This window comes from Mesorhizobium sp. M0060, assembly GCF_040323155.1.
GTDB lineage: Bacteria > Pseudomonadota > Alphaproteobacteria > Rhizobiales > Rhizobiaceae > Mesorhizobium.
In genome coordinates this window covers 113,942-168,806 of sequence record NZ_JAMYUP010000006.1, presented here as the reverse complement: position 1 = coordinate 168,806, position 54,865 = coordinate 113,942, and the positions used below count along the sequence as shown (strand labels likewise).

The window sequence follows — 54,865 nt, the reverse complement described above, 5'->3', positions numbered from 1 at the left end:
CCCGTCAGCCGAAGAGCCGTTCTCCCGTGTCATCCATGTTGTGGTCGACGGGGCGACGGTGAGATTGACATGGCCTGGCTTCGACAGCGGAGTTCTTGTCAGATGCTGACGACAGGTGTCCTCTTCCTCTGGATCTACAGCGTCTAGGACAGCAGCTTCAGCACTAGATCACCCCGATGAGCAGCGCGGCTCCACCGAGGAAGCCAACGGCGCAGACCCACAGGAGCCAAAGCCCGCTCACCCTGCATTCGAGAACCGCGGCAGCGGGATTGGCGGGATCGTAGTGGACCTCGACCTTGTCGCCCTCGAGGTAGCGCTGCGATTGACCGCTGACGAGGCTTGGCAGGGAAGCCGTCACGTTTGCGCCGAAAGCGATGCGATCGGCGGCGTAGCGCTGGCCGGCGACGCTATAGCTGTAGACGATGCGGGATTTGAAGACTGTTCGCCAGGGCCGATAGCCGCCTCCGGACCTGTCGCGGGTCTCAAATTTCTGCAGGCCCGAAAGATCGATGCGACCCGCAATGGTGGGCCATTTCGCGGCCTGCTCCGCCAGCGACTTCTGGGCAAAGCCCGTGCGCAGGACAAACAATCCCATGAACAGCAGCAGGGCCGCGGCGCCGAGGTTCTGCGGCTTGGGCAAATGCGGTCCGAGCGCTTCCAGGACGCCGCCGACGGAGAAGACCAGGACGAGCGCGCCAACCACCAGCCCGGCCGAAAGCTGGACCATGAACTTGAACGAGCCGTCGGGCATAGTGCGCTCGATCACGGCCTTGGCTGGATCGGCCGGATTGTAGAAGACGGTTACGCCAGCCCCGTTTGGAAATCGCGCAAGGATTTCCGCTACGGCGAAATTTCCAAGGTTCTCCCGCACGCTGTAGTGCGAACTGCGAAATTTCTTGCCGTTCACCTTGTATTCAAAGGTGATCGCCGGGAAGTTGCGCATCTCGGTCGACCCTCTGCTGTCCGAACCGGATCCCGAACTGGTCACCTCGCGAGCCTCGACTCGCGACGAGACGATCTTTCCCGGCGTCGGACACCAGCGGCTGACCGCCCTCACCTCCCTCCACTTCAGGGAGGTGACGAGGGAGAGCATGCCGGCAACCGCGCAGGCAAACCCGATCAACAGAAATTTGAGTTCCAACGCTCACCCCCAGGCAATTTGTACCGTACCCCGCGCAGGCATACCACGACGGTGAGAATAACGCGCCTGGTCAAAATCCTGTAACCAGCACATCTTCACGTAAAAGCCGGCGGATCGCTCCGCCGGCCGCTTTACGCAATTACTAAATTGCGATTTTAATTCTTGGCCTTGTCGACCAGCTTGTTCTTGGAAATCCACGGCATCATCGCGCGCAGCTTGGCGCCGACTTCCTCGATCTGGTGACTGTCGTTGTTGCGGCGGATGCCCTTGAAGCGCGACATACCGGCGCGGTATTCCTGCATCCATTCCGAGGTGAACTTGCCGGTCTGGATGTCCTTCAGCACGCGCTTCATCTCGGCCTTGGTCTCGGCGGTGATGATGCGCGGGCCCGAGACGTATTCGCCCCATTCCGCGGTGTTCGAGATAGAGTAGTTCATGTTGGCTATACCGCCCTCATAGATCAGGTCGACGATCAGCTTGACCTCGTGCAGGCATTCGAAATAGGCCATTTCCGGCGCGTAGCCGGCCTCTACCAGCGTTTCGAAACCGGCGCGGATCAATTCGACCAGACCGCCGCACAGCACAACCTGCTCGCCGAACAGGTCGGTCTCGCACTCCTCGCGGAAGTTGGTCTCGATAATGCCTGAACGACCGCCGCCGACGCCGCACGCGTAGGAGAGTGCCAAATCGAGCGCATTGCCCGAAGCGTCCTGGTTGACCGCGACCAGGCACGGCACGCCGCCGCCTTTCTGGTATTCGCCGCGCACCGTATGGCCTGGCCCCTTCGGGGCGATCATGACGACGTCGACCGAAGCTTTCGGCTCGATCAGGCCAAAATGCACGTTGAGGCCATGGGCGAAGGCGATTGCCGCGCCATCGCGGATGTTCGGCGCGATCTCGGATTTGTAGATGTCGGCCTGCAGCTCATCCGGCGTAGCCATCATCATCAGGTCGGCCCACTTGGCGGCATCGGCCACGCTCATCACCTTGAGCCCGTCGGCCTCGACCTTCTTGGCGGTCGCCGAGCCGGCCTTGAGCCCAATGGCGATATCCTTGACGCCGGAATCCTTGAGGTTGAGCGCATGCGCCCTGCCCTGGCTGCCATAGCCGATGATGGCGACCTTCTTGCCCTTGATCAAGTTGAGATCGGCGTCGCGATCGTAATAGACACGCATTTTTCTTCCTTCCCTTTTGGATTTAGCGGCCTTGCGGCCCGGTTTTTGCTCCATGAAGAGCGAGAAACTGCTGCGTCGCCCGGGCGGCATCGCCGCCGATCGCCACATCAGTCAATTCCAGCCGGTCGCCGAGCAGCAGGCGAATCTGCACGTCGCGGGCGACCAGTCCGAAAAAGGTGCGGAATGCCGCCTCCGCGTCCGAAAATTCGAGAAGCCCGGCCTGCCTGCCGGCTTCCAGCACCGGCTTCAGCCGCCTGGCCAGCGCGAACCGGCCGTTCTCCAGCACGATGGCGCCGAGATCGTCCTTCCCCGAACCGGCATGGCCGACCGCCACCCGGTTCAGCGCGATCGAGGTGTCGCTCGAAATTACCTTGAGCCAGTCCGAGGCGAAGCGCTCGAGGCTTGCCGTCAGCGAGGCGAGGTCGAGCCCCTTGCGGTCGACCGGCACTACCCGCACCTTGGACGCCTGCCATTGTACCGTTGCCGTCAATAGCCCGTCGCGATCGCCGAACCATTTGTAGAGCGTTTCCTTGGAACAGCTCGCCCGCCGCGCCACGGCGGTCATGGTCAACTGATCGCCCTCTTCGACCAGCAGGCGAAGGGCGGCGTCGAGCACAGCTTTCTGCCGCTCCGTCAGCGTCTCGCTGGTGTCGATGTCGTTCACAGCGTGCAACACAGTCTTTCCTCAGGAGGCAAACTCACCCGCAGTTCAGACACGAACTCGAAGGCGTACCGTACGTTACGGTTCTGCGTTATGGCGTATTGCCCGACCCGGCGCAAGCCCTTATTTCTGTAACGCGCTCCATACGGGGGGCATCACGGGAGACACGAACGATGCTCGCCGGATTGCTTGCTCTGACCGTTGCCGCGGCGTTCGCGGGTGCCGCAATCTATGTCAGCGTCGCCGAACAGCCGGCGCGGCTTCGCCTCGAGGACAAAGCATTGCTGCAGGAATGGCAGCCTTCCTACAAGCGCGGCGCCGCCATGCAGGCCTCGATCGCCGTCATCGCGTGTACTCTGGGCCTCGTCGCGTGGTGGCAGACCGGCAATCTCGCTTATCTGGCCGGCGCAGTGCTGATCATCCTGCCTTGGCCATGGACGCTGCTGGTGATGATGCCCGCAAATCGGTTGCTGGAGGCGATGGACGCGAACACCCTCAATCCTGAAGCTCGGACATTGATCGTCAAATGGGGCAATCTGCATCTTGTCCGCGTCTGGCTTGGCGTTCTGGCGACGCTGGCGTTTCTCTGGGGCAGTGCCTGACCTCGCAGATCCGCGCCATCTTCGGCACGAAGGTGTGTCACTCCATGACGGCCGGATGGCGCAGGCGCCCAAGCAGAACTGACAGCGCGTCGAGCTCATCATTGGAAAGCCGGGCGCCGACCAGCTCCGCGATCGACCGGCCGTAGATGGCCCACATGCGGCGGCGCGTCTCGCGCCCCTTGCCGGTGATGCGGACCGTTTGCCCGCGGCCGTCATCGGCAACCCTGAGCTTCTCGACCAGCCCGTCGGCTTCGAGCCGCGCCAGGAGCCGGGAGATGTTGTATTGCGCAAACAGGGTACGCTCGGTGAGTTGGAACGGCCGCAATCCGCCCTCACCTGCCTCGGCAAGCTCATGCAGGACGTCGTACCAGGCAAGCGACGGCAAGCCACTGTCCTCCAGCGCGTCCTCTGCTCTTTCCAACAGCTGGCGCGAAACCCGCATCAGGCGGGCCCAGGCCTTGATGGCTGGCGGTGAAGGAATCCCGGTCATGGTTGCAGCATAAGCGATAGATGCAATTGCATCAAGCTTGACGATAGATGCAAATGCATCTAGATAGATGCGGTCGCATCAATCGTGAGAAGCAATTCCGATGAAGCATGAAATCTGCAAGATCGCCGACATTCCGGAAACAGGCAGCCTGATCGCTCCATTTTTCGGCCGCGAGGTCCATGTCTACCGCAGCGGCGAACGTATCCGCGCCGCCGCCAATGTCTGCCTGCATTTCGGTGGCCCGCTCGACTGCAAGGACGGCAAGCTCGTCTGCCAATGGCACGGCGCCTCGTTCGACATGGCGAACGGTGATCGCCTCGAAGGCCCGGCGCCGAAGGGCTCCCGCCTGATGTTCCTCTCCACCCGCGTCGAGGACGGCGCCTTGAATTATGTCTGGGGAGAGTGAGACGACCGACAGGCTCACTCTCGTCAGCCACCATCTTTGTCCCTACGTGCAGCGCGCGGCGATTTCACTTCGCGAAAAGGGCGTGCCGTTCGAGCGCGTCGCGGTCGATCTCGCCAACAAGCCTGGCTGGTTCAAGGCAATATCGCCGCTTGGCAAGGTGCCGCTGCTTCGCGTTGAGCATGACGGCCAGGAAACGGTGATCTTCGAATCGCTCGTCATCCTCGAATTCCTCGAGGAAACCCAGACCAATCCGCTGCATCCGACCGGTGCCTACGCCCGCGCCCGGCATCGTGCCTGGATTGAGTTCGGCTCGGCAATCCTCAATGCCATCGGCCGCTTCTATTCAGCACTCACCGAAGCCGCCTTTCTAGCGGAAAGCGAGGCTATGTCGGCAATGTTCGATCGCCTGGAAGTGGAACTGGCGAATGGCGCGGCTGGACCATGGTTCGACGGCGAGCGTTTTTCACTGGTCGACGCGGTCTACGGGCCGATCTTTCGCTATTTCGACGTCTTCGACCGGATCGGCGATTTCGGCATCCTGGACGGAAAGCCGCATGTCCAGGCCTGGCGCGAGGTGTTGCACAAACGCCCATCCGTGAAGGGCGCGGTCGCTCCCGATTATCCGCAACGCCTCCATGCATTCCTGCAGGCGAAGGGCTCGCACCTTTCGAAACTCATTCGCCAAAACGATCCGGCCATAGCGCTTCCGCAAGCCCGATCGGCCTGAACGGATCAATCACCGTTCCTGTAACCATGGAAGCAAGAAACAGCGGCGCCGGTGGAATTTTCGCCAGCGTTGCCACCAGCCTGTCGCGGACGAACGGCATCGCGGTCGAATCCGACTGATAGAACGGCGTCAGCACCAGCGACAGCACCTGAAAGACCCGCACATGCCATCGCCGCGCCCGGACGTAAGCCTCCAGCGCAGTATCGATACGATCCGTTCCTATGAGCGCGTAGTTGAGCGCTGCTGCATCGAGTAGCGCCATGTTCGCGCCCTGCCCGAGCTGCGGGCTCGTCGAATGCGCCGCATTGCCGATAACAGCCAATCGCCGTCCGGCTGGCGTCTTCATCGTGTGATGGCCATAGCGCGCCAGCGAAAGCTGGTCGAAATTGTCGATCTGGTCGGTGAAGGCCGCGCATTCAGGCCACAGCCCGACCAATCTCGCCTTCCATGCCTCGAGGCCCGTTGCCCTTACCTGCTCGGCATCCGCCGGTTTCACGCTCCAGAAGAATGCCGCCATCTTTTCAGTATCCGGTTCCGGCCGGCCGATCGGCAGCACGCCGATCATCACGCTCGCTCTGTCGTAGCGCTGCAGCAGCGCATGCTCGTCGAAACCCTTACGCCAGCCGAGCGAGACCCAGAACGCGCCATAGGCGAGCGGTCGCGGTTCGCCCGGATTGTTCACGCACTGCCGCAATTTGGAGCGCGAACCGCTGGCATCCACTACCAGGTCGAACGGCCCTATCCTTCGTCCGTTGCCGCAGACCAATGTTGCCCGTTCGCCAGTTTCCAGCGTCTCGAGCTCGATACCTGTCTCGATGGTGATCGCTTGGCGCCGGACGGCGCGGAAAAGCACGCCGAACAGAGCCGCGCGGTGCACCGCCAGCCCGAAACGGCCGCCGCGCTGGGCATCGTAGCGGACGTCGAGCACTGTGCGGCCGGATCTGGCGTCAGCACCATGCAGGCGGTCTATGCGGCTGCCTAGCGCTAGTATGTCCTCAAGCAGGCCGAGATCGGCGAGCACCGTCAGCCCGGTCGGCTGCAGGATCAGCCCGGACCCGACCGGCTTTGGCTGCTCGAAGCGCTCGAAGACAGTAACCCGATGCCCGGCGTGCTTGAGATAGAGCGCGGCGGCAAGTCCAGCCGGACCGGCACCGGCAATCGCGATATCCAGAGAATTGCCCATTTGCCCGACCCAATCCAGGCCGGACAATCCTTTAGCGCTGTCCCTAAATCAAGCCGCCGTGTTCGTTGAGGCTCAGTCTTCGGCAGCGTCGAAGGCAGCACGCGCTTCACGCACCGCGCCGTGGTTGAGCTCGGCCCACTGCATCAATTGATGCAAGGGTCCGAACATCGAGCGCCCGAGATCGGTGAGGCTGTACTCGACGCTCGGCGGCTTGGTCGGGAACACCTGGCGATGCACATAGCCGTCGCGCTGCAGATCGTGCAACGTCTGGGTGAGCATGCGCTGTGAAATATCGGGCACCAGCCGACGCAATTCACCGAAGCGGTACGGCTTCTCGGCCAAGGCCATCATCAGCAGCGAACTCCATTTGTTACTGATGCCCTGGATCACATCGCGAATAGGGCAATCCGCAAGCTTTGCGCCACCGTTGCCGGCTTTGTAGATCTCGAGCTTCGATCTCAGATTGACGATCCTGCCGTCCATGGCTGGTTCCCTGGGTGTGCCTACCTCCCGCAAAACTGCCTTCTTTACGAGGGTCGGTCAATTCCTATTTTAGCGCTGGTCTCTTTTTGAGACTTACCTATGCAACCCGCCGCTTCGGCGCAACGTCAGGACATCTCATGACCGACACCCTTCTCGTCACCGGCGCCTCCGGCCAGCTTGGCCGCGGCGTCATCAATCATCTGCTTGACGCGCTGAAGGTCTCGCCTCAGCGCATCATCGCCGCCACCCGCAATCCGGAAAATCTGGCCGATCTGGCGGCCCGCGGCGTCACCATCAGGGCGGCCGATTTCGACGACACCGCATCGCTGGCCAGTGCATTCACGGATGCCGACAGGGTTCTGATCATTTCGACGGACGAGCTCGCCCTTCCCGGCAAGCGCCTGAAGCAACATGAGACCGCGGTCGCCGCCGCAAAAAGCGCGGGCGTTTCGCATCTGCTCTACACATCGATGCCCAATCCGGAGCCAGGATCGCCGGTGCTGTTTGCGCCCGATCACCACGGCACCGAGCAGGCGATCAAGACGAGCGGTATTCCCTACACCATCTTCCGCAACGGCTGGTATCAGGAGAACCTGTTCATGGCGCTGCCGCACGCCATCGCCTCGGGGCAGTGGTACACATCCGCTGGAGACGGCCGCATTGCCCATGGCGCGCGCGACGACATGGCAGCGGCGATCGCCGCCGGCCTCGCTTCGGGAGCAACCGAAAGCACGACATACACGTTGACGGGTCCGCAGGCCTATACGGTCGCCGAGATCGCGAGTCTCGTCGCCGAGGTTACCGGCAAGCCGATCGAAGTCGTCCAGCTTTCGGATGAAGCGCTGACCGAGGGATTGAAGGCAGCCGGCGTTCCCGAAGCCTTCGCCCCCATCATCGTTTCCTTCGACACCAACACCCGCTCCGGCCGCATCAGCATGGTGACCGACGCGGTCGAGACGCTGTCCGGCAGGAAGCCGCAGCCGCTGAAGCAATTTCTTGAAGCAAACAAGGCGGCTCTGGTGAGCTGAGCCTGACAAACGGCCGTGCCCTTGGAAGGGCACGGCCGTTTGTTCAGATAGCCACCTGAGTTCCGATCTCAACCACGCGTCCGGTCGGGATCTGGAAATATTCCGTCGCATCGGCCGCCGAGCGCGCCAGCCCGATGAACAGCTTGTCCTGCCAGACCGGCATGCCGGAATTGGGCGATGCCTTGAGCGAGCGTCGCGACAGGAAGAAGGATGTCGTCATGATGTCGAACTTCCAGCCCTGCTTGCGGCAGATCGCCAGCGCGCGCGGGATGTTGGGCTGCTCCATGTAGCCGAAGGTCAGCGTCACCCGCATGAACAGCTCGTTGACGGTCTCCATCTTGACGCGCTCGCTGTCGGGCACGACAGGCTGCGGTGCCGTCACCACCGAAAGGATGACGTTCTGCTCGTGCAGCACCTTGTAGTGCTTCAGGCTGTGCATCAGCGCGGTCGGCGCACTCAGCGGATCGCTGGTCAGGAACACCGCGGTGCCCGACACCAAATGCGGCTTCTTCTTCAGCAGATTGCCGGCAAGGAAATCCAGCGGGATCTCGTTCCGACGCGTCTTTTCGAACAAATAGCGGCTGCCGCGGATCCAGGTCCACATGGCCAGCACAATGGTGAAGGCCACCGCCAGCGAAGCCCAGCCGCCTTCGAACACTTTGACGATGTTCGAGGCAAAGAAGCCGATGTCGATGAACGCGAACAACACTGTCAGGGAGATGGCCAGCCAGAGCTGCCATTTCCAGATGCGGCTCATGATCACGTAGAGCAGCACCGTCGTCACCAGCATGTTGCCGGTCACCGAAATGCCGTAGGCCGAGGCAAGCTTGCTGGATTCACCAAAGCCGACCACCAGAAGCATCACCACCAGCGCCAGCAGCATGTTGACGCGCGGCATGTAGATCTGGCCGGACTGTCTTTCCGACGTATGCAGGATTTCCAGGCGCGGCAGCATATTGAGCTGCACCGCTTGCCTGGTCAGCGAGAAAGCGCCGGAGATCACCGCCTGGCTGGCGATGACTGTCGCAGCTGTAGCCAGGACGACCATCGGAATAAGTGTCCAGCCTTCGTTCATCTCGAAGAAAGGATGGCCGACCACTCCGTTTTTCGCCAGCACGAACGCGCCCTGCCCGGCATAGTTCAGCAGCAGGCAAGGGAACACGATTGCCAGCCAGGCGAGCACAATGGGCTTACGGCCGAAATGGCCGAGATCGGCATAGAGCGCCTCGGCGCCGGTGACGGCGAGGAAGATGGCGCCGATCGTCACGAAGGCAACGTCGGGTGAATTGATCAGGAACGCGACGATGTAATGCGGGCTGACCGCCAGCAGGATTTCCGGATCGGCGATGATGTGATTTAGACCGGAAAGACCAATGGCCAGGAACCAGACCGCCGTGATCGGGCCGAAGATCAGGGCGACGCCGCCGGTTCCAAACCGCTGTGCCGAAAACAGGATCGCCAGGATGACCAGCGTCAACGGCACCACATAGGGCTGGAAAGTCGGCGTGACGACATTCATGCCTTCGACCGCCGACAGCACCGAGATCGCCGGCGTGATGACGGCGTCACCGAAAAACAGCGAGGCGCCAACGATGCCGATGCCGAGGATCACCGCCGAGCGCGTCGGGAAACTGTTGCGTGCCAGCGCCATCAGCGACAGCACACCGCCCTCGCCGCGATTGTCGGCCCTGAGCACGAACATGATGTATTTGATGGTGACGATGATTGTCAGCGACCAGATGATCAGCGACAGCACGCCGAGGATGTCGCCACGGTTGGCGACTTCGCCTCCGGAAGATGCCACCAGTGCCTCGCGGAACGCATAGATCGGGCTGGTGCCGATATCGCCGTAAACCACGCCGAGTGCGCCCAGCATCAGCACTTTTGTGCTGTGCTGCTCGACCTCAGAATGGCTCGATTGTTCGACGGGTTCTGCCTCGTTACCAGTACTGGTAAGGGCCATGGACGACACTCCGATAAGCGGGCGGTGCTCTACGCTTGCTGCGCTGCAATATCAAGTGCCGTCACGTAATGTCTCCGTGTCGGTATTGCGAGTCTTCCCGGCTTGGCAGCTCGATCCCTATCGGCAGACTGCCTGGAACGTTGCAACAGGCACGTTCTAGATCGCCACCTGAGTTCCGATCTCAACCACGCGTCCGGTCGGGATCTGGAAATATTCCGTCGCATCGGCCGCCGAGCGCGCCAGCCCGATGAACAGCTTGTCCTGCCAGACCGGCATGCCGGAATTGGGCGATGCCTTGAGCGAGCGTCGCGACAGGAAGAAGGATGTCGTCATGATGTCGAACTTCCAGCCCTGCTTGCGGCAGATCGCCAGCGCGCGCGGGATGTTGGGCTGCTCCATGTAGCCGAAGGTCAGCGTCACCCGCATGAACAGCTCGTTGACGGTCTCCATCTTGACGCGCTCGCTGTCGGGCACGACAGGCTGCGGTGCCGTCACCACCGAAAGGATGACGTTCTGCTCGTGCAGCACCTTGTAGTGCTTCAGGCTGTGCATCAGCGCGGTCGGCGCACTCAGCGGATCGCTGGTCAGGAACACCGCGGTGCCCGACACCAAATGCGGCTTCTTCTTCAGCAGATTGCCAGCAAGGAAATCCAGCGGGATCTCGTTCCGGCGGGTCTTGTCGAACAAATAGCGCGTGCCGCGGATCCATGTGGACATGATCAGCCCCATGCCGCAAGCGACCGTGATCGACACCCACCCGCCTTCGAGGATCTTCACGACGTTTGCGAGGAAAAATCCGGTATCGATCGTGCCAAACACCAGTGTGAGCGCGGCCGCCAGTGCAAGCTGCCATTTCCACCGGAACCGCATCACGACGAACAGCAGGATGGTCGTCATAAGCATTTCGCCAGTGACCGAAATGCCGTAGGCGGAAGCCAGCGAACTCGAACTGCCAAAGCCGACGACCAGCAACATCACGCCCAGCGCGACCACCAGATTGACCCGCGGCATGTAGATCTGGCCGGACTGCATCTCGGAAGTATGCTGCACCTCGATGCGCGGCAGCAGATTGAGCTGCACCGCCTGGCGCGTCAGCGAGAACGCGCCGGAGATCACCGCCTGGCTGGCGATCACCGTCGCTGCCGTAGCCAGCCCAACCATGGGCATCAGGGCCCAATCAGGCAGCATCTGGAAAAATGGATTGGTGGGTTTGCCGCCGTTGGCCAGAACGAACGCGCCTTGTCCGAAATAGTTGAGGAGCAAACAAGGAAACACCACGGAAAACCATGCCAGCACGATCGGCCTGCGCCCGAAATGGCCGAGATCGACATAGAGGGCTTCGGCCCCGGTGACCGCCAGGAACACCGCCCCGACCGTGACGAAGGCACCGGTGGGCGTATTGGCAAGATAAGCGACCGCGTAATAGGGATTGATCGCCAGCAGGACCGACGGGTCGTCCAGCAGATGGTAGACCCCGGCGGCGCCGATGGCCAGGAACCACACTGCCGTCACCGGCCCGAACACGGCCGCCACCCGGCCGGTGCCGAACCGTTGCACGGCAAAGAGCATTGCCAGGATGACAAGAGTGATCGGAACGACAAAGGCTTCAAGCGTCGGAGCCACCACTTCCAGGCCCTCGACAGCCGAAAGCACGGAGATGGCCGGCGTTATGATTGCGTCGCCGAAAAAAAGCGCCGCGCCGCAAAGTCCGATCCCCAGAATGAACCGGGCTCCCTTTGGATAAGCGCTGCGCGCAAGCGCCATCAGCGACAGCGTGCCGCCCTCGCCTTTGTTGTCGGCTCTGAGCACGAAGGCGACGTATTTTATCGTGACGATGATCGTCAGCGCCCAGACGATAAGCGACAGCACGCCGAGAACATCGTTGCGCGCTACCGGTCCCGACGATGCGTGCAGCGCTTCCCGAAACGCGTAAATTGGGCTCGTGCCGATATCGCCGTAAACCACGCCCAGCGCACCCAGCATCAGAACCTTGGTGCTGTGCTGCTCGACCTTGGAGTGGCTGGATTGTTCGATGGGTTCTGCCTCGCTACCAGCGTTGGCAAGGGCCATGGACGACACTCCCATAGACGTGCGGTGCTCTATGCTGCGGGGATGGAAAGGGCGTGCTGCCATGCCGGGAACGCAGGGCTATCGGCCCGCCTCTCTCCCCCAGCCACAAGCCTTCAGAAACCGTCTGATCGTTCCGGCCATGCCATACTCCAACGCATCGGCTGTCAACCCATGTCCGATGGACACTTCGGCCAATGCCGGGATGCGCCTGGCCAGTGCCGGCAAATTGCTCACTACAAGGTCGTGCCCGGCATTGACCTGGAGCCCTGCAGCCAGTGCGGCATCCGCCGTTTTTCCCAATTTCTCCAATTCCTTCGCCGCTTTTGCCGAATCGGAATGATAGCTGCCATATGGACCCGTATAGAGTTCGATCCGGTCGGCGCCGGTGTCGCGAGCGGCTTTCACGCCATCGGGATCCGGATCGGAAAACAGCGATACGCGAAAGCCTCCCTTCTTCAGGCGCTTGACGACCGGTGTCAGGAACGCAGCCTCTGCGGTGAAGTTCCAGCCATGATCGGAAGTCGCCTGCTCCGGGTGGTCCGGCACCAGCGTCACCTGCTCCGGCTGGTGCTTTTCCACAAGCGCCAGGAAATCCTCGGTCGGATAGCCCTCGATGTTGAATTCCGCATTCGGGAACTCGTCGTCGATCAGCGCCCTGATCTGCGGCAGATCGGAATGCCTGGTGTGCCGCTCGTCGGGTCGCGGGTGCACCGTCAGCCCATGCGCGCCGGCAGCAAGGGCGATGCGTCCAAGCCCGGTCACGCTTGGCCACGGCAGGTCGCGCCGGTTGCGCAGCATGGCGATAGCATTGAGGTTGACGGAAAGCTTTGCAGGCATTTGCACGGCTCCAGGCTGATCTTGGCGCGCATCTATACCGCCTTTAACGGGAACAGACAGAGGGTTTCAGGTGTTCCAAGGTGAGCGAAGAAAATCGAGTGCAAGGAGTTCCCTGTTGAATTTTCTCGATACCGTGCCGGCGGTCCGCCGCATCGACACCGATAGCGAAGATCTCTTCGCCATCGATGTCGTCGGCCATGTCGCAGCGGCTGACGCCGAAAACCTGTTCGGATTGCTGGAGGCGGCCTACGCGCTGCATCCGAAGATCGACGTGCTGGTGCGTCTGATCGACCATGAGGGTGTCGACTGGGCCGACGTATCGGACGAGACGATCGAACAGGGCATAGCTCATGCCGTGGAGCATATCGGCCGCTGCGCGGCGGTCGGCGAACCGAACTGGATAGCGGAGGCAAGAGCCTTTTTGCCCGCTTCTTTGCCCATCGAACTCCGGCATTTCGAGGCCAAGGACGAAGCCGCTGCCTGGGAATGGCTTGGCGCCAGACCGATCGCCCAGCGCTGATACGACGGACCAGACAGCCCTATCGGACGATCGTCAGCCGTTCGGCCGCGCGCGTGATGGCGGTGTAGAGCCAACGCTGGCGGGTTTCCTTGAATGCCCAGCTTTCGTCGAAAAGCACGATCTCGTTCCATTGCGACCCTTGCGCCTTGTGCACGGTCAGCGCGTAGCCGTAATCGAAATCGTCGAAGCGCTTCTTCTGCTGCCAGGGAATATCGGCGTCGGGATCCTCGAATGCGGCTTTGAGCAGCTTGATCTTGGCGACGCCGCGATCCGGGTCATCTTCCTCCGGCGAGACCAGCAGATTGATGCCGGGCTTGACCGTCTCGCGCGACGAGGTCATCACCTTCCAAAGCGACCCATTGAGCAGCCCCTTGGCCGGATCGTTGCGCAGGCAGACCAGCTTGTCGCCGGCTTGCGGATAATCGGCGTTGAACCCCTTCAGCTCGCGCAGCCGCTGGTTATAGCGGCGGCGCGTGCGGTTGGTGCCGACCAGCACCTGGTCAGCCTTCAGCACCAATTCCTGGGTGACGTCTTCCTTGCCGATCACTTGCGCCGCGCCATAGTCGCCGCGCATGAACTCGCGGCCCTCGCGCACGTCGAGCGCCAGCCTGATGATCGGGTTATCGCGCGCCTGGCGGTGGATTTCGGTGAGCAGAATGTCCGGCTCGTGGTCGGTGAAGAAGCCGCCGCCGGAGATCGGCGGCAACTGGCCGGGATCACCGAGAACCAGGATCGGCGTGCCGAAGCTCATCAGGTCACGGCCAAGCTGCTCGTCGACCATCGAGCATTCGTCGATGACGACGAGCTTGGCCCGCGAGATCGGACTCTGCCGGTTGAGCGAAAACGTCGGCGACATCGAGGTCTTGCCGGTCACCTCGTCCGATACCGATTCCTCGCCCTTCGGCCGGTAGATCAGCGAATGGATGGTGCGGGCATTGACCGCGCCCTTGGAACGCAGCACCTGCGCCGCCTTGCCCGTGAAGGCGGCGAACTGCACCTGGCCGTCGACATGCTCGGCGAAATAGCGCGCCAGCGTCGTCTTGCCGGTGCCGGCATAGCCAAACAGCCGGAACAGCTGCGGCCTGCCGGTTTTCAGCCAGCCGGCCACCGCCTTCAGCGCCTCATCCTGTTGAGGAGAGAATTCCATCAGCGCGACAGACCGGATTCGCGAGGGAAAGACAAGGTGACTGCCATCACCATCAATTTCATCGCCGGCAATTACGCCGCTGCGACAGGGTCAGGCTATCAGCGACGAACAGGAACGTAAAGAGAACAGCATCGGGCGACGACAGCTTACCCAGCCCGCTGCGGGTCGTTCTCCAGCAGGATCGGCTTGCCATGCGGCGTAGCATGCGCGGCGCGTTCCCAGGCAGCGGCAAGGATATCGACGTCGTTCCTACCGGCAACGCCTTTGGTCGACAGCAGATTCTCCAGTGCCGCCAGCCAGTGCTCGTAGTAATCGTGACCGTCGCTCGCGGCGCCCGGCCGCTTCACCTCGGTCGACAAGGCATCCGCCCATTCGCTCCAGGAAAACAGCCCCCTGTCGTGCAGCGCCACTGTGATGGCGAAGGCTTCCGCTTGCCACGGCTCGGCAAACACCGGCGCCTCGACACCGGCGGGCAATAAGGCGGCAACTGAGTTGGTCTCACGCCGGTTCAAGATAGCTCTCCCAGGCATCGATCGACACGACAAGTGTCGGATCGGCGCCCTCGCCCCAGATTTCGCCGCCGGCGAAGGCCACCGTATAGACCCATTGCGGGTTTTCGCCCTGGCCGTGCGCATTGGTGTCGGGAAAGACAAAGCCGTCGCGCACAGCCTCGACGAGGCCTCGCTTGCCGCGTGCATAGCGCGGCAACCTGGTGTGACCGGTCGGATGAAAGTTCTTGGTTCGCACGAGGTCGCCCGCCTTGAACCGTGCCGGCGCAGCGACCGGCCGGTCGCAAGGCCCGCCTTTGGCCAGCACCGCCGGAACATCTTTAGCCTTGAGCACGCTTTTGGGTGTCGCTGCCTGGTCGACCGCGTCGCCCACGGCCAGATCGCGGTCGCTGACGAAACCATGGCGTTTGAGCAGCACCTCCAGCGCCTTGATCCAGATTTCGTAATAACTCGACGCATAGTAGTCGGCCGGGTGCAGCGATTCCCGCGCATGCCGGCTTTCGTCGATGGTCCAGGCGCCCATGGCGCCGGCGCACAAGGTCACGCCAAGCGCCCGCCTTTCCCAATCGGCATGGAAATAAGATTCGTCCTGTTCGGGCGCGACCGGCCCGAAACCCATCTGTCCGCCGAGATCCTGCGGCCCGTTCATGCCGGCTCCCGCGCCAACGCCGTGCCGATCATGGCATCGCGCGTCACCAGATCAGCGAGCCGTGCCTCATCCCAGCCCTCCGTGCCCCTGGGCCGCATAGGCACGACCAGATAGCGCAGCTCGGCGGTCGAATCCCATACCCGGATTGTCGTTGTCGCCGGCAAGGTCAGCCCGAATTCCTCGAGCACGCCGCGCGGATCGATCACTGCGCGCGAACGGTAGGGCGGCGCCTTGTACCAGACCGGCGGCAGGCCGAGAACCGACCACGGATAGCAGGAGCACAGCGTGCAGACGACGAGGTTGTGTGTGTCGGCCGTGCTGAACACCGCCTGCATGTGCTCGCCTTGTCGGCCGGTGTAGCTGAGCGATCCGATGGCGGCCGTCGCGTCGCGCTTCAGCCATTCGGCAAAGTCGGGGTCAACCCAGGCTTTTGCCACCACCTTTGCGCCGTTGCGCGGCCCGATCCTGGTTTCGTAGGTGTCGACAATGACATCGATCGCCGCCGGATCGATCAGGCCCTTGCGGGTGAGGATCGTCTCCAGCGCGCGCACGCGCGCCGCAAAAGGATCGAGTTCATTGTCGTGGTCGTGGTCGTGCGGCATGGCGTCAAATTACGATCGCGGACGCCCGGCCGCAAGCACCACGGCTTGGGCCAGCATTATTCAGCTGCCGCTTTCTGCGGCTCACCCAGCGGTTCTTCCTCATCATCGAACAGTGACGGCTGAGCGACGGTTTCGACTGAGCCCGGCTCGCCATGGCGCCCCGCCCACAGCCTAACAAGCCAACCGGAAAAATGCTCCATGTAAACGTAGATGACGGGCGTGACGAACAGCGTCAGTGCCTGCGAAGCGACGAGACCGCCGACCACCGCCACGCCGAGAGGCTGGCGCAATTCAGCGCTGGCGCCGGTGCCGAGCGCGATCGGGATGGTGCCCATCAGCGCGGCGAGCGTCGTCATCATGATCGGCCGAAAGCGCATGAGGCAGGCCTTGTGGATGGATTCGACAGGCGACATCCCCTCGCGCCTGAGTTCAAGCGCCACATCGATCATCATGATACCGTTCTTCTTGACGATGCCGATCAGCATCAGGATGCCGATCACCGCGATCACCGACAGATCCATCCCCGCCAGCCGCAATGCCACCAGCGCGCCAAGCACCGCCGACGGAAGCCCGGTCAGGATGGTGAGCGGGTGGATGAAACTCTCATAGAGCATGCCGAGCACGATATAGATGGTGAGGATCGCGCCGCCGATCAGCAGTCCCTGGTTGGAAAGCGAATCCTGAAATGTCTTCGCCGTGCCCGAGAAGGTGGTCGAGATCGTCGGCGGCATGCCGATCTTTTCCTTCAGCGCATTGATGTGGCTCACGCTGTCGCCGAGGGCCACGCCTTGCGGCAGATTGTAGGAGATGGTCACAGCCGGAAGCTGGCCGAGCTGATTGACGGTCAAAGCGCCGGCGGTCCGATCGACACGGGCGAAGGCACCGAGCGGCACCAGGCTGCCGCTCGCCGTTCTCACCTTGATGGCCAGCATCCGCTCGGGCGACCACTCGATCTTCGGATCGAGTTCCATGATCACGTCGTAGCTGTCGGCCGAGCCGAAGATGGTCGACACCTGCTGGGTGCCGAAACCGCCATAGAGGCTGGAGCGCAATGTGTCGGTATCGATGCCGAGGTTCGCCGCCTTGTCGCGGTCGATTACCAGCGTCGCCTGTAGCGCGTTGTTCTGCAGATCATTGGTGACATCGGTGAAGGCGGCATGATCGGCGGCCATTGCGTCTGTGAGCTTTTGCGCCCAGACGTTCGTCAGGCCGGTATCGAGGCCTTGCACGGCAAGCTGGTAGGCGCTCGCCGAAGAGCGCGCGCCGAGTCGCAGGTTCTGCACCGGCTGCATGTAGGTTTCGATGCCGGGCACACTGGCAAGCTGGCGCCGCAGATCCGAAAGCACCTTGTCGATGTTCGGCCGCTGGTCCTTGTCTTTCAGCTGCACGAAGAGCTGGCCCTGGTTGAGCGCATTGTTTCCACTGCCCGCCGACCAGCCGACATGCGCGACATAGGGCGAATGGGTGAAGACGTCTGCCACTTGCCCCTGCAGCTTCACCATGGCGTCGAAGGAAATGTCCTGACGCGCGATGGTCGTCACAGAGACCTGGCCGATATCCTCCTGCGGGAAGAAGCCCTTCGGCGATATCTGGATCAGCCAGACCGACAGCCCGGCGGTCACAAGGAAGACAAGGAAAACCAGGAAATTGTGGCGCAGGCAGAATGTCAGCAGCCAGTCATAGCCCCGCATGAAGAAGTTTTGTCTGTGGTCCTCGCCATGCGCTGCTTCTCGCTCGGCTTTCGATAACGACAACAGCCGCGAGCACAGCATCGGCGTCAGCGTCAGCGAGACAAACATCGACGCCAGAATGGCGACCGTCACCACCACCGCGAACTCGTTGAAGATGCGCCCGATCACGCCGCCCATCAAAAGCACGGGAATGAACACAGCCACCAGCGAGATCGAGATCGATATGATGGTGAAGCCGATTTCGCGGGCGCCCTTGAGCGACGCCTCCATTGCCGAGAGCCCGTCCTCCTCCATATGGCGGAAAATATTTTCCAGCATGACGATGGCATCGTCGACGACAAGGCCGACCGCCAGCGTCAGTCCCATCAGCGAGATGTTGTCGATGGAAAACCCGAACAGGTACATCACGCCCAGCGTGGCGATGAGCGAAATCGGTACCGCCACCGCCGGAATGACCGTCGCCGTCACCCGGCGCAGGAACAGGAAGATCACCATCACCACCAGCGCGATGGTGAGCAGCAGCGTGAACTGCACATCGTCGACCGCCTCGCGGATCGACGTCGAGCGATCGTTGAGCAACTGGATGCTCGCCGCCGCCGGCATCTGACCCTCGAAGGAAGGAAGCATCGCCTTGACGCGATCGACAACGTCGACGGTGTTGGCATCCGGCTGGCGCTGCACCGCCATGATGATGGCGCGGGTGCCGTCGTACCAGCTTGCCGTTGTCGTGGTCTCGACCGAATCGATGACGCGGGTCACCTCACCGAGCCGCACCGGGTGGCCGTTCTTGGTGGCGATGATGATGTTGGAGAACCCTGCCGCGTTGGTCAGCTGCGTGTTCGCGGTGATGGTCAGCTGCTGTTTGTTGTTCTTGAGCACGCCGAGCGGCGTGTTGCTGTTGGCCGAGGCAATGGCCGTCTGCAGCTGGTCGATCGAGATGCCGCGTGCGGCGAGCGCCGTCGGATCGATCTGGACGCGCACGGCATATTTTTGCTGGCCAAAAATTGAAACCTGCGCAACGCCGTCGATCGTCGACAGCGACGGCGAGATCACATTCTCGGCAAATGCATCGAGATCGGTCAGCGGAATGGTGTCGCTGACCAGGGACATCAGCAAGATCGGCGCGTCGGCTGGATTGACCTTGCGATAGCTCGGCGGGCTGGTCATCTCCGGCGGCAATTGCCGTTGCGTGCGTGCGATCGCCGCCTGCACATCGGCGGCGGCTGCATCGATGTCGCGGTTGAGCACGAACTGAATGGCGATCGAGGTCGAGCCGAGCGAATTGGTCGTCGAGATCGAATCGATGCCGGCGATGGTGGCAAACTGCTTGATCAGCGGCGTTGCCACCGAGGTCGCCATGGTTTCCGGCGAGGCCCCAGGCAGCGAGGCCGAGACGTTGACCACCGGAAACTCGGCACTTGGCAGTGCCGCCACCGGCAGGAATTTGTAAGCAAACAGCCCGCCCAGCACCAGGGCGAAGGACATGAGCAGCGTGGCGACGGGCCTGCGGATGCAGAATTCGGAAATCATGGCCGCGTCCCGTCCGCTTTGTCAGCCTCGGCGACCTTCGGAGCCGCGTGATCGCCGGTGCCGGTCGAAGTCTTGCCTTCGCGCACTGCCGCGCCGTTCTTCAGTCTGGTCTGGCCCTCGACGACGACACGCTCGCCGCTTTTCAATCCTTGGCTGATCGCGCTGTTGGCGCCTTCTGTTAGCGCGACCTGCACAGGCCGCATTTCCACTGTATTGTCCGGCTTGATCACATAGACGAACGGACCCTTCTGGCTGGGCTGGACGGCAACCGTCGGAACGGACGTCATTTGCGGCATGATGCCGGCATCGAGCACGACATTGACATATTGGCCCGGCCACAGCGAAAGATCGGCGTTCGGCACGCTGGCCCGCGTTGCGATCGTGCCGGAGGCCGTGTCTACGCTGGAATCGACGAAATCCAGCGTTCCCCTGCCGATTGGCTTCGGGTCGCCATCCCTGGTCAGCGTCACCGCACCTTGCTGCGGTGCCGCCAGCGCCTTGTGCAGCAAGGCAAGGTCGCTTTCGGGGAGATTGAAGTTCACCTGCAGCGGATCGACCTGCGTGATCGTCACCAGCGGGGTCGACGTGCTGCTGCCGTTGCTGGTGGTGACGAGGTCGCCGACCGCGACGCTGACCGCGCCAAGCCTGCCGGAAATCGGCGCCTTGATCGTCGCAAAGCCAAGCTGGACCTCGTCCGCATCGATCGTCGCCTTGTCGGCGTCGACGGTGGCCGCGGCGGATTTTTGCGCCGCGACGGCCTGATCATAGGTCTGCTGTGTTCCGGCTTGCCTGGCGACGAGATTTTTGGCGCGCTGAAGATCGGCCGTGGCGCTGGCAAGCAGCGCCTGGTCTTTTGCGAGCGTCGCCTGATCGCGTGCCAGTTGCGCCTTCAACGAGCGATCGTCCAGCGAGAACAGAAGGTCGCCGGCTTTCACCATCTGTCCGTCCTTCACCGCAATCGCAACGATCTGGCTCGAGACCCGCGCGTTGATGCTGACCACCGCGGGAGACGATATAAAGCCGATGGCATAGCGCCGGACCGGGAAATCGGCCGTTGAAGCAGTGGCGGCGACCACCGAGGTCGAGCGAGCAGCATTTGCCGCTGCGGCGGGTTTGTCTGCCGTCGCCGTCGTCTGCTTCGCCGACAGCATCTGCTGAAGACCGCTCATTGCGGTGGGCGAAAGATAGAGCCACGCCGCGGCAACGCAGGCTGCAGCAATCACCGCAAATACGATCTTTCCGCGCATCGACAAAAGGCCTCTCGATCCGACACGCCGTTATCCGGTGGTCGCAGTCTAGCTCAACTCGCAGCCTCTTGCCGCGATTTTGCCAGATAATAGAGGATGCCGAAGGCGAAAAAGGGCCAAAAGCCGTCATTACGAAGATTTAATGTGCAGTGCACAATAAAACGGCAGCTAGCGCAGCATCGGCCACAGCGTCGCCGCAAGCGTCACGCCCATGGCGATGTTGAACCATTTGAGCCGCACCGCATCCGCCAGAAAACCGCGCAGCGCCATGCCGAAACCGGCCCAGCTCGAAATGCTCGGCAGCATGACGACGGCGAAAGCGGCCGAGATCAGTACCACGGACACAAACGGACGATTCGGGTTGGTGTAGACGGCCATGGCGGTGATCGCCATGACCCAGGCCTTGGGATTGACCCACTGAAACGCCGCCGCCTCGATGAAGCGCATTGGCGGGCCCTTCGCCTCGCCTTCGCCGCCGAGCGAGCGCGACATGGCAATCTTCCAGGCGAGATAAAGCAGGTAGAGGCCGCCGGCGATCTTCAATCCGGTATGCAGCATTGGAAAGGCCGTCAGCACCGCGCCAAGCCCGAAGCCTACGGCCAGCAACAGGACGAGGAACCCGATGCCGATGCCCAGCATATGCGGAATCGTTTTGACGAAGCCGAAATTCACACCGGAAGCCAGAAGCATGAAATTGTTCGGACCCGGCGTGACCGAGGTCACGAAGGCATAGACCAGAAGAGCAAGGAATGCATCCAGCGTCATAGCTTCCTCCCAATTAAGTCAGCACTATTGTCCTTTTACGACCGTCGCGCAAAAGCCACTCCAGGCGCGCAGCCGGGCCAGGCGATCGCATTGCGACGGAACAGATATGCGGCGCCAGATCATCTTGCAGCCGAGTGGAATCACTTGGCGCCGCAGAAACGCGGCTAAAGCAACTGGATACTGCGAGCTACATCCCTTGCGGGCCGCGGTTCATCGCCGCCACCCCGGTGCGGCAGATTTCGACGAGGCCGAGCGGCTTCATGATGGCGATGAACTGATCGAGCTTGGAGCCCTTTCCGGTGATCTCGAAGATGAAATGCTCGGTGTTGGCGTCGATGACGCTGGCGCGGAATGCATCGGCGAGCCGGAGCGCCTCGACGCGGGCTTCGCCGGTGCCGGCAACCTTGACCAGCGCGAGTTCCCGCTCCAATGGCCGCTCCTGTCCGAATTCCTGCGACCGCACGGTGAGATCGACGACGCGGTGCACCGGCACGATGCGCTCGAGCTGGTGCTTGATCTGCTCCAGCACATGCGGCGTGCCGCGCGTCACGATGGTGATGCGCGACAGGTGTTTTTCGTGCTCGGTTTCCGAGACCGTCAGGCTCTCGATGTTGTAGCCGCGTCCGGAAAACAGGCCGATGACCCGGGCAAGCACGCCCGGCTCGTTGTCGACTAGGACCGAAAGCGTGTGGTTCTCTGGTTTTTCCGTCTCCTTGGCGATGAAATAGGCGGAGCCGGTCGGTTGCAACTGTGCGTTCATGACATGAATCTCGATTTCAAACTTTTTTGCTAATCTGCTGTTTTCGCACAGCTTCCTTGAACCAAGCTACACCAGTTCCCTGCCCTTGGCGTCGATCGCGTTGGCCACAGCCTCGTCCGTCGCCTCGTCAGGCAACAGCATCTCGTTATGCGCCTTGCCGGACGGGATCATCGGGAAGCAGTTGGCGAGCGTCGCCACGCGGCAGTCGAAGAGGACGGGCTTCTTGACCGCGATCATCTCCTTGATGGCGTCGTCAAGCTCGTCCGGCTTGTCGCAGCGAATGCCGTGGCCGCCATAGGCTTCGGCGAGCTTGACGAAATCCGGCATCGCCTCGGTGTAGGAATGCGACAGCCGGTTGCCATGCAGCAACTGCTGCCATTGCCGCACCATGCCCATATACTGGTTGTTGAGGATGAAGATCTTGATCGGCGCCTCGTGCTGCACCGCCGCGCTCATCTCCTGCATCGTCATCTGCACCGAGGCGTCGCCGGCGATATCGATAACAAGCGCGTCGGGATGGGCGATCTGCACGCCGAGCGCCGCCGGCAGGCCGTAGCCCATCGTGCCCAGTCCGCCGGAGGTCATCCAGCGGTTCGGCTTCTCGAAATGGTAGTGCTGCGCCGCCCACATCTGGTGCTGGCCGACCTCGGTGGTGATATAGGTGTCGAGGTCCTTGGTCAGCGCATAGAGCCGCTGGACGGCATATTGCGGCATGATCACCTCGTGGTTCATCTTATAGGCGAGCGAATCGCGGGCGCGCCATTTGGCGATCTGCTCCCACCACGGGTGAAGTGCCTTCTTGTCGGCCTTGGCGGTTGCCCGCCACAGCCGCACCAGATCCTCCAGCACACGCCCGACATCGCCGATGATCGGCACGTCGGTATGGACGTTCTTGTTGATCGACGACGGGTCGATGTCGATGTGGATCTTCTTCGAATTCGGCGAAAACGCCGTCAGCCGCCCGGTGATGCGGTCGTCGAAGCGCGCGCCGATGCAGAGCATGACGTCGCAATCGTGCATCGCCATGTTCGCTTCATACGTGCCGTGCATGCCGAGCATGCCCATCCAGTTCTTGCCCGATGCCGGATAGGCGCCGAGGCCCATCAGCGTCGAGGTGATCGGAAAGCCGGTGAGGTCGACCAGCTCGCGCAGCAAATGGCTCGCCTCCGGGCCGGAATTGATGACGCCGCCGCCCGAATAGATGATCGGCTTCCTGGCGCCGGCCATCAGCTCGACCGCCGCCTTGATCTTCTCCAGGTCGCCCTGAACCTTCGGCTGGTAGCTGGTGCGCGGCGCCGTCTGCGGCGGGACATAGATGCCCTTGGCGAACTGAACGTCCTTCGGGATGTCGACGACGACCGGACCGGGGCGCCCTGTGGTTGCCACATGGAATGCCTCGTGGATCGTTGCCGCGAGCTCGTTGACGTCCTTCACCAGCCAGTTGTGCTTGGTGCAGGGCCGCGTGATGCCGACCGTGTCGCATTCCTGGAACGCATCCGAGCCGATCAGCGAAGTCGGCACCTGGCCGGTCAGGCAGACCAGCGGGATCGAATCCATCAGCGCGTCCTGCAATGGCGTCACCGCATTGGTGGCGCCCGGCCCGGAGGTCACCAGCATGACGCCGGCCTTGCCGGTCGAGCGCGCATAGCCTTCCGCCGCATGGCCCGCGCCCTGCTCGTGGCGGACGAGGATGTGCTCGACCTCGTCCTGTTGGAAGATTTCATCGTAAATTGGGAGAACCGCGCCGCCCGGATAGCCGAAAACATGCTTGACGCCATTGTCCTTCAGCGCCTGCACCACCATTTCGGCGCCTGTCATTTCGCGCCGCTCACTCTGTCCACTGCTCATCGGTCTGGTCCCGTACTGTTCGCCATCTGGCGATTGCTGGTCGTTTAGTCGTGTTTCGGGCAATAAAAAAGGCCCCCGAGGGAGCCTGTGTCTTGCGCATGGGAGGTCATCGCCCGGCGGTTACACCGCCTTGCCCACGCGCTTTCCTACGAGAATGAGTGCCTTTTTCATGGTCGCGGACCATAGAATTGGTTTGATGGCGCTGTCAACGGTGAATATGCGCTTGGCCTGACGTCGGCACATTCGCTCATTGGGCAACCCGCGCGGCACTTCCGCCGCGCGGGGTCTTCGTTTCAGGCCATGAGCACCACGCCTCTCGCCTTGGCCCAGCGCTCGACGATCTTGCGCTCCTCGAGCGAAGCGAGACGATTGCCGAAACCGCGCACCTGCACCGCACGGTTTTGCGGGTCGAGTTCGATCGTCAGCATCCGCTCGATCTTGCCGAGCGCTGTGCGCCGCAGCACCCAGATCGAGGCATTGCCGGCGATGCATTTGGCCGCGTACATCGAGACGCAATGATGCATCGCTCGGCTCTCGGCGACCAGATCTTCGGCTGTCTTCAACTGACGGACGAAGAAATGCTCGCCATGCTGCCTTTGCCTCCTTGGTCGACGGCTGCCAGTCCCAGTCATCGAGGCGCGAGCCATCCCAGGCGCGGCCCTGCGACTGCATTCCGGCAGTATGTGGAGCCCGCCCGGCAGCGCGGCGGCGCATCGCCTCGATGCGTTCGATCGCGGCGATATCGCGATGCCATTCCACCATGTGCCGACGCAGTGAGGCGAGCGTGCGACCCTTCAGGCTGTACGCTGCACGGCGCTGGTGCATGGCGCCGATATAGTCGCACAAATCGTCGATCTCCTCCTTCGACGCAGGTTGTGCGCAGAAGAACCGCGCCACCTCGCGCCAGAAGGCCAGATCGTTACGTGGCGTGCGCGCGATTTTCGACTTGGCAAGTCGGGCCGCCAACCCGGAATCATCCGTGTAGGACCGGGCGATCGCCACCCAAAATGCCTCGTCGAAGGTCAAATCGCCGGACAAGTTCAGGAAGCAATGCACCTCCTTGCGGGACAGCCATGCACTGGCGCCCGCCTTGTAGAGCGAGTCACCACGCGCTACTGCGATATACCAAGCCTTGCGGAGCGCAATCTCGCTTTGGACGCCATAGGGCGCCGTCGCGGATCGCCATCCTGGCAAAGCACGGACGTGCCTCGTCAAGCGCCCGCTCGAAATCTGGAGCGGGACGCGCGACGGGAAAAACCCGCCGCAGCGTTACTGCATATGCTTCAATACGTTCGCGCTCGGCGTCCTGCCTGCGCTGGATCATGGACTTTGCCATGGCCGTTCTTCCTGATTGGAACCCCGTCAGCCGCACGCAATTCCAGCGTCGGCACGGAATGTGTCGATCTGGATTGCCGGGTCATTGACAGGTCTCCTTTCGGGACGACGGGTTAGAATGGGCGGCTTCTCTAAGCTCGCGGCAAATTTGACGCAAGAGCCTTTCTTTCAATATTTACAATGACCGTGCGTAGTGTTGCAAAGACGCATCTCTAGTCTTCAGACAGCTAGGACTATCGGCGAGAGCCTCAACTTCCCATCGTTTCAGCGGTCCGGACACGCCGGAGCTGACCGTCGTCGGCGCGCCCGAGATATGGGGCCGAATGATTCGCTGCGGCACGGATGATCTCCTGCCAAGTCAACAACTACTGTGATAAACCATTGAAACCACGCCAAACTATTTGACGACGTGACGCCGCGCACATTTTGCCGCGATACTTCGGCCAACCGGGCTGGGAGGGTCCGGTGACGCCACAGGACTTACGGGAGGAAATTTGATGCTCGACAAGGCCCCAGCCAAGAAACTGTCCGACCTGCTCGATCAATTCGGCGCAGCACTTGCCGCCGGCGATATCGACAGAGCGGTCGAATGCTTTCAGGAAGATTGTTACTGGCGCGACCTGGTGACCTTTACCTGGAACATCAAGACCATGGAGGGCCGCGATCAGGTGCGCGAAATGCTGGTCAGCCAGTTGACGAAGACGAAACCTTCGACCTGGAGGATCGCCGCCGGCGAGGACGCCAGCGAGGACGGCGGGGTGCTGGAAGGCTGGATCAGCTTCGAAACCGAAGTAGCGCGCGGCTTTGGGCACATCAGGCTGAAGGAAGGAAAGATTTGGACGCTGCTGACCAGCATGGTCGAGTTGAAGGGTCATGAGGAACCCGCCGGCTTCGCCCGGCCGCTGGGCGCCAAGCATGGCCACGGCAAGAACCGTCCGACCTGGAAGGAAGAGCGCGAAAGAGAGGCCGCTGAGCTCGGCTTCAAGACGCAGCCCTACACACTGATCATCGGCGGCGGCCAAGGCGGAATTGCACTCGGCGCCCGCCTCAGGCAGCTCGGCGTGCCGACCATCATCGTCGAGAAGAACGAGCGTGCCGGCGACAGCTGGCGCAAGCGCTACAAGTCGCTCTGCCTGCACGACCCGGTCTGGTACGACCATCTGCCCTACATCGACTTCCCCCGGAATTGGCCGGTCTTCTCACCCAAGGACAAGATCGGTGACTGGCTGGAAATGTACACCAAGGTCATGGAGCTGAACTATTGGTCCTCCACCGAGGCCAGGAGCGCCACCTATGATGATGAGAAGAAGGAATGGACCGTCATCGTCCATCGCGACGGCAAGGACATCGTCCTGAAGCCCAGGCAATTGGTGCTGGCCACGGGACAGTCCGGCAAGGCCAATATGCCGAAATTCAAGGGTATGGAAAATTTCCAGGGCGATCAGCACCATTCCTCGAAACACCCAGGCTCCGATGCCTATGTCGGCAAAAGCGCAGTCGTGATCGGCTCGAACAATTCAGCCCACGATATCGCCGCGGCACTTTGGGAAGCCGGCGCCGATGTCACCATGGTACAGCGCTCGACCACCCATATCGTCAAATCCGACACGCTGATGGAAATCGGGCTGGGTTCGCTCTACTCGGAAAAAGCCGTGCAAAGCGGCATGACCACAGCAAAGGCCGACCTCGTCTTTGCCTCGCTACCCTACAAGATCCTGCACGAGTTCCAGATCCCGGCCTACGCTGAGATGAAGAAGCGCGACGCCGACTTCTACAAAGGGCTGGAGAAGGCCGGCTTCATGCTCGACTGGGGTGACGACGATTCCGGCCTGTTCATGAAATATCTCAGGCGCGGCTCGGGCTACTACATCGACGTCGGCGCATCCGACCTGATCATCGACGGTTCGATCAAGCTGAAAAGCGGCGTCGAAGTGACGGAGATCAAGGAGCATTCCATCCTGCTCAGCGATGGTTCGGAACTGCCGGCCGACCTCATCGTCTACGCCACCGGCTATGGCTCGATGAATGGCTGGGCGGCCGACCTGATCTCAAGGGAAGTCGCCGACAAGGTTGGCAAATGCTGGGGCCTCGGCTCCAACACCACCAAGGATCCAGGCCCGTGGGAAGGCGAATTGCGCAATATGTGGAAGCCGACGCAGCAGGAAGCGCTCTGGTTCCATGGCGGTAATTTGCATCAGTCACGCCACTATTCGCAGTTCCTGTCGCTGCAACTGAAGGCGCGGCATGAAGGTATCGCGACACCGGTCTACGGCCTGCAGCAGGTGCATCACCAGGGGTAGAAATTCAGGCCATCACCGAGATTGGCCGATGCGCTTCCAGTAGATGAGCGTACCGGTCAGCCCACCGTGCGGCTTCAGCGCGTAGTCCGGTATTTCGCCGGCCAGCGTGAAGCCGAGCTTCTCATAGAGACCGGAAGCCCCCTCCTCCTTTGCCGTGTCCAGGACCAGCAGCGTGCGGCCTTTCTCCACGGCAAGGGCTTCGGCCGCCTCCATGAGGCGGGTTGCGACGCCCTTGCCGCGATAATCGACGCGGGTCATCAGCTTGGCGATCTCGGCCCGGTGCGGCTGGTTGGGGGGGCAGTCGAGCAGTAATGTGACGGTGCCGATTAGAGCCTCGCCGTTCCAGGCCCCCAGCACCGCCCTTTCGCCTCTGGCGGCCGCCTCGAACGACTTGTTCCAGAAGGCTGCGGCCATTTCCGGCGCCAGCGGATGCATGAAGCTGACCGATCCGCCGGCGGCAACCGTCCCGATCAGCAAATCGACCATTATTTTTTGCGTGCCGGCAGTATTGGTGAGCAGGTTGATTTCGATTGAATTCATGTGGTCTTTCTTATCCACGACGGAAATGGTTCCAACCTGAGCGGCAGCGTAACCCGCACGCGCCACCCATCAGTCGAAGTGACTGGTCCGCTTCCGCTTCCTGGCCCGGCGGATTTCCGCGATGCGCTCGGCGTCTTCCTCTTGCAGATGTCGCCCGCGCTCCAGCAGCTCGAGCGTATATTCCTCATAGGTCAGGCCCAGCCGCTCGGCCCTGTCCAGCCGCATCAGCATGATATCGCGGCTTGGCGCCGTCCACGCCTGGGCATGAGCGGCCCGCCAGGCAAGAAAGACATAGGGGTCGCTCTTGCCCCAGGGCGGACCGTCATAGTCGTCGAGCGGCGGACCGCCATTGTCGGAGCGTTTCGGACGTCGTGCCATCATCAGCTCCTGGCCAACGCAACCAGATACTCGGCGGCGTCCGGCCCCGGAGAGTGGAAAACGCAATCGGATGGCGCGCCGAGTGCCAGGCAGTCGCCGGGTTCGAGCCTGTGGACGACGCCGCCCTCGGTGAATTCCAGCCGTCCGGAAATCAGCCAGATCTGCTGCCGGATGAAGGCGTAGGATGCCGCCGGAAAACTCACCTTGGCGCCCGCTGGCAACTGGACCCGTATCAGTTCGAGCGGCATGTCCGAAACCGGCGAAAGATGCCGCCGGATATAGCCCGTGGCCGGATCGCGCCAGACTGGCTGGTCCCTTTCACGAAGCAGGCCGCCGCCCTGCAATTCCGCCCGTGCGATCAGGGTGGAAAGCGTCATGCCGAAGGCCACCGCAATGCGCACGAGGAGTGCCGCAGTCGGGCTCGTCATGCCGCGCTCTATCGTGCTCAGCATGGCTTTCGAGACATCGGACCGCTCCGCCAATTCCGCCAGCGACCAACCGCGAGCCACCCTTTCGGCGTGTATCCTTCTGCCGATAGTGGAGGAGATATCGTTCGCTATATCGTTCATTCATCCAATATATCGAAATTCTGCCGTCGAGCAAAGGGCCGTTTGGTCCAGTTTTCGCGAACTCCTTAATGTCCGCTACACCATCCAGCCTCACCCCACCTTAACCCCGTTCGGCTAGGCTCATCCTTTGGGAAAAAGGGGATCGGCCTGTCCATGCTCGTTGAACGCGAAGCCTCCATTGGAGAACCGACTTTGCTGGAGCGCCGCAGGGCGGAGCAGAACGACAAGCGGATCCTGGGCAATGTCGTGCAATGCGACGGCGCCCGCGCCACCATCAGCGCCTACGCCGATGATGTCGAAGGCACGGTCACCGGTCTGTGGAGCGTCGGCAAGATGATCTCGATCAATCTCGGCACATCACGAACCGTCGGCCTGGTTTATGAGATCGGCAAATCGGATCGTGCCTGGAGCAGCGAGGGCCAGAATCCGATCGAGGTCAGTATCGAACTGATCGGCGAGGTGCGCGATGGCGCCGAACCCGGCGCGAAGCCGGTCTTCGACCGAGGCATCACAACCTATCCGCATATCGGCGCCATTGCCCATCGTATCCGCAGCCGCGACCTGCAGGCCGTCTACGATCTCGCCGGACGTCACTCGATAACCATCGGCACGCTGTCGCAGGACGAGGCCATCGACGCCAATATTGCCATCGACGATACGCTGGCGCGCCATTTCGCCATTGTCGGCACCACCGGAGTCGGCAAATCGACCGCCGTGTCGCTGCTTTTGCGCAAGTCGATCGCCGCTCGGCCCGAGCTGCGCGTGCTGATCCTCGATCCACACAACGAGTTCGCCGCGTCGTTGCCCGAATATTGCGTCCGGATCGATTCGACGACGCTCGACCTGCCCTTCTGGATGTTCAAACTCGAGGAATTTGCCGAGGTGCTGTTTCGCGGCCGCGAGACGGTCCCGGAAGAGGTCGACGCCTTGCGCGACCTCATTCCCGCGGCCAAGAACCTCTACCGCAATCCGAACTCCGGCAACTACCTGCGGCGCAGCACCGACGCGCTGACCGCCGACGCGCCGGTGCCCTATCGCATTGCCGACCTCATCAAGCTGGTCGACGAGCGCATGGGATTGCTGGAAAGCAAGAACGACCGCCCGACCCTCAGGTCACTGAAGACACGTATCGAATCGGCGGCATCCGATCCGCGTTACCGTTTCATGTTCAATTCGCGCCTGATCGAGGACACCATCCACGAGACGATCGGCAACATTTTCCGCGTGCCGCATCACGGCCGCCCGGTCACCTGCTTCGAAATGGCCGGCATGCCGTCCGAGGTGGTCAATTCCGTGTGCTCGGTGCTGGCGCGGCTGGCCTTCGACCTGGCGTTGTGGAGCGAAGGCCGCTTGCGGCTGCTCTTCCTGTGCGAGGAAGCGCACCGCTATATGCCGGCCGATCCGCGCCTCGGTTTCGCGCCGACGCGGCACGCGCTGTCGCGCATCGCCAAGGAAGGCCGCAAATATGGCTGCTATCTCGGCGTCGTCACCCAGCGCCCTGGCGAGCTCGACCCGACCATACTGTCGCAGTGCTCGACGTTCTTCGCCATGCGGCTCGCCAACGAGCAGGACCAGGCGATCATCCGCTCGGCGATCGCCGATTCCTCGGCTTCGACGCTGGCGTTCCTGTCTTCGATGGGCCAGCGTGAGGCCATTGCCTTCGGAGAAGGCGTGGCGACGACGATGCGGATGAAGTTCGAAAAGCTCTCCGAGGATTTGATCCCCGGCACGGCCAAGCGCGAGGATGCCTTGCCGTCCGAAACCGGCAACGAGGTCGACCTTGTTGCGATCGTCGAACGGCTGCGCAACGTGCCGAAACCACAACAGGCAATGCCGTTCGCGGAAGTCGTCGATTCGGGCCGGCAGGCCGGCGATTCCGACTATCGCAAACCGCCGGCCGCACGCAGCCAGCGGGACGACGATTTCGATCTGCGTTACGGCCTCAAGCCGGCGACCTTCGGGCTACGCCCGCAAAACGATTGAGCCGACCAGCTTCTAGCCTGTGAGGCCAAAGGCTTCCGAAGTTAAACCATTGTCACCCAGGAAACCGGGGCAAATCCCGGAAGGGAATTCATCAGGCCGGATCGAATGACGTGGCTTTTGAGAACCCGGAGCGGAGTGGACATTTGAGTCCATGAGCACCGGAAGTCGAGAAAGCTGCGTCAGTCGGCCGGCCTCATGAATTCTTCTCCGGGATTTCAGGCGCAGACGCGGTTGCGGCCCTGCCTCTTTGCCTCGTAAAGCTGGCGATCGGCGCGACGATAGAACTCCTCGGCGGTCTCCTTGCGGTCCCAGACGGCAAGTCCGACGCTGGTGGTGATTTTCAGTCGGACATTGCCGGTCAGCACCGACATGTTGGCGATCGCCTTGCGGATGCGCTCGGCGAATTTGGACAGCAGCTCGGCGTCCATATTGGGCGTGACCACCGCGAACTCCTCGCCGCCCAGGCGCGCCACCACATCGTGATAGCGTGTCATGTCCTTGAGACAATTGGCGACGGCCCGCAACACCTCGTCGCCGACATCGTGGCCGTGGCTGTCGTTGACCTGTTTGAAATGGTCGAGGTCGAGGATCATCAGCCCGACTGGCTTCTCGATGCGGCGGAACTCTTCGAGATATTCCTTCAGCGCATCGTCGAAATAGCGCCGGTTCTGCATGCCGGTGAGGCTGTCGGTCAGCGCCGCATGCTCCAGCGTCTCCGAGCGCGCGCTGAGCGAAACCGTCATGGCGCGCAGCTTGCCCTCCTCCGTCGCCTGCTTTCGGATCAGCGGATAGATGAAGAAAATGCCGAAGAACAGCGCAGTCGCCAGCAGCACGCCGGTCGCAAACAGCAGCTTGTTGAGATAGACGATCTCATCGAGTTTGGAAGGCGTATTGCTAACGTCGGCCGCCAAGGCTTGCAGGAGCCCATAGGCGTGAAGCGTCACCAGGCCGGCGGCCAGGATCACGAAAATAAAGACGAAAAACGCTGACTCCGCCTTGTGGAAACGCATCTGCTCCCCGTTGGAAAGTTCCCACCGACCTTATGGCATGCGGGACCTTACGGACAGTTAACCTGGACAACTTCAACGCGAAGTGCCCTTTCGATGTCGACTTTTCAGGTTGCGCTCGAAGGAGGGGGTGAGATCGTCGAGTCGATCCCCTCACCAGGACGCAAACTCTGCCATTCCGGGCCCAATTGGTGCCTGAACCAGGTTGCCTGCCGCTTTGCATATTGCCGCGTCGCGATCTTCGCGCGCTCGATGGCCTCGGGAAAACTCGTGGCGCCGGCCAGCGCGGCCTGGAGCTCGCGAACACCGATCGCCTTCATCGCTGGCAGGTCGGGATCGAGGCCGAGGGCAGAAAGCTGTTTCACCTCGTCAAGGGCGCCCTTGTCCAGCATGCGGTCGAACCGGGCATCGATCCGCTCCACCAGCGCCGCCCGCTCCGGCTCGATGACGAAGAAGCGCGCGCTGCTCCTGTCGATCAACGGCCGGCCACGCGCAGCCTGCCAGTCCAGGATGGAACGGCCCGATGCGTCGAGCACCTCCAGCGCCCGCACGATGCGCTGGCTGTCGGTCGGCTTCAGCATCATGCCGGCCGCCGAATCCTCGCGCAGCAGGATGCGATGCAATCTCACCGCGCCCTGTTCCTGGAGCTCATAGCGCCAGCGCTCGCGGATCGATTTCGGAATGTCGGGCATCTCCGAGATACCTTCCGCGAGCGCCCGGAAATAAAGCCCGGTACCGCCGACGAAAATCGCCGGTCCTTCGGAGAACGTGCCACCCAGCCGCCCCGAAAGCGCGCCGTCGTCGATCAGCTTCATGACGTCGCGCAGCCAGGCGCCGGTGGAATAGGCGGTGGACGGATCGACGTGTCCATAGAGAAAGTGGGGGACGCGTGCGAGTTCGGCAGGACCCGGCCGCGCCGTCAGCACGTCGAGCACCGAATAGCCTTGCATGGAATCGGCGTTGACAATGACACCGCCATTGCGCTCGGCGAGGTCGAGTGCGAGTGCCGACTTGCCGCTGGCGGTCGGCCCGGCTATCAGGATCGCGTTCTTCACGCGGCCTTCGCCCGCCTGCCCGCTGGAATTTTCGATGCCGCTGATCGCCACGCTTGTATCCCATCCCGCCGGCCGCGCATTGTCGCCGGCGCTAGCGAATATGGCGTCGGGGTCTGTCGGCGCAAGCGCTGTTCGCTGGTTGGCCGAAGGCGTCGCCTGCGAGTTCGTTTTGCCGGAGACCGCCGAAGCCTCCGAAATGACCGCCGGCCTGCGTGCCGCGCTCGCTTCCGAACCGATCGACGTGGTCGTCCAGCCGGCAGAAAACAGGCGCAAGAAGATCCTCATCGCCGACATGGATTCGACGATGATCGACCAGGAATGCATCGACGAGCTAGCCGACGAGATCGGCGTCAAGGATCGCGTCGCGGCGATCACGGCGCGATCGATGAACGGCGAGATCGCTTTCGAGCCGGCCTTGCGCGAGCGCGTGGCGCTGCTGAAAGGTCTCGATGCCGCAATTATCGACCGCATCATCGACAATCGCCTGACACTGGCCTCCGGCGGCCGCACGCTTGTCCAGACGATGGCGGCGAACGGTGCCTGGACGGCGCTGATCTCCGGTGGTTTCGACATCTTCACCACGCGCATCGCAGCACTGCTCGGCTTTCACGAAAATCGCGCCAACAGCCTTGTCGAGCAGGATCGCCGCTTCACCGGCTTGGTCGCCGAGCCCATCCTCGGCCGCGCCGCCAAGGCCGAAGCCCTTATCGAGATTTCCGCCCGCCTCGGCCTGACGCCTGCCGACGCCATTGCCGTCGGTGACGGCGCCAACGATCTCGACATGATCCGCCTTGCCGGCATCGGCGTCGCCTTGCACGCCAAGCCGGCAGTGGCGGCCGAGGCAAAGGTCCGCATCGACCATGGCGACCTTACCGCATTGCTCTATCTGCAGGGTTATCGCCGGGAAGAATTTGTCGAATGACGCCGATCCGCACCGAACGCTTGATCCTACGCAATTGGGAAGATCGCGACCGCGAGCTCTTCCATCGCATCAATTCCGAAGAGCGCGTCATGGAGTTCTTTCCGTTCCGCCGCGACCGCGCCCAGGCAGACGCCAAGATGGAGGAATTGCGCGCGGCTATCAACCGTGACGGCTTCGGCTTCGCAGCCGCCGAGATCGCCGCTACCGGCGAATGCATCGGCTTCGTCGGAATAACCGGGACCGGTCATTTGCCGTTCCTGCCTGCCGGCACGATCGAGATCGGCTGGCGCCTGGCGCCCGAATTCTGGGGCAAAGCCTATGTCACTGAAGCAGCCGAAGCCTGGCTCGCCCATGGCTTCGAAACGCTCGGCCTCGAGGAAATCGTGTCTTTCGCGGTCGAGAGCAACCGCAGGTCCATCGCCGTGATGGAGCGTATTGGCATGACCGCCGACCCGGCCTCCGATTTCGACCATCCCGGCATTCCGGCCAGCCACGCCACACTCAGGCGACATGTCTTCTACAGGCTCTCACACACAGGCTGGCAGGCAAGAAAAAAGGCGGCCCGCTAGCCGCCCTTCTCCATTAAAATCAGAGTGCTGCAGTTCCTACCGGACTCAATCCATCCGGATTGTCACAAACCGCAGCTCGCCGGACTTCGACGCCAGCATCAAAAGCGCGTTCTTGCGCCCCTGCTCCTTCAGCGCGCCGATCCGGTCCATGACGTCCTTGGGCGTGCCGACCGATTCCTGCGCGATCTCGGTGATCACCTCGCCGGGCTGGATGCCGCGTTCGGCCGCCGCCGAATCCTTGGCGACGTCGGTTACGACGACGCCGGAGACGTCGGCCGCGATGCCGAATTTCGTGCGCGTCTCGTCGTTGAGCTCGCCGATCGTCATGCCGAGCACGGAAGCCGTCGAAACGGCAGGCGCCTTGTCAGTATCATCCTGATCGGTGTTGCCGTTTTCACCGCCGCTTGCAAGCTTTTCGCCGTCCTCGAGGCGGCCGAGCGTCACCTTCACGGTCTGCTCGACCCCCTTGCGCACGATGATCACGTCGACCGCTTTGCCGACCGGGCTTTCCGCTACGACCCGCGGTAGGTCGCGCATTTCATGGATATCCTTGCCGTCGAACTTGATGATGACGTCGCCGGCCTGGATGGTGCCGTTGTCGACCGGCCCGCCCTTGATGACGCCGGCGACCAGCGCGCCCTTGGCGGTCGCCATGCCCAGGCTTTCGGCGATGTCGTCGGTCACCGGCTGGATGCGCACGCCGAGCCAGCCGCGCCGCGTCTCGCCAAACTGGCGAAGCTGGTCGACGACCCCCGAGGCAAGCTGCGAAGGGATGGAGAAGCCGATGCCGATCGAGCCGCCCGACGGCGAGATGATTGCCGTGTTGATGCCGATGACCTCGCCGCTGCTGTTGAACAGCGGTCCGCCGGAATTGCCTCGGTTGATCGCGGCATCGGTCTGGATGAAGTCGTCATAGGGGCCGGAATTGATGTCGCGATTGCGCGCCGAGACGATGCCGACCGTCACCGTGCCGCCGAGGCCGAACGGATTGCCGATCGCCATCACCCAGTCGCCGACGCGCATCGTGTTGGAATCGCCGAATTTCACCGCCGTCAGCTTGTGTCCCTTCGGATCGACCTTCAGCACCGCGACATCGGTCTTGGTGTCGGTGCCGACCAGCGTCGCCTTGAGCGTCACGCCGTCGGAGAAATTCACCTCGATATCGTCGGCATCGGCGATGACGTGGTTGTTGGTCACCACGATGCCCTGCTCGGCGTCGACCACGAAGCCGGAGCCCAGCGACTGCACCTTTTGCGCGCCGCCGCCCTTGTCGCCGCCACGGTTCTTGAAGAAATCGTCGAAGAAGTCCTGGAAGGGCGAGCCTTCTGGAAGCTGCGGCATTGGCACCGCGCCCGGACCCTCCGTGCCCTTCACCGTCTGCGAAGTCGAGATGTTGACCACTGCGCCGAGCAGGCCGGCGGCGAGATCGGCAACCGAGGGCGGCCCGTCGGCTGCCACCGTCGGCGTCACGAACGACGGAACGGCAACGGCGCCGACCAGAAGCGCTGCGGCCCCGGCGATGAACGTCCGCCTCGCTGCACGCAGAAGGGTGGTGGATGTCATCGAAAAGGCCTCCGGGTGTTCTGAAAAAAAGCGCTTCGGCAAAATGCCGCGTCGCGTCATGTTGGCAAGAAATACGGCACGTTTGCGGCTATGGCTACCGCCAGAGGATAAATCCTCCGTTACGCCGGCTATCCCTGCACCGGCCCTACTGGCCGGTGCTTGGCTGCGCCGCCGGTGCGGGAGCGGCAGGTGCTGACGGTGGTACCGCCGGTGCCGCAGGCGTTTCCTTGCTGTTCGGGTCGCGGAAGAAGCGGAAGAACTCGGAATTCGGCGACAGCACCATCGTCGTTCCGGCGCTGTTCAGCGCCGTGCCATAGGCATTCATCGACCGATAGAAATCGAAGAAGGCCGGATCGCGCTGATAGGCCCCGGCAAACGTCGCGCTGCGCTGGGCTTCACCTTCACCACGCAGGATTTCAGACTCTTTCTGCGCTTCGGCGACGATCTCCACCACTTCGCGGTCGGCGCGAGCCTTGATGCGCTGCGCCGCCTCATTGCCTCGCGCCCTCAGCCGCTCGGCTTCCGCGAGACGTTCGGCCTTCATGCGGTCGAAAGTCTGTTGCGAGACCTCGGCTGTCAGATCGGTGCGGCGGATGCGGACATCCTCGATCTGCAGGCCAAGCGAGGTGGCATCGGGCCTCAGCTGATCGCGCACCTCGCGCATCATCACGGCGCGCTCTTCCGAGAGCGCCGCCTCGAAGTCGCGCAGGCCGTAGACGCGGCGCAAGGCGGCGTCGAGACGCGTCCTCAGCCGGGCCTCGGCCAGTTCGATCTGGCCGGAGACCGCGGCGCGGAACACACGCGGATCCGAAATACGATAGGCGATGAAGGCGTCGACCTCATAGAACTTGCCGCCCGAAACCTGGACGCGGATGTTGTCGAGGTCAAAGCGCAGCACCCTGTTTTCGATCAGCTGCACGGTGTCGGCATCGAAGAAGGAGAATGGCGCCTTGAAATAGATGCCGGGCTGGGTCTTGACGTCGACGATCTCGCCGAACCTGAGCACCAGCGCCTGCTGGCGCGCATTGACGACGAACACCGACGAATAGAGCAGGAACAGGATGACCGCGGCTATGACCGCAATGACGGGAAGACGGTTGGCCATCACTGGTTTCCTCCGGTGGCCGGTGCCGGCGCCTTCTGCTGCAATGCGGGCAGCGGCAGATAGGGAACGACCCCTTGCCCATTGCCTTGCTCGACGATGACCTTGCTCGAATCCTTCAGCACCCTCTCCATCGTTTCCAGATAAAGTCGCTTGCGCGTCACCTCCGGCGCCTTGGCATATTCGTCATAGACCGAGATGAAGCGCTGCGCCTCGCCTTCGGCCTCCTGCACGACCCTGTTCTTGTAGGCGGCCGCGTCCTCGCGGATCTGGGCGGCCGCACCGCGCGCCTGGCCGAGCTTCTGGTTGGAATACTGATTGGCCTGCTCGACGAACTTGTCCTCGTCCTGCTCGGCTCGCTGCACCTCGTCGAAGGCATCTGCAACTTCGCGCGGCGGCGCAGCGTCCTCGATCGAAATGGCGTTGACGTTGAGGCCGGCCTTGTAGCCGTCCAGCGTCGTCTGGATGATCTCACGCACCGACGCCGCAATGCCTTGCCGGTCGTCGCGGAAAATGTCCTGCGCCGGGCGCCGGCCGACCGCTTCGCGCATCGCGCTTTCGGCCACCTGCCGCAGCATGCCGGCCGGATCGGACACGTCGAACAGATAGGCCCTCGGATCGGAAACTTGGTAGGCCACGGAGAATTGCACGTTGACGATGTTCTGGTCGCCGGAAAGCATCAGGCCGTTGCCGCTGGTATTGCCGCCGCCGATATCGACGAGCTGCTCGGCGATGTTGGCGGTCTCTACCGTTTCGATGGGCCACCAATGGAAATGCAGGCCGGGCTGCGAGAGCTCCGCCTTCGGCTTGCCGAACCTGAGCTCCACCGCAACTTCGTCGGGCTGCACGGTGTAGACCGCCTTGAACGCCCACAGCACGACCAGCGCCGCCGCAATCAGCCCGAACACGGCCGGGCTCGCACCTCCGCCGCCCGGCAGCGCACGCCGCAACCTGTCCTGGCCGCGCCGGATGATATCCTCGAGATCGGGAGGCGAACCCTGCGGGCCGCTGGGTCCCTTGGGTCCCTGACCCCAAGGTCCCTGGTTGTTGCCGCCGCCCCACGGGCCGCCGCCGCCGCTCTTGTCGTTCCAGGGCATGAATGTCCTTTCGCTTGGAATTCCCTCAAGCGCCGCTTCAGCGGCGCAAAATCCAATATTATTCTTCTATAGGTATGCGACGGCACGCTTTCAACGCGATCGGCTGCCGGCACTGTCCGTCTAGGGCTCATTTAGACCCGTCGCGACCCTTTGTCGTCTTCAATGCACGTCGCGGCGCCGCTCGTAAACCGAATAGCGTGTCGGATGGCTGTCCTTTTCACCAGCCTCCACCTCTTGCGAGCGGACCACCCGCCATAGCGCCGGGTCGATCGGCGGGAAATGGGCGTCGCCGTCGACCGGTGCCAGCACATGCGTGACGTGCAGCCGATCGGCCAGCGGCAGCGCCTGAGCGTATATCTCGCCGCCGCCGATGACGCAGATCTCGTCGGCACCGGCCATGCAGCGCCCGCGCACATTCGCCAGCCTGATCGCGTCTTCGAGCGAGTGCGCGACTTCGACACCCTCGGCCCGCCATGCCTTGTCCCGCGTCACCACGATGTTGAGCCTGCCCGGCAATGGCCGGCCGATGCCTTCATAGGTCTTGCGGCCCATGATGATGGGCTTGCCCATCGTATCGGCCTTGAACCGCTTGAGATCGGTGGAAAGCCGCCACGGCAACCCGCCATCGCGTCCGATCACGCCATTCTCGGCGATGGCGACATAGATCGCGAGGTCCATCAGCCGCCGTTCCCGCCATCGGATGGCTCCAGCAGCAATATGTCAATGTCGTGCTCGGGGTAGAAGTTCTGCGCCTTCATCTCGAACGTCGTCGGCCCGACCTTCCTGACGTTTTCGCCGCAAAACGAGACTAGGTTCTTCGGATTGCCCTTGTCGACGGTGAGCTTGAACGTGCCGATGGTTCCCGACGCCCAGTTGCCGCCCGTCGTCAGGATATAGGCGATGCGGTTCTCGAAATATTTGGGGTAGCCATCGGGATCGTCCTTGGCTGCCTTGCGCACGGCGTTCTCGAACGTACCGTCCATGCAGTAGCGGGTCTTATAGGCGGCATACTGGCCCTGAAACTGCCCGTCATAGAAGAAGCTGACCGAGGACGTGCCGCCGACGCTCGGCTTGTAGCGATGCGAAACTTGCACCGCCTTGTTGGCCGGAAAGGTCGAGCGCCACCAATAGGTCGAGCGCAATTGCCAAAACGGCGTATAGACGGTCTTCATACCCGAACCGTTATCGGCGGTGTCCTCGATGATGATGCCGCGGTTGACCCAGTCGTCGGCGACCGCCTGCGGCAGCTTTTCCAGTGCCGCCTTGGCTGCATCGCCGAATGGATAGAACGGCACCCCCTGCGCCTTCAGATCGGCGCCGACGTCGATGCCGAGCGCGAACACCTTCTGCTCGAGCTGCGGCTTTGCCGGCACCCCGTCGATCGTCACTTCGAAGCCGAGGAAATTGTCGCTCTGCGCCTCGGGAATCGCCGGCATCTCTTCGGGATCGCCCTCGATGTCGGGCATCGGAAACGCGACGATCGCATCGACATCCTTGTCGGTGTTGTTGCGGAAAACGTAGTCGACCGTCACTTTTTCCGGCGCGATGTAGAGATCCTCGCTTTCCATCGCCACCGCATCGCTGCGCGACAGTATCAGCCCACCGGTGCCGAGTTCGGCGACCGAATCATTGGCGAGTGCGGGCATAGCCGAGAGCGCCAGCGCTGCGGTCAGGACGTAACGGAACATGGAAACTCCCCCGGCGAGAATGCCAACGTGACCCTAGCTGTTCAATGTGGCGTTTCAAAGCCTTTCAGCACATATGCCGGCGCTGCCGGCATGCCGTGTCGGCCTAGAGCATTTTGCAGCCAAGTGGAACACTTGGCGTCGCAGAAATGCGGCCAAAACAAATAGATAGAGCGGGATGCACGGTTCAATTTGAATGCGTCCCGCTCTAGACACGCCGATCCCGATCGGGCAGGAGTTCGCCCATGCGCAAGCTTCTCGTCATCGGCATCGGCGCCGGCAATCCCGATCATATGACCGTGCAGGCCATAAACGGCCTCAACCGGGCCGACGTGCTGTTCATTCCCGACAAGGGCGCGAAGAAGAACGATCTCGCCGAATTGCGCCGCCAGATCTGCGACCGCTTCGTCACCAATCCGAACTCGCGCCGCGTCGAATTCGACGTGCCGGTGCGCGCCGAGCCGGCGCCGTCCTATCGCTCGACCGTCGACGAATGGCACGAGGCGATCGCCGCGATCTATGAAGGCCTGATCCGCGGCGAACTTTCCGAAGACGGCTGCGGCGCCTTCCTGATCTGGGGCGATCCTTCGCTGTACGACAGCGCGCTGCGCATCCTGGAGCGCGTGCGCCTCAGAGGCAATGTCGGGTTCGAACTGGACGTCATCCCCGGCATCACCGCCATCCAGGCACTCGCCGCCAGCCACAAAATCGCACTGAACCGCATCGGCGACGCTATTTTGATCACCACCGGCCGCCGGCTCGCCGAGGAAGGTTTGCCCGAAAACGCCGGCAGCACCATCGTCATGCTGGACGGCAAATGCGCCTTCAACACGCTGGACGACAAGGATGTTAGCGTCCACTGGGGCGCCTACCTCGGCACGCCCGACGAGATCGTTGTCTCGGGCCGGATTGGCGACGTCGGCGACGAGATCGCGAGGACCCGTGAGGAGGCCCGCCGAAAAAAAGGCTGGATCATGGACACTTATCTGCTGCGCAAGCCCGGCGAACCCGACGAGCAATAGCGGATTACGCGCGGTAGGCACAAATTCCCCGGCCTTTACGCAGCATCGATTTCTGCCTGCAGCGCCTCCATATGCGCTGCCGCAGCTGAAGACGCAGCCCGCTCGATGGCGCGGAAGCGGCTGACCACCGCAAGCCCGACCGAGGTCAACTGAGCGCCGCCACCCTTTTTCCCACCGGTCTGTGCCGCGACCAGCGGTTTGCCGAACACCCGGTTCATGTCCTCGACCAGATCCCAGGCGTGCTTGTAAGACATCTCCATGCCGCGCGCCGCGGCCGAGATCGAGCCGAAGGCGGCGATCTGTTCCAGAAGCTCGATCTTGCCCGGCCCGATGCGGCCATCTGGATCGAGATTTATGCGCAAGCTCAGCGACGGCATTTTGCTCCTCCGCGGTCACGCCATTCTACAAGTTCTCCAGCGATACCGCTATTCCAAAACGATATAGCGACAATCATCCGCCGTTCACCCATCCGCCTCGGCCGGCAGGCCGGCGCCGGTGTTCGCCCGGTCGAAGCTCACCGTCTTGACCACCGCGAAGACCTTTCGACCGAGCCGAAGCCCTAGCGTCTGCCGCGACTGTTCGGTGATGCGGGCAAGCACGGTTGCGCCATTGCAGTCGATGCCGACCTCGACCGTAGGCCCCTCGCCCGGCTCTATCGCCACGATCGCGCCCGGCAATATGTTGAGCGCGCTGAGGCCAACCGGCTGCTCGGTGGCGATCATCACGTCGCGGGCACGAATGCGAACGCGCACCGGCGCACCGACCGGCGCTGCTAGAAGCGGCACACGGATCTCGCCCGCCAATGAGCCTAGCACTGTCATGCCAAAGACTTCGTCGTGGCGCAGAACCGCAGTATCCAGCATGGCACCGCCCTCGCCGCGCTCTTCGGCCGGCAATAGATCGAGACGCTGCATGATCGCGCCGGTCGGACCGGAAGCAGCGACCTTGCCTTGCATCAGTACCACGACGTCGCTCGCCAGCCGCGCCACTTCGGCTATCGAGTGGCTGACATAGACGATCGGGATTTTCGTCTCGTCGCGCAGCCGCTCGATGTAAGGCAAGATCTCGGCCTTGCGCGCCTCGTCGAGCGACGCCAACGGCTCGTCCATCAGCAGCAATTTCGGGCTGGCAAGCAGCGCCCGGCCGATTGCCACGCGCTGCTTCTCGCCACCGGAGAGTTTTGCCGGGCGCCGGTCAAGCAAATGACCGATGCCGAGCAGTTCGACCACGCCATCGATATCCGCGTAGCGCTCAGCCGCCGGCGTGAACCAGCGGCCGTAGCGCAGATTGCTCGCTACGCTCATATGCGGAAACAGCCGCGCATCCTGGAACACCATGCCGATCCGCCGCTTGTGCTTCGGCACGAACAGGCCGGCACCGCTATCGACCAGCACACGGCTCTCAACCGCGATGCGGCCTCTGTCGGGGCGGATCAGCCCGGCAATCAAATTGATCAGCGTCGTCTTTCCGGAGCCGGATGGCCCAAACAGCGCAGTCAGCCGCCCGGCGCTCTCGAAGCGGGCATTGACGGCGAAATCGCCAAGCCGGTGGCTGATGTCGACCTGAATCGTCATTCGATGTCCATCCGCCGGCCGATGCGCCGCGCCAGCACTTCCGAGGCCACAAGTGCCGCCATCGAGATGACGATCGAGATCAGCGTCAGCCTGAGCGCGCCGGCGTCGCCGCCGGGAACCTGCGTGAAAGTGTAGATCGCCGATGGCAGCGTCTGCGTCTCGTTCGGGATGTTGGAGACGAAGGTGATCGTCGCGCCGAATTCGCCCATCGCCTTGGCGAAGGAGAGGATCGCACCAGCGATCAGGCCGGGCAGGATCAGCGGCATCGTGATCGTGCCGAATACCCATAGCGGATTGGCGCCGAGCGTGCCGGCGGCCGTCTCGATTTTACGATCGACCGCCTCGATCGACAGCCGGATCGCCCGCACCATCAGCGGAAAACCCATCACGCCGCAGGCGAGCGCGGCGCCCGTCCAGCGAAAGGAAAAAACGATGCCGAAATGCTCGGCCAGAAAAGCCCCGGCGGGACCGCGCTTGCCGAAAGTCAGAAGCAGCAAGTAGCCTGTCACCACCGGCGGCAGGATCAGCGGCAGATGCACCAGCCCGTTGAGCAGCGTCTTGCCCCAGAATTGGCCGCGGGCGAGCACAAGGGCGATCAGTATGCCCGGCGGCAGGCTGGCAATCATCGCCACGGTCGCCACCTTGATCGACAGCCGGACCGCATTCCATTCGTCGGGAGCGAGATCCAGCAGCCAGCTCATGCTCAGGGCGGTTCGTCAGTTGCTCGGCGCGAGGATTGTAAAACCTTGCGCCTTGAAGAGTTCGCCAGCCTTGGCGGATTGCAGGCATTTCAGGAATGCCGGGGTATCCTTGCCCTTCGAATCCGCAAGCTGGGCAACCGGATAGATGATCGGCGGATGGGAATCCGCGGGGAAAGTGCCGATCACTCTCACGCCGGGCTCCGCATGCGCGTCCGTGGCATAGACGATGCCGAGTGCAGCCTCGCCGGTCGACACCAGTTTTAGGGCGGCGCGCACATTCTCGGCCTGCGCCACCTTGCCTTCGACGGAAGACCAGACACCGAGCGATTCGAGCGCCGCCTTGCCGTATTTGCCTGCCGGCACCGCCTTGAAATCGCCCATGGCAAGTTTGCCGTCGCCGACGAGCCCAGCAAGATCGAAACCCTTTTCGATCCTGGTTTCAACCTTGGAATCCTGCGGCGCAATCAGCACGATCTGGTTGCCAAGCAATTTCACCTCCGTGCCGGGCTTGGTCAGTTTCTTGTCGGAGAGATACTTCATCCAATCGAGGTCGGCTGAGATGAACACGTCTGCCGGCGCGCCGCCCTCGATCTGCTTGGCCAGCGCCGAGCTCGCCGCGTAGGAAATGGTTGCAGCCTCGCCGACGTCGGCCTCGCAGGCCCTGTTGACGGCGTCGAGCCCGTCCTTGAGGCTCGCCGCGGCAAACACGACCACCTTGTCTTCGGCACGGGCCGCCGGCACCGCGGCCATCAGCATCGCCACAAAACCCGCGATAGCAATCGTCGTCGAACCTTTGCGCGCCAGCATGAAACTCTCCTCGTCTTGGACCGGCCCGAAGCCCGTCCATCGATATATCCATGTGAACATAACAAGGAAAGGCTCTTTACCGGGCGACGGCATTCTGAGCCGAGGTTTTCTTGGCCTGCGATAATCTTCGTTGCATACAGCGGTATCGAGGCCGAAGGAGACATCGCACGAAGTCAGTGCCCGCCGCAAAAGGCAGACACGCCTATGCCGCGGACCAGGCATTGGGCGTCATGGTCGACGTCGGTCGATCAAGATGGATGCGGACAACGCCGAGGGCCTAGCGGCAGTAGGCAATTTCGATATGGACAGTTAGATATGGCCGCCTAGACCGCGATCGGCGCCTTGATCGTCGCGTCGGCGAAATAGTTCTCGAGCCGGAAATCCTCGAAGCGGAAGGCAAAGAGATCCTTCACCTCGGGATTGATCCATAGCGTCGGCAACGCCTTCGGCGTGCGCCGCAATTGTTCGCGCGCCTGCTCGAAATGGTTCGAATAAAGGTGTGCATCGCCGAGCGTGTGGATGAAATCGCCGGGTTTCAATCCGGTCACCTGCGCCACCATCAACGTCAGCAACGCATAGGAAGCGATGTTGAACGGCACGCCGAGAAAGATGTCGGCGGAGCGCTGGTAGAGCTGGCAGGAAAGCTTGCCTTCCGAAACATAGAACTGGAACAGGCAGTGGCAGGGCGGCAACGCCATGGCCTCCACCTCGGCAGGGTTCCACGCCGAAACAATCAGCCGCCGCGAATTAGGATTTTTGCGTATCTCCTTCAGAAGATTCGCAATCTGGTCGATGGCGCCGCCATGGCCGTCCGGCCACGACCGCCACTGCTTGCCATAGACCGGGCCGAGATCGCCATTCTCGTCGGCCCACTCATCCCAGATCGAGACGCCGTGATCGTTGAGATATTTGATGTTGGTGTCGCCCGCCAGGAACCACAAAAGCTCATGGATGATCGACTTCAGGTGCAGCTTCTTGGTGGTGGTGATCGGAAAACCGCGGGCCAGATCGAAGCGCATCTGGTAGCCGAATACCGAGCGCGTTCCGGTGCCGGTACGGTCGCCGCGATCAGCGCCGTTTTCCAGCACATGTTCAAGAAGGTCGAGATACTGGCGCATCGGCTCTGGCTCGATTCGGGTTGTCAGCCATCATAGCCGAATGACCGTCGGCCGAACACAGCAAAGCGAGACGATTCCACCGGAAAACCCACCGGCATCAGCGGCGAGTTCTTCAGAGCGAGCCGAGCATGCCCAGATCTTTGGCGACGAGGTAATAGAACGTCACCCGGCTCTTGCTGTTGTCGGCCGCCATCGCCTTGCAGGTCTTTTCGATAGCCGCATCCGCCTTGGCGCCATCGGTGACGCCGAGCTTGCCGGCGACCCAGCTATTCCTGACGCGCTTCAGTTCCTCCGGGTCGGTGCAGGACACCAGCGAGGAATCGCGGTTCCTGAGCGCGATGCCCAAATGCTTGACGATCTTGGCGACCGCGTCGGCGTCCGCCGCTGCATCGTATTTCTTTACGTCTGCGAGATAGTCGGCCATCGAATTTCCCCTCGTCGGCGCCACGGGATCCGGTCGATGAGGATTGTGGCGCGCTGCCGCAACTATGCGCTGGGTCTCCTCACCGCCACAAAGCTTCGGTTGAGACCGACTGCAAGTCAACCCTTCATGGTCCACTTTGACACAGATGAAAGTGGCATTCCGGCCTTTCATTTTCCACCGCCAGTCCCTATATTCGCCTCGTCGGCTCGACCGACTATGGCGATAAACAGGCGATGAAATAAGCCGTTCGGACCCGGGGGCGGTACCCGGCGCCTCCACCAAAAACCGCTGCTCAAGAGCGGCTTTTGCTGGGGGCGAAATAGGATCGACGAAGGTGTAAAGATCGTACTTTTGCCCGGCATTGTACCACCGTTATCGGGCTGAACTTATAGTTGCCAACGACAACTATGCGGAAGCACGTCTCGCCGCGTAAGCGGTGCGATAGCTTCAATTCAAGCCCTAGTGGTTCGCACTTCTAGGCGGGGTTCGGAGGTACCTGGCAACAGAAACCTCCATTTCTCCCCTTCATCACACTTATCTCCCCCTATCTTTCGCCGCGGCCTGAACCGCATCCGGCGTTGATTCTTTCGCAACTGCGCCGGGCGGCATCGAGCGGCAGCAACGCGGAGAACGCTTGAACGGCATTCTGCTCTGAGCACCGCTTCATCCTGCCGCAATGGCTTCCATCATCGGAAGCTCCGATGGCAGCATTCGTATCTTCCCGTTTCCCTTCTCCCATGCCTTTGCGGGAAAAGGCTTCAGTTTCTCGCCGCGTGTGGTCACGCCCCGGCAGCTACCTGATGGAGACAAGATGAACCAGGAAACCACACCAACACCCGAACGCATCCTTATCGTCGGCGGCAGTTCCGGCATGGGGCTGTCGCTCGCCGAACAGCGGCTTGCCGCCGGCGCCGAGGTTACGATCGTCGGCCGTTCCGAGGACCGGTTGTCGGCCGCACGGCCTCACCCGGAAAGGCTGAGGACGATCGCAGCCGACGTCACAAGCGAGGACGAGGTCCAGCGCCTGTTCCAGGACGTGGGTACGCTCGACCACATCGTCTCGACCGCCGCCGACATCACCGGCGTCTATGTGTTGCTTCCCGATATGGACATCTCGGTGGCGCGGAAGGTGATGGATTCCAAAATTGTCGGGCCGCTTCTTCTTGCCAAACATGGCGCGCCTCGTCTGACGCCCAGGGGATCGATCACGCTGACCTCAGGCATTGCCGCCTATCGTCCAGCCGCGAAAGGTTCGGTGGTGGCGGCTGTCAATGGGGCACTTGGCTCACTCGCCTATGCGCTTGCGGTCGAACTGGCGCCGATCCGCGTCAACGTCGTTTCGCCGGGCTGGGTCGACACCCCGATTTGGGATGCCGTCGCCGGCAGCGGAAAGACGGCCGCGCTGGACGCCATGGCAAAGCGTCTGCTCGTCGGCCGGATCGGCCAGGCAGCCGACATCGCCCAAGCCATCACGTCCCTGATGCATAACGGCTTCATCACCGGAACGGTGCTTCATGTCGATGGTGGCCAGCGACTGGTCTAGCGATGGCCAGATTTCGCGCGCCCGAGTTTCACGCGCCATTGCGAGGAACAGCCGCAGGACAGGCGCTTGAACGCGCCGGTGGCGCCATACCATGGTGACCGGCGTCGTCGAGTTGCTTCCGATCCAGGGCAGCACAAGGATCTCGGCATCGGCCGAAGTGGCCACGAGACGCGGGACCAGCGCGCATCCAAGACCGGCTGCAACAAGGCTCCGTATCGCGCCCATGCTGGCGAACTCGCCGACGAGCCTCGGACGGTCGGGCAGCGTTGCTGCGAACGCTTCGTCGAACATCCGCCGATAGACGCAACCGGGCTGGGTGACGAGGAAGGCCTCATCAGCCAGATCCTCGGGCGTTATGGCAGCATATCCGGCCAGTCGGTGATTTGCCGGCGCTATGATGGCGAGCTCTTCTTCCGCCACCTGTTCGCTTCGCAGCTCCGGCACCACCACCGGGACGGGCCCGAAATGGAAAGACACGTCCAGCGCCCCGCTGGTCACGCCGGCACGCAACCCACTGCTATCGTCCGCCCTGAGGTTCAGTTCCACATCGGGATGGCGCCGGTGGAATTCCCCCAGCAAAGCTGGCAAGGTGTCGAGCAAAGCGTCTCCAGGCCGCCGACAGTCAGGCGACCGGCAACCGTGCCGCCCGCGTCGGCGACAGCGGAACGGGCTTCGTGTGCGAGGTCGAGGAGATCGCTTGCATACTCCAGCAGGCGCTGTCCCGCCGCCGTCAGCTTCAAGCCACGCCGCGACCTGTCGAACAGCGACGTGCCCAGATCGGCTTCCAGCGCTTGGATCTGTTCCGTTACGCTCGATTGGGCAAGATGAACCCGCTCGGAGGCGCGTGTGATATTCAAGGTGGTGGCGACCGCCACGAACGTCTTGAGATGTCGAAGCTGCATGTCCTGAACCCGCCGTGTAAACCGGGATCGCAAACGTGAAAAGGCCGGGAACGTCGCCCGGCCTTTTTATTCTCGATGGTCGACGCTTACTCCGCCGACGCTTCCGCAACGTCCCGGCTACGGCCGAGCGTCACCTTGGCAAGCGTGAAGGAGATCACCGCGCAAAGCGTGATGCCCGCCACCATCGGCAGCGGCGTGCCGTCGAAGAACACGCCGGCGACGCCCATTGCGACCGCGCCGATGGCGAAGTGCAGCGTGCCCATCAGTGCCGAAGCCGTGCCGGCGATCTCGCCATGCTCTTCCATCGCCAGCACCGACGTCGTCGGGATGACCAGGCCGAGAAAGCCGTAGCCGATGAACAGCAGTGCCGCCATCACGTCGAGCCGGTCGACACCCGAGGCCATCACCGCGAACAACACCACCATCGTCGTCGCATAGCCGGTCACCGCGATCCGCACCACGCGCTGCAGCCCGAACCGCTCCGACAGCAACCCGGTCAGCTGCGACATGCCGATGAAGGCAACCGCATTGATCGAGAAGAACACGCTGTAGACCGAAGGCGACAGCCCGTAATGGTCGATCAGGATGAAGGACGAGCTCGACAGATAGACGAAGAAGCTCGCAATGCCGAAGCCGCCGATGGCCGTCAGGCCAAGGAAGTTGCGATCCCCCATCAGGAAACGGTAGCCGGAAAGTGCCGTGCCGAAGGAGGAGCCGGCGCGCTCTTCGACCGGCCGCGTCTCCTTGAGCGAGGTAGCCAGCAGGATCGCGGCGAGCACAGCCGCACCCGTCACCGTCCAGAACACGGCGCGCCAGCCGAAATTCTCGATGATCTGGCTACCGGTCAGCGGCGCCAGGATCGGCGACACCGAAAAAACCAGCATCAACAGCGACATCAGCTTGGCGGCTTCAGTCCCGGTGTGCAGATCGCGCACGATCGCGCGCGGCACGGCCATACCGGCGCTGGCGCCGAGCCCTTGCAGGAAGCGGAAGGCGATCAGCCATTCAATCGAGGGGGCCAGCGCCGAGCCGACGCCGCCGACCATGAACAGCGCCAGGCCGCCATAGAGCGGCAGCTTGCGGCCAACCATGTCGGAGATCGGTCCGACGACGATCTGGCCGAAACCCATGGAAAGAAAGAAGATCAGCAGGCTCATCTGCACCGCGGCGGTGCCGGCATGCAGATCCTCGCCGATCGACGGCAGGGCCGGAAGATACATGTCGATGGCAAACGGGCCGATGGCGGACAATAGGCCGAGCACGACCGCAATGCGGAGGAATTTGGCGTTCATGATGGCAGGCTCTTTCGAATTCTGGTTGCCGCCGCGGACCGGCGTATAACCCTAGGACGTTGCATCCCGTGGGGTTCCGACTCTTCTGCGGAACGAAAACCCCTTCGTGTTTAGTCCACAAATTTAGACAGGCTTGTCTAATTCGTCAACCACCTCTATATAGTTTTGTATGAAGGCCAGCGTTTCTCCTGACATTTTCCCGCCACGCGGCCATGAGGCCAAGCGTATGTCGATTGTCGACGCAGCCGCTTCGGTCTTCTGCCGTGAAAGCTTCGCCGGGGCCAATATCGACATGATTGCCGCCGAGGCCGGCGTTTCCCGCCAGACCATCTACAACCATCATGGCGACAAGGAAAAACTCTTCGTTGCCATCGTTCGCGACCTCACCGAACGTTGCAATGCCGGCATCTTCGCCACGATCTCCACCTTCCCCGATCAGCCGAAGGATCTCGAGGCCGACCTCATCGCCTTTGCCGTCCGGATGAACCACAACTGCATCTGCAACCGCGACGGTAAATTCCTGCGCAAGCTGATCCAGACCGAGGGCGAGCGCTATCCCGAACTTTTCGCCGAATGGCGCGAAGAAGGACCGGGCAGGACATGGCCGGCGATCGCCGCCCGTTTCGCCCGGCTCGCTCATGCCGGTTTCCTTGAGATCGACGATCCCGATGTCGCGGCACGCCAGTTCATGGCTCTTGCCAACGCGGAGCTGCAGACGACCTTCATGCTCGGCAGTACACCAACCGAGGACGAGGTGGTGCAGTCCGCGACAAATGGCGTGCGCACCTTCCTGCGCGCCTTCGGCAAGCGGCAGCCTGTGACCCGAGCAGGCAAACAGACCGCGCTCGCCAGCGCTTGACGATTAAATCGTCGCCAATGGGCTTCGCTTCCGCACGCCAGCGATCTATATCCGGTTTACGCCGCGCTCAAGCTTGACTACAGCTATCAGGACGATTCAACGGAACCCGACAGCCACATGGCCGATGACCACATCCGCTACGACATTCTGGCCCAAGAGGCGTTGCGCGGCGTCATGCGCAAGGTCCTGGCCGAGGTCGCGCGCACCGGTCTCCCGGGCAATCACCACTTCTTCATCACCTTTCTCACCGGCGCGCCGGGCGTGCGCGTGTCTTCGCGGTTGCGCGAGCGCTATCCCGAACAGATGACCATCGTCATCCAGTTCCAGTATTGGGACCTGAAGGTGAGCGACACCGGCTTCGAGGTCGGGCTGTCGTTCTCCGACGTGCCGGAGAAACTGGAAATCCCGTTCTCGGCCGTGCGCGGCTTTTACGACCCGTCCGTCAACTTCGAGCTCGAATTCGACGTGAAGACGGATACCCCGGCGGAACAGGAGACAAAGGCCAAGCCCGCTCCCGAGCCGCTGGCCATCGTCGCCGAGAAAAAGCCCGAGACGAAGAAGAAAGCCGCTGAGGCGGAAAAGAAGCCCGCTGCGGCCGACGCCGGCGCCAAGGGGGCCGACGTGGTGTCGCTCGACGCCTTCCGCAAGAAGTGATCCGACAGGCGGCGTGACATGGCCGAGATCGTCAATCTCCGTCAGGCCCGCAAGCAGAAGGCGCGAACCGAGAAGGAACGCCTGGCCGAACAGAACCGGACGCTGCATGGCCGTTCCAAAATCAGCCGGGATCGCGACCGCCTGATCGCCGACAAGGCCGCCAAATTCGTCGCCGGCCATCGCCGCGAAAAATCGGGCGATTCGAACACCGAGAGCATCGGACCGAAAAGTGCATCGCGGTTTTCGGACGAATCCGATGCTTGAAGTATGAGTTGGGTCGCGTGAGCCCGGTCGAAAAGCGCTCGGTCACCATTCGCGGCCACCGCACCAGCTACTCGCTCGAAAAGCCTTTTTACGTCGACCTGGTCGCCATCGCGGCCGCGCGAAAATTGACGCTCGCCGCCCTTGTCGCCGAAATCGACGAGAGCCGCCCGCGCAATGCGAACCTCTCCTCGGCGCTCAGGCTCTATGTGCTGGACTGGGCCAAGCGCGGCATGAAGGGTTCGCTCTAACCCCCCCCCAGCGACTTCAGCAAATTATCGATCGATGAGGGATCGAGCTTGGGTGGCGCAGCTTCTGCTGGCGGCCGATTGTCATTGACCGGAGGCTGCGCCGGTTCCGCTTTCTGCGCTTGCTCCGCCGCGGCCTTGCGTTCGGCGTCGAGCTTTGCCTTTTCTTCCGAGGCGATGCGTAACGCCTCTTCCGCCCTCTGGCGTTGCTGTTCTTCGGCCTGCGCTGCCTCCTCAGCAGCCTGTTGCGCCGCATCCGCTTTGGCCTTTGCATCCGCCGCGGCTTTCGCCCTGGCCTCGGCTTCGGCCTTCGCCTCTGCATCCGCCTGTGCCTTGGCGTCCGCTTCAGCCTTCGCCTCGGCCTCAGCTTGCGCCCTCGCCTCCGCTTCGGCTTGGGCCTGCGCATCCGCTTCGGCCTTTGCCTTGGCGTCGGCCTCAGCCTTCAGCCGCGCCGCTTCCTCCTGCTTGCGCAGTTCCTCCGCGGCTCTTTCACGCTCGGTTTGCAAGGCAGCGTAGTAGCGCACCTCACGCCGCAGCCTTTGTTTTTCGAGCAGTGCGGCTTGCATGGCTTCGACCCGCTGCTGCTCCTTTTCCAGCGCACGCTGGGTCAGGAACTGCGCCAGCGGCTCGCTGTCGAACTGCCGTTTGGTGGCGCCGAACGGCCCGTCGACGCTGAAATTCAAAATCGGTTCGGAGCCGACCAGCGCCTCGTCGCCGGGTCTGTAGGCGATCTCGCCCTGGGCATCGACGGTGCCGGTGCTCAGATCGGCGGTGATGTCGGCGGACAGCGTCGCGCCCGGGCTTTCGAATTTGACCGGCGGCGCCCTCAGCGTGCCGCCGGCGATCGTGAAGGCAATACCGGTGTCCTGCGCCGGAAAACTGCCCGCCGCGGCGATCTGCGGCACAAAGCCGGCAGTCTTTGACACGTCGATGTCGCGCCCTATCGCGTCGGCCTTGGCGATGAAGGCGGCAAAGGCATCGGGATTGATGCCGGCAATGGTCATGCCCTTCAGCGTCGCCGTGCCGGAACCGGACAGCGCCGCGACCATCGCGTCGACCGATTTGCCGCTGGTCGAAAGCGCCGTCGAGAAATCGCCGCTTCCGCTGATGCCAGCTCCCGGCAGCACGGCTGCCAGATCGGCGCCGGCGAGTTTCATCTGGCCGGAGAAAAGCCCGGTGCCGTCATTGTTCTTAAGCTCGAACAGGCCGCTCAGCGCGCCGCCGAGGAACTTTGCCTTGAGGTCGGAAACGCGGATGCCTTCCTGGTCGAGCTGCAGCGACAGCGCTGCGTCATAGGCGGTGGCAAGCGGGCCGGCGGCAAGCGACGCCGCCGCCAGATCGAGATCGGCGGTAAATGGCAGGCTGGACTTCTGGCTGAACGGTGCCGTCGGCCAGGCCCCGTCATTTGCAAGGAAGGCCTGGTCACCGAACAGCATCACCGCCATCGGATCGAGGTCCAGTTCGTCCAGCGACAGCGCGCCGGCAAGATGCGGCAGCCCCTCTTTGACGTCGATGTTGACGTCACCGGAAACCGCCGCCTCGTTGACGGCGCCGCTGAGGCCGCTCAGCACCAGCAGGCCATTGCCGTAGTCGGCATCGGCCGCAAGTGACGTCGACATGCCGGTCCCCATGCCTGGCAGCCCGACGCCGGTCGTCATCAGCCATGGTTCGATATCGGCCGCTTCAACGCTGACTTTGCCCTTGGCGGCCGCGCCCTGAGGCGTCTCGGCAATTGTCCCGTCGAAACCAGCCTTGAAGTCGTTGCCGGCGAGGCTGAAGCGTGTCGCCAGGCCGCCGCCAAGCGTGCCTTTGGCCGAGACCTCGGTGGTCGCCTCTCCGAGCATGCCGAGTGGCAACGCCGGCAACCCGTAAAGCGCCAGAAGCGCGGTGGCGTCGGCGTTCCGGGCGTTGAAGGTCAGCGTCACCGGCGCTTCGAGAGGCCGGTCGAGCGCACCTTTGCCGGATAGCGACGCCGAAAAGGCCGAACCACCGGCCTTGCCCTGTGCGCTCATTGCCAGTCCCGTCGTACCGTCGCCATTGTCTGCCGCACTCGTGACCGCGTCGATACGCGCATCCTGGAACAGCTCGGGATAGGCAGCAGCACGCTCCGCAAGCCACTTCAGCACTGCATTATCCGGATAATGCTGGGCGGCGACGTCGATCAGCGGCTTGAGGTCGACGGCGACCACCGAGGCGTCGAGCTTGCCGGTCGGGCTCGCCGGGAAATCCTTGATCCGTCCGGTGGCGCTGATCGAGGCGCCGGCAAGCCCGCCGACCGATAGCCGGTCGATCTCAAGCAGTCCGTCGCGCAACCTCAGCGCGGTGTCGACGCTATCGGCGGTCAGCCCGCCGGCGCTGACCGGCCCGGCCTTGATCTGGAAATCGAGGTCGCGGTCGGAAAAGCGGTTGGCGCCCTTGTCGCTGACGAAGATCGAGGCGAAGGCGGCGAGCCCATCAACGTCGAGTTCGCCACCTTCCAGTTGCATCAGCACCGATGGCCTTGTGTCGTCGGGCTGGCTGGAATCGATGCGGCCGGAGAACTTCGCCTTGCCGAGGATGAGTTCGAGATCGCTGAAGGCCTGGTGTTTTTCACTCAAGTCGACCTTGGCCTTGAAGCCGGCGGCTGGCAAACGGCGGATCGCCTCGTCGACGTCCTTCGACAGCCATGCGGCAAAGCCGGAGGGCTGCGCCACCGCCAGAAGCAGCGATCCGGTGAAACCAAAATGGTCCTCGACGCTGACCATGCCATTGGCTTCCAGCTTGGCGCGACCGGGCAGCGTGGCGGCCAGCGATTTCACCGCCCAGCCGCCCTCGGCCGGTTCGGCGGACAGATGCACGTCGCGAACCGTCGTGTCGCCTGCCACCACCGCCGGCAGTTTCACCTCGACCGTGCCCGGTATGGTCGGTTTCGGCAGATCGAGCAGCGCCTCCTCCAGCGCCGCCACCCGCTCGGACAGCGTCAGTCCGGCACCGGCCGCCGCCCCCACGGCCTCGTCGAACTGCACCTGCGCGCCATTGGCCTCGATCGCAAAGCGCGGTTTCAGCCCAAGGTCGACCGCAGCCTTGCCGTCGGCGGTATAGGGATTGTCGAGCGGTCCGGTCTCGAAGCGGAATTCGTCGACGCCGAGCTTCTGGTGGTCGAGCGAAAACTTGCCGTTCAGCCTGAAGCCTGGGTCCGGTTTGCCGGCGCTGACTTTCAGCGCCTCGCCGTCGGTGCCGCGCGACTGCGCCGCAGCCCGGTCTGCACCCGATATCTTGAACTGACCCGAATAGACGGCGGCGCCCTCGACGAGGCCCACATTTCCGTCGGTCTCGATGACC

Annotated in this window: 53 protein-coding genes, 1 other RNA gene and 1 pseudogene (1 of these 55 only partly in view); 16 read left to right on the top strand and 39 right to left on the bottom strand. The window is 62.6% G+C overall.

All coding sequences use genetic code 11. The features are described 5' to 3' along the window. Positions 1-163: 163 nt before the first annotated feature. The 3 genes from NKJ94_RS09105 to NKJ94_RS09095 all read right to left on the bottom strand — a co-directional run bounded on the left by NKJ94_RS09105 (position 164) and on the right by NKJ94_RS09095 (position 2,992). Positions 164-1,141 (bottom strand): DUF3592 domain-containing protein, encoded by a 978-nt coding sequence (locus NKJ94_RS09105; protein ID WP_352524419.1) that lies wholly within the window; start codon positions 1,139-1,141, stop codon positions 164-166. 155 nt (positions 1,142-1,296) lie between these two features. Then, the gene (ilvC, locus tag NKJ94_RS09100) at positions 1,297-2,316 is read right to left on the bottom strand and encodes a ketol-acid reductoisomerase (RefSeq protein WP_023676662.1); all 1,020 of its coding nucleotides are present in this window, start codon (positions 2,314-2,316) and stop codon (positions 1,297-1,299) included. 22 nt (positions 2,317-2,338) lie between these two features. Then, positions 2,339-2,992, bottom strand: a complete 654-nt coding sequence (locus tag NKJ94_RS09095; protein ID WP_352524417.1) for a TetR/AcrR family transcriptional regulator — start codon at positions 2,990-2,992, stop codon at positions 2,339-2,341. 158 nt (positions 2,993-3,150) lie between these two features. On the opposite strand from NKJ94_RS09095, the gene NKJ94_RS09090 reads away from it, so the two are divergent. Next, entirely contained in the window at positions 3,151-3,579 is a 429-nt protein-coding gene (locus NKJ94_RS09090; protein ID WP_352524415.1) for an anthrone oxygenase family protein, read from the top strand. Positions 3,580-3,616: 37 nt separating this feature from the next. Here the strand turns inward: NKJ94_RS09090 and NKJ94_RS09085 are convergent, their stop codons facing one another. Further along, entirely contained in the window at positions 3,617-4,069 is a 453-nt protein-coding gene (locus NKJ94_RS09085) for a MarR family winged helix-turn-helix transcriptional regulator (protein ID WP_352524414.1), read from the bottom strand. Between the two features lie 100 nt (positions 4,070-4,169). On the opposite strand from NKJ94_RS09085, the gene NKJ94_RS09080 reads away from it, so the two are divergent. After that, the gene (locus tag NKJ94_RS09080) at positions 4,170-4,475 is read left to right on the top strand and encodes a Rieske (2Fe-2S) protein (RefSeq protein WP_352470198.1); all 306 of its coding nucleotides are present in this window, start codon (positions 4,170-4,172) and stop codon (positions 4,473-4,475) included. Continuing rightward, complete coding sequence (locus tag NKJ94_RS09075) at positions 4,459-5,202, top strand: glutathione S-transferase family protein (protein ID WP_352524413.1); 744 nt, start codon at positions 4,459-4,461, stop codon at positions 5,200-5,202. Before NKJ94_RS09080 ends, NKJ94_RS09075 begins: the two co-directional genes overlap by 17 nt. On the opposite strand, the gene NKJ94_RS09070 is transcribed toward NKJ94_RS09075, so the two are convergent. Next, positions 5,150-6,385, bottom strand: a complete 1,236-nt coding sequence (locus NKJ94_RS09070) for an FAD-dependent oxidoreductase (protein WP_352524412.1) — start codon at positions 6,383-6,385, stop codon at positions 5,150-5,152. The genes NKJ94_RS09075 and NKJ94_RS09070 overlap by 53 nt on opposite strands. A 72-nt stretch (positions 6,386-6,457) precedes the next feature. Beyond that, positions 6,458-6,868: a winged helix-turn-helix transcriptional regulator gene (locus tag NKJ94_RS09065; RefSeq protein WP_352524411.1), complete on the bottom strand. Its 411-nt coding sequence runs from the start codon at positions 6,866-6,868 to the stop codon at positions 6,458-6,460. A gap of 137 nt (positions 6,869-7,005) precedes the next feature. On the opposite strand from NKJ94_RS09065, the gene NKJ94_RS09060 reads away from it, so the two are divergent. Continuing rightward, on the top strand, positions 7,006-7,896 hold the full coding sequence (locus NKJ94_RS09060) for an SDR family oxidoreductase (protein WP_352524410.1): 891 nt from the start codon (positions 7,006-7,008) through the stop codon (positions 7,894-7,896). Between the two features lie 43 nt (positions 7,897-7,939). Here NKJ94_RS09060 and NKJ94_RS09055 read toward each other — a convergent pair whose 3' ends face one another. The 3 genes from NKJ94_RS09055 to NKJ94_RS09045 all read right to left on the bottom strand — a co-directional run bounded on the left by NKJ94_RS09055 (position 7,940) and on the right by NKJ94_RS09045 (position 12,766). Further along, positions 7,940-9,859 (bottom strand): potassium transporter Kup, encoded by a 1,920-nt coding sequence (locus NKJ94_RS09055; protein WP_352524409.1) that lies wholly within the window; start codon positions 9,857-9,859, stop codon positions 7,940-7,942. Between the two features lie 156 nt (positions 9,860-10,015). Then, a complete protein-coding gene (locus NKJ94_RS09050) occupies positions 10,016-11,929 on the bottom strand; it encodes a potassium transporter Kup (RefSeq protein ID WP_352524408.1) in 1,914 nt (637 codons plus the stop codon). Positions 11,930-12,007: 78 nt separating this feature from the next. Next, positions 12,008-12,766, bottom strand: coding sequence for a pyridoxine 5'-phosphate synthase (locus NKJ94_RS09045; protein WP_352524407.1), 759 nt, complete (start codon positions 12,764-12,766; stop codon positions 12,008-12,010). Positions 12,767-12,881: 115 nt separating this feature from the next. Here NKJ94_RS09045 and NKJ94_RS09040 point away from each other — a divergent pair, with 115 nt between their 5' ends. After that, positions 12,882-13,286 (top strand): SpoIIAA family protein, encoded by a 405-nt coding sequence (locus tag NKJ94_RS09040; protein ID WP_352524406.1) that lies wholly within the window; start codon positions 12,882-12,884, stop codon positions 13,284-13,286. Positions 13,287-13,305: 19 nt separating this feature from the next. Here NKJ94_RS09040 and NKJ94_RS09035 read toward each other — a convergent pair whose 3' ends face one another. From NKJ94_RS09035 to NKJ94_RS08990, 10 genes are all read right to left on the bottom strand, one after another. Beyond that, positions 13,306-14,433, bottom strand: a complete 1,128-nt coding sequence (locus NKJ94_RS09035; RefSeq protein WP_352524405.1) for an ATP-dependent DNA helicase — start codon at positions 14,431-14,433, stop codon at positions 13,306-13,308. 146 nt (positions 14,434-14,579) lie between these two features. After that, a complete protein-coding gene (locus tag NKJ94_RS09030) occupies positions 14,580-14,963 on the bottom strand; it encodes a nitrile hydratase accessory protein (protein ID WP_502904187.1) in 384 nt (127 codons plus the stop codon). Beyond that, positions 14,932-15,591, bottom strand: a complete 660-nt coding sequence (gene nthB, locus NKJ94_RS09025; RefSeq protein WP_352524403.1) for a nitrile hydratase subunit beta — start codon at positions 15,589-15,591, stop codon at positions 14,932-14,934. Before nthB ends, NKJ94_RS09030 begins: the two co-directional genes overlap by 32 nt. Further along, positions 15,588-16,193, bottom strand: a complete 606-nt coding sequence (nthA, locus tag NKJ94_RS09020; protein ID WP_352524401.1) for a nitrile hydratase subunit alpha — start codon at positions 16,191-16,193, stop codon at positions 15,588-15,590. Before nthA ends, nthB begins: the two co-directional genes overlap by 4 nt. A 56-nt stretch (positions 16,194-16,249) precedes the next feature. Further along, positions 16,250-19,414, bottom strand: coding sequence for an efflux RND transporter permease subunit (locus NKJ94_RS09015; RefSeq protein ID WP_352524399.1), 3,165 nt, complete (start codon positions 19,412-19,414; stop codon positions 16,250-16,252). Next, positions 19,411-20,661 (bottom strand): efflux RND transporter periplasmic adaptor subunit, encoded by a 1,251-nt coding sequence (locus NKJ94_RS09010; protein ID WP_352524398.1) that lies wholly within the window; start codon positions 20,659-20,661, stop codon positions 19,411-19,413. Before NKJ94_RS09010 ends, NKJ94_RS09015 begins: the two co-directional genes overlap by 4 nt. 168 nt (positions 20,662-20,829) lie before the next feature. Next, complete coding sequence (locus NKJ94_RS09005; protein WP_352524397.1) at positions 20,830-21,426, bottom strand: LysE family translocator; 597 nt, start codon at positions 21,424-21,426, stop codon at positions 20,830-20,832. A gap of 187 nt (positions 21,427-21,613) precedes the next feature. Next, positions 21,614-22,186: an acetolactate synthase small subunit gene (gene ilvN, locus NKJ94_RS09000; protein WP_023676680.1), complete on the bottom strand. Its 573-nt coding sequence runs from the start codon at positions 22,184-22,186 to the stop codon at positions 21,614-21,616. Between the two features lie 66 nt (positions 22,187-22,252). After that, positions 22,253-24,034 (bottom strand): acetolactate synthase 3 large subunit, encoded by a 1,782-nt coding sequence (locus NKJ94_RS08995; RefSeq protein ID WP_352524396.1) that lies wholly within the window; start codon positions 24,032-24,034, stop codon positions 22,253-22,255. A 293-nt stretch (positions 24,035-24,327) separates the two neighbouring features. Continuing rightward, a complete protein-coding gene (locus tag NKJ94_RS08990; RefSeq protein ID WP_352524395.1) occupies positions 24,328-24,597 on the bottom strand; it encodes a PcfJ domain-containing protein in 270 nt (89 codons plus the stop codon). A gap of 1,269 nt (positions 24,598-25,866) precedes the next feature. On the opposite strand from NKJ94_RS08990, the gene NKJ94_RS08985 reads away from it, so the two are divergent. After that, positions 25,867-27,669 (top strand): NAD(P)-binding domain-containing protein, encoded by a 1,803-nt coding sequence (locus NKJ94_RS08985; RefSeq protein ID WP_352524394.1) that lies wholly within the window; start codon positions 25,867-25,869, stop codon positions 27,667-27,669. 12 nt (positions 27,670-27,681) lie between these two features. Here the strand turns inward: NKJ94_RS08985 and NKJ94_RS08980 are convergent, their stop codons facing one another. From NKJ94_RS08980 to NKJ94_RS08970, 3 genes are all read right to left on the bottom strand, one after another. After that, positions 27,682-28,209 (bottom strand): GNAT family N-acetyltransferase, encoded by a 528-nt coding sequence (locus NKJ94_RS08980; protein ID WP_352524392.1) that lies wholly within the window; start codon positions 28,207-28,209, stop codon positions 27,682-27,684. Positions 28,210-28,278: 69 nt separating this feature from the next. Next, complete coding sequence (locus NKJ94_RS08975; protein ID WP_352524481.1) at positions 28,279-28,587, bottom strand: hypothetical protein; 309 nt, start codon at positions 28,585-28,587, stop codon at positions 28,279-28,281. Between the two features lie 2 nt (positions 28,588-28,589). Further along, positions 28,590-29,156, bottom strand: coding sequence for a helix-turn-helix domain-containing protein (locus NKJ94_RS08970; RefSeq protein ID WP_352524391.1), 567 nt, complete (start codon positions 29,154-29,156; stop codon positions 28,590-28,592). Between the two features lie 153 nt (positions 29,157-29,309). On the opposite strand from NKJ94_RS08970, the gene NKJ94_RS08965 reads away from it, so the two are divergent. Further along, positions 29,310-31,139 carry an ATP-binding protein gene (locus NKJ94_RS08965; protein ID WP_352524390.1) on the top strand — a complete coding sequence of 610 codons (1,830 nt, stop codon included), beginning with the start codon at positions 29,310-29,312 and terminating at the stop codon, positions 31,137-31,139. A 215-nt stretch (positions 31,140-31,354) separates the two neighbouring features. On the opposite strand, the gene NKJ94_RS08960 is transcribed toward NKJ94_RS08965, so the two are convergent. Then, a complete protein-coding gene (locus NKJ94_RS08960) occupies positions 31,355-32,149 on the bottom strand; it encodes a GGDEF domain-containing protein (protein WP_352524389.1) in 795 nt (264 codons plus the stop codon). A 104-nt stretch (positions 32,150-32,253) separates the two neighbouring features. Continuing rightward, positions 32,254-33,246 carry a tRNA (adenosine(37)-N6)-dimethylallyltransferase MiaA gene (gene miaA, locus NKJ94_RS08955; RefSeq protein WP_352524480.1) on the bottom strand — a complete coding sequence of 331 codons (993 nt, stop codon included), beginning with the start codon at positions 33,244-33,246 and terminating at the stop codon, positions 32,254-32,256. On the opposite strand from miaA, the gene serB reads away from it, so the two are divergent. Continuing rightward, positions 33,236-34,123: a phosphoserine phosphatase SerB gene (serB, locus tag NKJ94_RS08950; protein WP_352524388.1), complete on the top strand. Its 888-nt coding sequence runs from the start codon at positions 33,236-33,238 to the stop codon at positions 34,121-34,123. The two genes, miaA and serB, sit on opposite strands and share 11 nt — an antisense overlap. Continuing rightward, complete coding sequence (locus tag NKJ94_RS08945) at positions 34,120-34,692, top strand: GNAT family N-acetyltransferase (protein WP_352524387.1); 573 nt, start codon at positions 34,120-34,122, stop codon at positions 34,690-34,692. Before serB ends, NKJ94_RS08945 begins: the two co-directional genes overlap by 4 nt. A gap of 45 nt (positions 34,693-34,737) precedes the next feature. On the opposite strand, the gene NKJ94_RS08940 is transcribed toward NKJ94_RS08945, so the two are convergent. The 5 genes from NKJ94_RS08940 to NKJ94_RS08920 form a co-directional block, all read right to left on the bottom strand. Next, positions 34,738-36,255: a DegQ family serine endoprotease gene (locus NKJ94_RS08940; RefSeq protein ID WP_352524386.1), complete on the bottom strand. Its 1,518-nt coding sequence runs from the start codon at positions 36,253-36,255 to the stop codon at positions 34,738-34,740. Positions 36,256-36,400: 145 nt separating this feature from the next. Then, complete coding sequence (gene hflC, locus NKJ94_RS08935) at positions 36,401-37,360, bottom strand: protease modulator HflC (protein WP_352524385.1); 960 nt, start codon at positions 37,358-37,360, stop codon at positions 36,401-36,403. Beyond that, a complete protein-coding gene (hflK, locus tag NKJ94_RS08930) occupies positions 37,360-38,454 on the bottom strand; it encodes an FtsH protease activity modulator HflK (protein ID WP_352524384.1) in 1,095 nt (364 codons plus the stop codon). The genes hflC and hflK overlap by 1 nt, the downstream gene beginning before the upstream one ends. A 159-nt stretch (positions 38,455-38,613) precedes the next feature. Continuing rightward, positions 38,614-39,132 (bottom strand): dihydrofolate reductase, encoded by a 519-nt coding sequence (locus NKJ94_RS08925; protein ID WP_352524383.1) that lies wholly within the window; start codon positions 39,130-39,132, stop codon positions 38,614-38,616. Then, positions 39,132-40,142, bottom strand: a complete 1,011-nt coding sequence (locus tag NKJ94_RS08920) for a DUF4424 domain-containing protein (RefSeq protein ID WP_352524381.1) — start codon at positions 40,140-40,142, stop codon at positions 39,132-39,134. Before NKJ94_RS08920 ends, NKJ94_RS08925 begins: the two co-directional genes overlap by 1 nt. 242 nt (positions 40,143-40,384) lie before the next feature. On the opposite strand from NKJ94_RS08920, the gene cobF reads away from it, so the two are divergent. Beyond that, positions 40,385-41,161 carry a precorrin-6A synthase (deacetylating) gene (gene cobF / locus NKJ94_RS08915; RefSeq protein WP_352524380.1) on the top strand — a complete coding sequence of 259 codons (777 nt, stop codon included), beginning with the start codon at positions 40,385-40,387 and terminating at the stop codon, positions 41,159-41,161. A 35-nt stretch (positions 41,162-41,196) separates the two neighbouring features. On the opposite strand, the gene NKJ94_RS08910 is transcribed toward cobF, so the two are convergent. The 6 genes from NKJ94_RS08910 to NKJ94_RS08885 form a co-directional block, all read right to left on the bottom strand. Continuing rightward, positions 41,197-41,538: a winged helix-turn-helix domain-containing protein gene (locus NKJ94_RS08910; protein ID WP_023676697.1), complete on the bottom strand. Its 342-nt coding sequence runs from the start codon at positions 41,536-41,538 to the stop codon at positions 41,197-41,199. A gap of 84 nt (positions 41,539-41,622) precedes the next feature. Then, positions 41,623-42,735 carry a molybdenum ABC transporter ATP-binding protein gene (gene modC / locus NKJ94_RS08905; RefSeq protein ID WP_352524379.1) on the bottom strand — a complete coding sequence of 371 codons (1,113 nt, stop codon included), beginning with the start codon at positions 42,733-42,735 and terminating at the stop codon, positions 41,623-41,625. Then, the gene (gene modB, locus NKJ94_RS08900; protein ID WP_352524378.1) at positions 42,732-43,436 is read right to left on the bottom strand and encodes a molybdate ABC transporter permease subunit; all 705 of its coding nucleotides are present in this window, start codon (positions 43,434-43,436) and stop codon (positions 42,732-42,734) included. Before modB ends, modC begins: the two co-directional genes overlap by 4 nt. A 15-nt stretch (positions 43,437-43,451) precedes the next feature. Continuing rightward, on the bottom strand, positions 43,452-44,243 hold the full coding sequence (modA, locus tag NKJ94_RS08895; protein ID WP_352524377.1) for a molybdate ABC transporter substrate-binding protein: 792 nt from the start codon (positions 44,241-44,243) through the stop codon (positions 43,452-43,454). Between the two features lie 323 nt (positions 44,244-44,566). Then, a complete protein-coding gene (locus NKJ94_RS08890; RefSeq protein WP_352524375.1) occupies positions 44,567-45,361 on the bottom strand; it encodes a thymidylate synthase in 795 nt (264 codons plus the stop codon). Positions 45,362-45,473: 112 nt separating this feature from the next. Next, on the bottom strand, positions 45,474-45,785 hold the full coding sequence (locus NKJ94_RS08885; RefSeq protein WP_023676702.1) for a DUF2853 family protein: 312 nt from the start codon (positions 45,783-45,785) through the stop codon (positions 45,474-45,476). A 161-nt stretch (positions 45,786-45,946) separates the two neighbouring features. Between NKJ94_RS08885 and ssrA the strand changes: the two genes are divergently transcribed. Both ssrA and NKJ94_RS08875 read left to right on the top strand, forming a co-directional pair. Beyond that, positions 45,947-46,302, top strand: a transfer-messenger RNA (tmRNA) gene (gene ssrA / locus NKJ94_RS08880). Positions 46,303-46,596: 294 nt separating this feature from the next. Then, positions 46,597-47,328, top strand: a complete 732-nt coding sequence (locus NKJ94_RS08875; protein WP_352524373.1) for an SDR family oxidoreductase — start codon at positions 46,597-46,599, stop codon at positions 47,326-47,328. A gap of 84 nt (positions 47,329-47,412) precedes the next feature. Here the strand turns inward: NKJ94_RS08875 and NKJ94_RS08870 are convergent. From NKJ94_RS08870 to NKJ94_RS08860, 3 genes and pseudogenes are all read right to left on the bottom strand, one after another. Continuing rightward, positions 47,413-47,874, bottom strand: a pseudogene (locus tag NKJ94_RS08870) (LysR family transcriptional regulator substrate-binding protein); the annotation flags it as partial. Beyond that, positions 47,865-48,230 carry a LysR family transcriptional regulator gene (locus NKJ94_RS08865; protein ID WP_352524371.1) on the bottom strand — a complete coding sequence of 122 codons (366 nt, stop codon included), beginning with the start codon at positions 48,228-48,230 and terminating at the stop codon, positions 47,865-47,867. The gene NKJ94_RS08865 and the pseudogene NKJ94_RS08870, both read right to left, overlap by 10 nt. A gap of 86 nt (positions 48,231-48,316) precedes the next feature. Continuing rightward, positions 48,317-49,522, bottom strand: coding sequence for a multidrug effflux MFS transporter (locus tag NKJ94_RS08860; RefSeq protein ID WP_352524369.1), 1,206 nt, complete (start codon positions 49,520-49,522; stop codon positions 48,317-48,319). A gap of 169 nt (positions 49,523-49,691) precedes the next feature. Here NKJ94_RS08860 and NKJ94_RS08855 point away from each other — a divergent pair, with 169 nt between their 5' ends. From NKJ94_RS08855 to NKJ94_RS08840, 4 genes are all read left to right on the top strand, one after another. Beyond that, positions 49,692-50,381 carry a TetR/AcrR family transcriptional regulator gene (locus NKJ94_RS08855; RefSeq protein WP_352524368.1) on the top strand — a complete coding sequence of 230 codons (690 nt, stop codon included), beginning with the start codon at positions 49,692-49,694 and terminating at the stop codon, positions 50,379-50,381. 117 nt (positions 50,382-50,498) lie between these two features. Further along, positions 50,499-51,035 (top strand): SspB family protein, encoded by a 537-nt coding sequence (locus NKJ94_RS08850; protein WP_352466938.1) that lies wholly within the window; start codon positions 50,499-50,501, stop codon positions 51,033-51,035. A gap of 18 nt (positions 51,036-51,053) precedes the next feature. Further along, positions 51,054-51,299, top strand: a complete 246-nt coding sequence (locus NKJ94_RS08845) for a DUF4169 family protein (RefSeq protein WP_352524367.1) — start codon at positions 51,054-51,056, stop codon at positions 51,297-51,299. A 17-nt stretch (positions 51,300-51,316) separates the two neighbouring features. After that, positions 51,317-51,547, top strand: coding sequence for a ribbon-helix-helix domain-containing protein (locus tag NKJ94_RS08840; protein WP_352524365.1), 231 nt, complete (start codon positions 51,317-51,319; stop codon positions 51,545-51,547). On the opposite strand, the gene NKJ94_RS08835 is transcribed toward NKJ94_RS08840, so the two are convergent. Further along, positions 51,544-54,865: the 3' portion of an AsmA family protein gene (locus tag NKJ94_RS08835; RefSeq protein WP_352524363.1), read on the bottom strand. 656 nt of this gene lie beyond the right edge of the window; 3,322 of the gene's 3,978 nt are visible here — the last part of the coding sequence; its start codon lies beyond the right edge, outside the window; its stop codon occupies positions 51,544-51,546. The genes NKJ94_RS08840 and NKJ94_RS08835 overlap by 4 nt on opposite strands.

What these genes read in the sequence shown, in the direction of transcription:
- ilvC (WP_023676662.1), bottom strand. Translation starts at nt 2,316, where the DNA reads ATGCGTGTCTATTACGATCGCGACGCCGATCTCAACTTGATCAAGGGC.
- NKJ94_RS09090 (WP_352524415.1), top strand. Translation starts at nt 3,151, where the DNA reads ATGCTCGCCGGATTGCTTGCTCTGACCGTTGCCGCGGCGTTCGCGGGT.
- NKJ94_RS09085 (WP_352524414.1), bottom strand. Translation starts at nt 4,069, where the DNA reads ATGACCGGGATTCCTTCACCGCCAGCCATCAAGGCCTGGGCCCGCCTG.
- NKJ94_RS09080 (WP_352470198.1), top strand. Translation starts at nt 4,170, where the DNA reads ATGAAGCATGAAATCTGCAAGATCGCCGACATTCCGGAAACAGGCAGC.
- NKJ94_RS09075 (WP_352524413.1), top strand. Translation starts at nt 4,459, where the DNA reads ATGTCTGGGGAGAGTGAGACGACCGACAGGCTCACTCTCGTCAGCCAC.
- NKJ94_RS09070 (WP_352524412.1), bottom strand. Translation starts at nt 6,385, where the DNA reads ATGGGCAATTCTCTGGATATCGCGATTGCCGGTGCCGGTCCGGCTGGA.
- NKJ94_RS09065 (WP_352524411.1), bottom strand. Translation starts at nt 6,868, where the DNA reads ATGGACGGCAGGATCGTCAATCTGAGATCGAAGCTCGAGATCTACAAA.
- NKJ94_RS09060 (WP_352524410.1), top strand. Translation starts at nt 7,006, where the DNA reads ATGACCGACACCCTTCTCGTCACCGGCGCCTCCGGCCAGCTTGGCCGC.
- NKJ94_RS09055 (WP_352524409.1), bottom strand. Translation starts at nt 9,859, where the DNA reads ATGGCCCTTACCAGTACTGGTAACGAGGCAGAACCCGTCGAACAATCG.
- NKJ94_RS09050 (WP_352524408.1), bottom strand. Translation starts at nt 11,929, where the DNA reads ATGGCCCTTGCCAACGCTGGTAGCGAGGCAGAACCCATCGAACAATCC.
- NKJ94_RS09045 (WP_352524407.1), bottom strand. Translation starts at nt 12,766, where the DNA reads ATGCCTGCAAAGCTTTCCGTCAACCTCAATGCTATCGCCATGCTGCGC.
- NKJ94_RS09035 (WP_352524405.1), bottom strand. Translation starts at nt 14,433, where the DNA reads ATGGAATTCTCTCCTCAACAGGATGAGGCGCTGAAGGCGGTGGCCGGC.
- NKJ94_RS09030 (WP_502904187.1), bottom strand. Translation starts at nt 14,963, where the DNA reads ATGCCTGGGAGAGCTATCTTGAACCGGCGTGAGACCAACTCAGTTGCC.
- nthB (WP_352524403.1), bottom strand. Translation starts at nt 15,591, where the DNA reads ATGAACGGGCCGCAGGATCTCGGCGGACAGATGGGTTTCGGGCCGGTC.
- nthA (WP_352524401.1), bottom strand. Translation starts at nt 16,193, where the DNA reads ATGCCGCACGACCACGACCACGACAATGAACTCGATCCTTTTGCGGCG.
- NKJ94_RS09015 (WP_352524399.1), bottom strand. Translation starts at nt 19,414, where the DNA reads ATGATTTCCGAATTCTGCATCCGCAGGCCCGTCGCCACGCTGCTCATG.
- NKJ94_RS09010 (WP_352524398.1), bottom strand. Translation starts at nt 20,661, where the DNA reads ATGCGCGGAAAGATCGTATTTGCGGTGATTGCTGCAGCCTGCGTTGCC.
- NKJ94_RS09005 (WP_352524397.1), bottom strand. Translation starts at nt 21,426, where the DNA reads ATGACGCTGGATGCATTCCTTGCTCTTCTGGTCTATGCCTTCGTGACC.
- ilvN (WP_023676680.1), bottom strand. Translation starts at nt 22,186, where the DNA reads ATGAACGCACAGTTGCAACCGACCGGCTCCGCCTATTTCATCGCCAAG.
- NKJ94_RS08995 (WP_352524396.1), bottom strand. Translation starts at nt 24,034, where the DNA reads ATGAGCAGTGGACAGAGTGAGCGGCGCGAAATGACAGGCGCCGAAATG.
- NKJ94_RS08985 (WP_352524394.1), top strand. Translation starts at nt 25,867, where the DNA reads ATGCTCGACAAGGCCCCAGCCAAGAAACTGTCCGACCTGCTCGATCAA.
- NKJ94_RS08980 (WP_352524392.1), bottom strand. Translation starts at nt 28,209, where the DNA reads ATGAATTCAATCGAAATCAACCTGCTCACCAATACTGCCGGCACGCAA.
- NKJ94_RS08975 (WP_352524481.1), bottom strand. Translation starts at nt 28,587, where the DNA reads ATGGCACGACGTCCGAAACGCTCCGACAATGGCGGTCCGCCGCTCGAC.
- NKJ94_RS08970 (WP_352524391.1), bottom strand. Translation starts at nt 29,156, where the DNA reads ATGAACGATATAGCGAACGATATCTCCTCCACTATCGGCAGAAGGATA.
- NKJ94_RS08965 (WP_352524390.1), top strand. Translation starts at nt 29,310, where the DNA reads ATGCTCGTTGAACGCGAAGCCTCCATTGGAGAACCGACTTTGCTGGAG.
- NKJ94_RS08960 (WP_352524389.1), bottom strand. Translation starts at nt 32,149, where the DNA reads ATGCGTTTCCACAAGGCGGAGTCAGCGTTTTTCGTCTTTATTTTCGTG.
- serB (WP_352524388.1), top strand. Translation starts at nt 33,236, where the DNA reads ATGCCGCTGATCGCCACGCTTGTATCCCATCCCGCCGGCCGCGCATTG.
- NKJ94_RS08945 (WP_352524387.1), top strand. Translation starts at nt 34,120, where the DNA reads ATGACGCCGATCCGCACCGAACGCTTGATCCTACGCAATTGGGAAGAT.
- NKJ94_RS08940 (WP_352524386.1), bottom strand. Translation starts at nt 36,255, where the DNA reads ATGACATCCACCACCCTTCTGCGTGCAGCGAGGCGGACGTTCATCGCC.
- hflC (WP_352524385.1), bottom strand. Translation starts at nt 37,360, where the DNA reads ATGGCCAACCGTCTTCCCGTCATTGCGGTCATAGCCGCGGTCATCCTG.
- hflK (WP_352524384.1), bottom strand. Translation starts at nt 38,454, where the DNA reads ATGCCCTGGAACGACAAGAGCGGCGGCGGCGGCCCGTGGGGCGGCGGC.
- NKJ94_RS08925 (WP_352524383.1), bottom strand. Translation starts at nt 39,132, where the DNA reads ATGGACCTCGCGATCTATGTCGCCATCGCCGAGAATGGCGTGATCGGA.
- NKJ94_RS08920 (WP_352524381.1), bottom strand. Translation starts at nt 40,142, where the DNA reads ATGTTCCGTTACGTCCTGACCGCAGCGCTGGCGCTCTCGGCTATGCCC.
- cobF (WP_352524380.1), top strand. Translation starts at nt 40,385, where the DNA reads ATGCGCAAGCTTCTCGTCATCGGCATCGGCGCCGGCAATCCCGATCAT.
- NKJ94_RS08910 (WP_023676697.1), bottom strand. Translation starts at nt 41,538, where the DNA reads ATGCCGTCGCTGAGCTTGCGCATAAATCTCGATCCAGATGGCCGCATC.
- modC (WP_352524379.1), bottom strand. Translation starts at nt 42,735, where the DNA reads ATGACGATTCAGGTCGACATCAGCCACCGGCTTGGCGATTTCGCCGTC.
- modB (WP_352524378.1), bottom strand. Translation starts at nt 43,436, where the DNA reads ATGAGCTGGCTGCTGGATCTCGCTCCCGACGAATGGAATGCGGTCCGG.
- modA (WP_352524377.1), bottom strand. Translation starts at nt 44,243, where the DNA reads ATGCTGGCGCGCAAAGGTTCGACGACGATTGCTATCGCGGGTTTTGTG.
- NKJ94_RS08890 (WP_352524375.1), bottom strand. Translation starts at nt 45,361, where the DNA reads ATGCGCCAGTATCTCGACCTTCTTGAACATGTGCTGGAAAACGGCGCT.
- NKJ94_RS08885 (WP_023676702.1), bottom strand. Translation starts at nt 45,785, where the DNA reads ATGGCCGACTATCTCGCAGACGTAAAGAAATACGATGCAGCGGCGGAC.
- NKJ94_RS08875 (WP_352524373.1), top strand. Translation starts at nt 46,597, where the DNA reads ATGAACCAGGAAACCACACCAACACCCGAACGCATCCTTATCGTCGGC.
- NKJ94_RS08865 (WP_352524371.1), bottom strand. Translation starts at nt 48,230, where the DNA reads ATGCAGCTTCGACATCTCAAGACGTTCGTGGCGGTCGCCACCACCTTG.
- NKJ94_RS08860 (WP_352524369.1), bottom strand. Translation starts at nt 49,522, where the DNA reads ATGAACGCCAAATTCCTCCGCATTGCGGTCGTGCTCGGCCTATTGTCC.
- NKJ94_RS08855 (WP_352524368.1), top strand. Translation starts at nt 49,692, where the DNA reads ATGAAGGCCAGCGTTTCTCCTGACATTTTCCCGCCACGCGGCCATGAG.
- NKJ94_RS08850 (WP_352466938.1), top strand. Translation starts at nt 50,499, where the DNA reads ATGGCCGATGACCACATCCGCTACGACATTCTGGCCCAAGAGGCGTTG.
- NKJ94_RS08845 (WP_352524367.1), top strand. Translation starts at nt 51,054, where the DNA reads ATGGCCGAGATCGTCAATCTCCGTCAGGCCCGCAAGCAGAAGGCGCGA.